The organism is Cohnella sp. GCM10020058 (genome assembly GCF_042683485.1).
GTDB lineage: Bacteria > Bacillota > Bacilli > Paenibacillales > Paenibacillaceae > Cohnella.
On sequence record NZ_JBHUJV010000013.1, the window covers coordinates 113,581 to 171,251 of the forward strand.

The window sequence follows — 57,671 nt, forward strand, 5'->3', positions numbered from 1 at the left end:
CATTGACCGGATTCGCTTATCCGCTGCAGGATGCCACGCTGCGCCAGGGCATGTCGCTTGGCGTCAGCAACTTGCTGTCGGCTGACGAAGGCTTCATCTCGCTCCGAAGCGGCTCCCTGCTCGTCATCCGCAGCAGAGACTAGCCATGCTGCCCACCGGTTGCGATGCGCGCTCGCGATGGCGGCGGACAGGATCGGCTCGACTATGAGTCGATCCGCATCAGCATCTCTTCGAGCAGCCGCACGCGGGCCAGCGATGCCCTCAGAAGTCCAAGCCCGATGTCGGGATACAAACGGATGAGTCGGGTAAGCGCCTCACGCTGCAACCCGAGCGCCCGCACTTCGCCGAGCAGCGCATGTGCCGAAACGGTCGAAGCCGATTCGTCAAGCGCAGACGTGGCTCCGCACACCTCGCCTGCTCCGAGCACGCCGAGCGTCGCTTCGAGCCCTGCGGCCGTAACGCTCGTCAGCTCCACGTTGCCGTCCACAATGACATAGAGCGCATCGCTGGCAGCGCCCCGAAGCAGCAGGGCTTCGCCGTCCTCGAACACACGCTCCGTAGCGATGCCGGCGATTAATCCAAGCTCCTCCAGCGTCAGGTCCGCGAAGAACGGTACATTTTTTAAATAGATGACTTTACCGAGCCTGCCCAGCGCCACCTGCGTTTCCACTTGACCGCCACGCTCCCTTCCCGCTTCCGCCGCCATTTCCGGCCACCAATCGTCTTCCGAACGCGACGCGTGATCGAGCGCAAGCCGTGCCGCCTCCATCGTCACCGTCAGTTGTGCCAGGCTAGCATAGTCCGTCTGCAATACGACTGCGAGCCGCTGCGCCAGCCTGCGGTCGCCCGCACCTTCGGCGAGCACTTCCAGTCCGCTGCTCCTTGTCTCATCGTCGGGATCGTCCAGCGCCCGCCGGATCGAAGCGACGACCTGCTCGTCGGTCAGCCGTACGAGCAAAGACCAGACGCCTTCGAGTACCCGCTGGCGTTGTCCGTCGAAGCGCAGCGCCGCCAGCTCGGCGAGTTCCTCTCTCCCTACCGCGCGAAACGCCGACGCATACCCCGCCACCTTGTCCAGCTCGCCCATCCGCCGAAGCGCCTGGTCCGTCAACCTCCCTCGGATGTCATCCTCGGGCAGCAACGCGGCAAGCGCTCCGATCGCAACACGCCACGCCTGCGCATGCACGCCGGACAATGCCGCAAGCAGCGGCTGAATCGAACGATCGCCCATGTCGATCAGCGCTTGCTCGGTTACGAGAAGCAGCTCCTGATCTCCTGCAGGCAAACGCTCCAGCAGCTGCGGAACGACATGTGCCGCACCTAGCTTCCCAAGGCAAGCCGTTGCCGCAAGCCGAACCGCCGGATGCGTGTCCTGCAGCAGCCGCTCGACCGATTCCCCGAATCGCGCAAGCTTAAGCTCTGCCACGACGCCGCACACATGGGCAGCGGGTTCGCCGCCTTGGCCGAGCTGCCGCTCGATCGCCTCGAAGCATGCTTCATAACTCGACTCGCTCTCCAGCGCATACATCGCCTTGACCGCCTCGGCGACGACCGCCGGATGCGGATCGAGCAGCTTGACCCGTAGAAAGAAAAACGCCTGCGAAGACAAATGCTTCATCTGCGCCATCTGCCGGACGCCCTCCGCCCGAACGGCCGGCTCCTCGTCCTCCAGCACCGCGCCGATCCGCACGAGCGCCTGCAGATCGGCGGCGTTCAGTTTCATCGCCCGCAGCGCGGCCGTGCGCACGCCAGGACTGGCATCGGCGAGAAGCGCGAGAAGCTCGGGCAAATAACGTTCATCCTGCGTACGGCCGACGATATCCGCTGCGATCTGCCGCACACCCTCTTGCTCGTCCCGAAGGAGCGTCAGCACGGCGCCCATCGCCTTTGAATTGCTGAAAAATTCGCGGTACGATTCCATCAGCTCCCGATCGTCCAGTCCGATCGTCTGAACGCCTTGGACCAGCTCCCGCATATATAGACGCCGCACCGTCCAGGCGAGTGCCGTCAGCAGCAGCGCGGCGCCCGCCCCGACCGCCGCCAGCACCGGAAAACCGAGTCCGGCCGCTTTGTGCAGCGACTGAAGCCCCGCGCCGAGCAGGATGCCAAAAAAGGAAGCGAGCCCCTGTGCCGCATACCGGTAGCCGTCCCGATGCTGCATCGGCAGCGTCTTGTAAAACAATTGGTAAGATGGCTCGGCCGAATAGAAAATTAATACGTTCGTGAGCATATAAGCGCCCGCTGCGGCCATGACGGCCGCAGCCGCGCTTCCGAGGAGCACGGACGCAAATCCGAATGCCGCCGCATACGCCGCCGAGATCGCCACGAGCATCCCGCTCGCGCCCAACCAGGCGACGAGCTTGCCGGATACGAGCTGAACGGCGAACGCCAGCAAAAAGAGCAGCGTAGACACGATGCCGAACATGCGCGCGAACTGCTGCTCGTCCGGGTAAGCGGCATGTGCCGTATTTAAAAATAAAAACTCCGCCAAATAATAAAGCGCGGGCATGAGCGTCATGAGTCCCATCACGCTCAGCAAAAAAGGCGAGCGGAATGTGCGCTTCATATAATCGAAGGAAGACACGCTCTCTTCCTCGGTTGTCGCTTGGGCCTTGAGCGCGAGCGGCACTAAGTATTGCACGATCGCTTTGCGGTAGTTGAAGGAAGCCGCGATCAGCAGCAGCGGGCCAAGCCCGTATACCAGTTCCGCGCCAAGCGGACTGAGCGCCTGCGTAAGGAGACCGCCTGCCGCGCCGCCGAGCGTCGCGCCCGAGACAAAGAGCGGCATGAGCCGCTTGGCTTGCTGCGTCGGGCACACGTCGACTGCCAGGCTCCACAGGAGCACCGTCTGCTGTCTTACGACAAAGCTGGAGGTGAGGAACAGGACAGGATAAAACCAGCGGGCGTCCAGATCTGCCAGCTTAAGCGCTGCGAGCACGCCCGTATCCGCGAGCAGGATCGCCGTCATGACGGCATACATCGTTTTCATCAGCGCCGGCTTCGACAGCTTCACGGCCAGCCAGCTCATGAACCACGCCTCAAGCGGCAATATAAAAGCCTCTCCCGTGTATAAGTAAGGCAAATATTCGCTCCCGAACCGCTGGCTGAACAAGGTAATAAAACCGTTGTAGGTTAGCGCTTCGGCGATGCCGCATACGAGAAAAATCGGGGTCATCAGCCGCAGCTTGCGCCTGTCCTCCGCACGAACGCCCAGTCTGCCGAGGGCTTGCGCCATATTCATGCCTGTCACTTCTTTCTATTGTTGCATCTCCGAGAGGCTTGGCTTGCGCAGGTCCAAATAATAGACAAGCCTGTCCTCGCCGTCGAAATAATAGTCCGGCAGCCGGCCGGTCAGCGTAAAGCCCAGCCGGTCGAACAAACGTCTCACGCCCGCGTATACCGGCAAATCGCAAGTATATGTAACCAGATAGCGCGCTCCTTGCTCGCGCAAATATTCAAGCATGGCTCCCGCCAGGCGTAGAGCCGCGCCGCCGCGCCGATAATCTTTGCGAACGACAAGATAGTCCCAGGTATAGCCGCCCGTTCGTTGTTCGTTGGGCGCAACGCCCGTAACGGCGACGATCTCACCCGCTCCGTCCGTCATATACCAGTAGACGGTCTTGCCCTCCAGCGCCAAATAAGGCAGCGTGCGAAAATGCTCCTCTTCGCCTGGCGTCGGCCGCTCGTCGTCGAACGCCTGAGGCGAGACGAGGAAAGCGACGACCGCGTCCGCAGCTTCCCGCGAATCGATACGGCGAACGACCAACTCTACAATAGCCAATTCTGAACCCTCCGCTTCTAGGCTCCGTTCGTGCTTTGGGCGGCGCCCAGCCGCTTGCCGATCCCGGACGTCGCGTCAGACGGCGAGCGTGCCGTTCCAGCCGGCGCCCGCGCCTTTCTGATAATATTCGTCGCACAAGTAAAAGTAGAGCTTGGCGGCTTTGTCCATCCGGTTTTGCTTGATGACTTCGACAAACGTCTCGCGCGCGTCGTAGAATCGCCCTGCCTGACACAACGCCAGCCCGCGTTCGAACAAAACCTTCGTCCGTTCCTTGGCCGCTCGCTGCTGCTCCGGGTCTCCCTCGAACACGTCGATCAGCTCCATCGCTTCGTCGCTGCTCTCCAGCCTGATTCGGCCGAGCGAGCGATGCATGAACCTCTCGGGCGAGCGCAACTGCTCGTAATAATCTCGCGTCACGACGATGCAGCATCCAACGAGCTCCGAGATCTGCTCAAGCATCGTCGTGCGCTGGACATCGTCGGAAATAACGTTTCCCTCCCAGCGGCGCTCCTCGCCAATGATGCCGAGCATGAGCGGTCCCTTGTGAATCGCGATGCCGATGTCGACCGTCGCGTAGCCGGAGCTGCGCCGATGCTGATTGTAGACGAGCAGCTCGCGGCGGATCGCTACGGCCGCCCGGATCGCCTCCTCCGCATAGCCGGGAAACAGCGCCATAAAGCCTGCGCCCAGATATTTGCTGATAAGACCGTCCTCCTGCCGCACGATCGGCCCGAAGCGCCGGAGAAACGAGTTCATAAAGTCGAAGTTTTCCTTCGGACTGAGCGTCTTGGACAACTGTCTGAACTCGCGCAGGTTGGCGACCATGACCGCCATGTTTTTTTGAATCTGGTCGCCGAGCCGGATGTCGAGGATCCCCTTTTTGCCGAGCGAGTTAAAAAATTGCTGCGGCACGAATCGATAAGACGCCTCGCTGAAGGATGTAATGTCGGCAATATGCTGTCGTATGTAGCGGGCCATCCGGTTGAACTGCACGCCGAGATCGCCGACCTCGTCGCGGTTGCGCAGCTTGACCTCGGTGTCCCAGTCTCCGTTCGCCATCGCCATGACGCTTCTTCTCAGCTTGCGGATCGGCGACAGCAGCACGAACGTCGCGATCACGACGAGCACGACCAATCCGCCCGTAATCATTAAAATATTTTCAATGATGTTGTAATAAATCTTGCGGTTCTCGCGATGAAGCACGCTTAGGTCCCGCCCGGTCTCGTAAACGCCGACGATCTGGCCGGTGCTGTCGTAGACCGGACCGATGGCATACAGCCATTTGCCGTCGGCGTCTTCCCACTGTCCGGTGCGTACGACACCTTGACTTAGCACGTCTGAATTGACCTCGTTCTTTTCGAACGGCTTAAACATATTGACGCCGTCGTCGTCGTCCATGACGATATAAATCTGGTCGCCTTCATATTTGTACAAGGTGCTGTACAAGCCTTGCCGCTGCTCGCTGTCCTCGCCTTCGAACAGGAAATTCATTTTTGCGCGAATGGCCATATAATCCTCGTTGCGATAATCGGCGGGCGAGTGCAGCCTTGCAAGTCGGTCGCCGTCGATCAGATTCTGGCCGTTGCGTGCGAGGAGCGCGAGCTCGCGCTGCATCTGCGTCTCCATCCGCGCGGAGAAGCTGTTGTATATGAAATTCGAGAGAAGGATCATTGCGATCAGGATGGCGGGTACGGTTGCGAGAACCTGCTTCAGAAAGAGGGATGAGCGCCGTTCGAGTACGTGAATATGGAAGAAACGTACGGAAAACATGAGCAGCAGCAAGCCGAGCCAAAAGACGGCCCACAGCAGGCGGCGGTCCCATAGCGTCTTGCTGTCGAAGCTGACCTTGGAGATTTGGCCCGTGGGCGCGAAGTCTGCCGACATCAGCAAGATCCGATCGTTAAGCACAATCGTGAAGCCCGTCGGCGTCTGCTTGATATCCATGATTTCGTAGCTGTCCAGGCCCGGCGCGATGCGCTGCAACGCGGCATCGTCCAGCACCGTCTCGGTTCCGGCAGACGCAAGCGGATCGAACGTCGTCACTGCATTGACGAGCCGGTCGACGAACATGAGCGAGCCGTCCGTACGGAGCATGACCAATTCGGGGAAATTTTTAGCGTCGCTTGCCCTCGTCTTGCTCGGATAGAGCTTGGTGCTGACGCCTTCCGCGGATACCTGGTAGATGCTCCCCCTGCGCGTCGTATAATAGATTTGTCCGGGCGCCGTGCCCGTGATTTCCGACAAATAGCGATCCTTTGGCAGCGTGAACGCAAATACGGTCTCCGGCGCGTTCTCGGGCAAGACGATGCGCTTCAGCTGCAGCTTGTCGGCATCCGCCTCGTAGAAAAACAGCGCGCCGCCCGAAAGTTGCAAGCCTTCAATGTGTCCGATCCGCTTGCTCGTTCCGTCTCCTTTGCGCTCGTAGAGCACCTGGCCGGCCTTCCCGCTACGGTCGTAACGGACGATGCGCTCGCTTTGCACGTATAGACCGTACGAGTCCAGCACCGTCACCAACGCGTAGATTCGGCCGTCCTCGTCTGCTACGGCTTCATTAAAGTCAACGCGCGCACCGCGTTCGGCAGGCGAATATGTCATCTGCCCCAATAGCGTCCCGTCCGCGCCGAGTCGCTTGATCTTTTGCTTGGAATCGCTCACCACCGCAAGCGAGCCGTCTCCGCCGGCGGCCGCCAGCGACAAGTTTTGCAGATTTTCGGACGACTTCCACGGCGCCTCGCTCCGGTCTACGCGCTCCGCAAGCACGAAGCCGGACCAACCGGACATAATAAGTGAAGCCAGCAACAGCAGTACAGCAAGTTTTTTCATCGAAGATCGGCGCCCGCCTTTGTGTGCGACTGTTCTTATTCCATATGAAACTTACGACAATTTCTAACTATTTTCATCGTACTACAAGTTCTTCCTTAATTCACCCCCTTACAACTCAAAATGACAGATTTCGAGAATTGAGTTACTATGAATATAGCGTTGACAGCTTCCACCATTTTCGTAAAGAGAGCGTGAACCGGGCGTGGGACAACTAGTGTGCGGCGGGGCATCGATGCAATGCTCGTTTGGGGCTGCCCCTTCTGTATTAAATGTGCTTCCGGCCAATCGGACGATGACCGCCATGCCGATCGCCAACATTATGGATAACAAACCTTTTGTAAACATCATGCCGTTCGGGATGTGCAATTCAATGGCCAACCCCATCGTCGCTTCTGCGACTGCCGCGGCGCTCGGCGTCCTGACGCCGATGCCCTGCACGCCGATGACGGCCGCGCCTTGGGCGCCGGGCGCGCCGACCGTGATGGTCGGCAACATGCCGGCTTTGAACAACTCCTCCAAGTGCATGTGCAGCTACGGCGGCGTCATCCAGTTAACCTCACCAGGCCAATTTACGATACAGGTGCCCTAACGATGATCGAAACGATTCTTAAGCCGTTTATCAAGCCGATCCAACGCAGAATCCTGAAGCCGATCAAGCAGTCCGCGAAGCTGCCGAAAATGCTGCTCAAATGGCTTATCCGTTGGGCTCGCAGTGTGCTCGGCAGCGGACTGCGGTCGCTGGACAACTATTGGAAGATCGGCAGCTACTATATCGCTAAAAAGCTCGTCGTACTGATCGTACTGATCAGCCTCGCGATCGCCTACTTCGGGTTCATCAATCCGCCTGCGTTCGTCGACCGGTGGTTCTCCCGAACGCCAACAATGGAAGCTTCGGCAGCGCTAGAAAAAGGCTATACCGGCAACGCCAAAATCGTGGACAGCGCCGGAAATCTCGTATATGCCGGCCCTCTCGCCAGCGGCCAATTCAGCGGCGTCGGCAAGCTCTACAGCGACGGCAAGCTCGTCTACTTCGGCGATTTCGACAAAGGCGTACGCGCCGGTTCGGGCGAAGCTTATGCGGCCGACGGCACGCTGCTGTACCGCGGCGGATTCGCTGCCGACGCGTATAATGGCGCGGGCACGCTCTACTCGCCGGACGGCAGCGTACTATACGAAGGCGGCTTTGTCGCCGGCAAATACGAAGGCGACGGCACGCTCTACGCCGCCAAGGACAAGCCGCTTTATACCGGTGCCTTCGTCAAGGGATTGTATGAAGGCGCCGGCAAGCTTTATGGCGACGACGGCAAGCTCGTCTACGAAGGCGCCTTTGCGGGCGGCCTGTACGCAGGCGCAGGCAAACAGTACAAAGGCGGTGCGCTTCTGTACGAAGGCTCGTTCGCAGGCGGGCTGCTGTCCGGCGAAGGGACCGAATACGCGGCTTCCGGCGCGCCGGTGTACAAGGGCGGTTTCGAGCGCGGACGTTACCAGGGCGCCGGCTCTCTGTTCAACGAGCAAGGCGTTGCGTTATATACCGGCACCTTCGTGGCCGGCCAGCGCGACGGCGAAGGCGAAGCGTTTAACGCGGACGGCACGCCGCTTTACAAAGGCACATTCCGGGCCGATCAATATCAGGGCTTCGGCGCGCTGCTCGACTCCAACGGCACCGTCGTCTACAAAGGCTTGTTCAGCGCCGGGCAAGCGGATCCCGCCGGCTTCCTGGAGATGGCTGCGGCGACGCTGCAGGAGAAGCTTGGCGCGCCGGATGCGCCGGCGACGGGCACGGATGCCGGGACGAATGCCGAGACCGACGCCGGGACCGATGACGGGACCGATGAAGGAACCGCAGCGCCGGATGCGACAGGCGGGGCGACGGCCGGTACGGGAACGGGGGGAGAAGCCGCTGCAGGCGCAAACGGCGGCACAGCTGCCGGTGCAGGCGTCGGGAGCGGCGACAGCGGCGCGGCGGCAGGCGCAAACGGCGGTGCAAGCGGCGGCGGGACTTCAGGCACCGGTGCGGGCAGTGGCGGAGCGGCTGCCGGGTCGGAGTCCGGCATTGGCGGGACTGCGTCTGGCTCCGGGTCAGACAGCGGCGCGGCTGCAGGCGCTAGCGGAGGAGCCGCTTCCGGCGCAGGCGTTGGCAACGGCGAAGGCGGGGCGGCCGCCGGCGCGAGCGCTGGTACGGGAACCGGCTCGGACTCCGGGACCGGCAAAGATAGCGGGTCGGCTGCAGGCGCAAGCTCCGGCACGGGCGCCGGCTCCGGAACAGATACAGGCAGCGGGACGGGCGCCGGTTCGAACGGCGGCACTGGAACCGACGCAGGCAGCGGGCAGCAGAGTGCTGCTATGAACACGGGAGCAAGTGCCGGAACGAGCGGAGTTGCCGTCGCCAAGACTAATAAAGTCGTCGCACTGTCCAAATCCGTCTCGGGAACTGCCGCTCACAGTCCAACCGCAAGCAGCGGCACCGCCGCGAGCGTAAGTTCGAGCAATTCCGCGGGCGCCGCAAATGCAGCTCTGCCTTCGACAGACGGCTTGAGCGAAGAGCCGGGAACCGATCCCTCGCTCGCAGCGCCTATCGAGCTCGTTTATAGCGGCGTCCAATTCAGCTTTAAGCTGGAGTCCGATCCCGACAATCCGGAGGCGTATGCCGTCACGCTCGTCCGTACCTGGAACAAATACGTCATGACGACGCTTCTCGACCGTCTGCAAAAAGCGGCAATCAAAGGCGTTAAAACCGAAAGCAACGGAAAGCTCTACACGATGTCCTACGAATGGAACGGTTATCTGTATAACTTCAATTACAACAACGACAAACCCGTTCGTTTGACCATTAGTCCTTTCCAGGTTTAAGCGCACATTATCGTTTTACCGATATCCCCTTGCCTCAGGATCGATCGCGGCTCCTGAGGCAAGGGGATATTTTTGTCATCGATGATTCCATATACCACCTCTCTCCGGCGGTTACGGTCATCGGCACTTGCTTGGGTGCCTCGGTCCAGTCTCGGACACAGATGCCGCTAAATCCACTATTCCATCGAGTTTCTCCTCCATCCCAAAACAAGCTAACAAAACAGAGGCTGTCTCTCGGGGACCTTTGCCCCTTAAGACAGCCTCGCCATTGCGAAACCGTAAACGTTATTATTCCTTGCCGGGCGCCGCCTCTCGATAAAGCGCCCGCTCGGCAGAAGTCTCGCCCGCTCCGTTCCCCTCCGCGCCTTCCTGCAGCTTCTTGAACGCCCACCAGCGAATGTTCAGCTTGTCCGCCTCGGCCGAGCCGTTGAGGCGCATGCCGATGCGGAAGCTGCCGTGCTCGGGATACACGATCGTACCAAAGTCGACGTTCGGCACGTCCGATTCGTATTCAGTCCCCTTGAACACGTCCTGAACGCCGTAATAGATGGAAGCCTTTAACGTTTCCTGCGGCGTCAGACCTACGAGAATCGTTACTTGCCCGGTGCCGAGTCCATGCTTGATCTCATCCGTCACGTAATTGCGCCGGCCGCGCGAGAAAAACTTAAGTCCCGTCTTGGCATTAAGCTCGAGCGGAACCTCGATCGTTCCCGTCGCGATCTCGTCCTGAATCGCCTGCGGACGCGGTATGCCGAGTTTGAAGTCGAACGTGTTCCGCTCCGGATGATAGTGGACGTCGAGCTTCGGCTTCGCGTCGTACGCGAGATCGTAAGCCTCCGACTCGGCAAAGAAACGGTGAAGCGAACCCGCGCGGTCCGTATGCGACAGGCGCTGCAGCAGCGAGGCGTTCGGGACGTACTCTCCGAACGGAACGCGTTCCACCTGCTCGATCATATAGGTCGATCCGAGCTGAAGCAATCCGATTTTTGCAAGACACAGGTCTTGATCTGCCGCGCCTTCGGCCGCCTGATCAAGCGATCGTTCATACCAGGTTTTTAAAATTCGTTCCATGACCGGCTGAGAAATAATGTCTACGTTATGCACGGCGGCATGGTCGATCGGCACGCGCTGATCGCCAATCGTCAGCGTCACGGACTGCGGCGGCAAAGCCAGTTTGGCGACCGTGTCAGGCCGGTCCTTTACCTTGACGCTGTAGGTCAGCCGATACTCGGTATCCTGTCCGTCGCCCGGCTCGATGAATTCGACATGCGCGCCATCTCCGCCGACCGGATCAAGGCCGTCGGCTTCATAATCGAAGCTGACCGCCACTCTGGCCGTCTGCAGCGTTTTCTCAATGACCAGCGTCACGTCGACGACGTCGCCGGGATTGACGTACTTGGGCATGCGCTGGGAAATGCGGACATGCGCGTCCTGATAGAGCACGGCGACATCCTCCAGTAAGCGTACTTGCTCAAAGCTGGTCGGCGCCGGCGCTTCTTCTTTGACGAAAAGCCGATAAGACTCCAGTACGCGATTGTACTCGCTGACCTCCTCGCCCCGGATCGACGAGTTGCCGACGGAATGAACGGGCTCGCGGCCTTTTTCGTCATAGGCGACGTACAAATAAACGTTCTTTTTGTACTCGTTGTTCGTGAAGCCTTCGATCATGGACAGCTTAAGCGTGACCGGCGAAGGAATGACGACTTCGCGACCCGAATAGTCGATGGCCAGTCCCATCTCCACAGTTACCGTCTTGTCGTCGACGGCGACGACCTGCATGCCTGCGACGACGCCGCTTCCGAACAGCAGCCGGTTGAGCAGCCTGCGCTTGTCGTTCAAATATTTTTGCTCCGACTCGAAGTCCCGCACCGTCAACAGCTTGCCGTAAAAATACCGATTGCGCTCGAACGGGTACATCCTCGCTTTTCTCATCCTTCAAGTCCCTCCTCATCATCGGACCCGCGAGGCGGCTCCGCTGTCGTCATTCCATCTCCGAATCCAATCCGAGACGCATATGCGCATCAAGCCGGCGATTCATGTTCGCATCCACGATCAACGTATCGTTAGGCATCGAGCGATCGTCGCCCAGCGTAAAGATCGAAGGCTCGGCCAGCACCGTATTGACGCCCAGATACGTATGCAGATCCAGATACATCCACGGCTGCAGCCACTCGAGCTTCGCTTCCGTATGCGCAGGCTTGATGTCGTCCACCAGCTGTCTGAGCAGCACCTTCTCCATGTCGCTGCGCGCCTGGTCCGGATGCAGCAGCACAGAGAAGGTGAATGGATCGTTGCCGTACAGCCGATCGACGACCGCCCGCCAATCTCCGCGTTCGCGCAGCGCCTTGTATTGCGCCGGCTCGACGATGATCGGCTTCATGCCCGTCAGCGTCTCAATCGCCTGTTCGATACCGCGGCGCGTACCGCGATATCTGTACATATCGGGCGCGGCGCGAATGAGCCGCCGGATCGCGTCGTCGCTCCAGTACTCGTTGGTATCGAGCCCGAGCCACGAAGCCAGCCATCGCAGCTGCCCGCCACCGACCGTTTCCCGGTCGAACTGCCTGGCCATGCCGTCGATGCGTTCCTCCATTTCGTCGAACAGCGTGCCGAACAACGCCAGATAACGCTCCAGAAATCCGCGCCCGCCAGTCTCTTGCTGATAGACCGCAGGCAAGTAAGAGAGAAGCGTCTGTCTCGGGAAATAGACGCGCAACCGGCTTAGTGCAGGAGTACTGCGTTCGCTGCCGATCCATTCGACCAGCATCCACAAGTACCTTCCCTTCGCCCCGAAAAACAAAGCGTCTCCCGGATTGACGACCGCCTCCGACCAAAATTCGCGCAAGCCCCGAAGCTTGTCCAAGGGGCTAAGATCGTTTCGCGCGATCCAATCGTCGATCCGCCAGATGTTGCCGCCGATCGTCCTGACGCCCGTGTCGTCCGCGAAATAACGCACGCGAAGCTGCGTCCCGTCCGGAATGTCGGCTGCAAGCGTAAACTTGTGCCACACCGTCTCCCGGTCCGCGCTGTCGAACGCCGAAGAGAGCCAAAAGCCTTCGAGCGCACCTCCGCCCGGCATCGCGAGCGTCTGTGGCTGCAGATCGAGCACAGCCAGCGTCTGCTGCTCGCCGTTCAAAATGTACATCCGGTCCCTGCCGTCGATCAATATCGCGTCCGCTTTGCCGCGAAACCCGCCGACCTTGCCGATTAGCTCGCCCGACTCCTCGAACTGCAAAATAAATCGGTCGTCTTCGCCCTCGGAGTCCATGCTGCGCGAATCGCCCACGTAAATTTGCCGGCTGGAGTCGACGGCCAGCCCCGCGAACGACAGGGGCGGAAGCATCATGCGCGTCAGCAGCTCGCCTGCGGCCGAAAAAGCGAACAGCGTACGGCCGAGGCTGTCGTAAACATACATATCGCCTAAGGGCGATACGGTCAAAAAGGGTTGACCGTGCTTGCCGCCGTCCGGGGGCAGCTTCAGGGCAAATCGCTCGTCCTCGATGGCGGCGATCAATCCGCCGGACAGGCTCAGCCTCAAAATACGTAGCGGCGCCTTGCCTGATAGCGCCACCGATGCCGCCTCGGCCTCCGACGGCTCCTCCGCGAGCGTCAACACATAGATGCCTCGGCTGTCGGCATAAAGGGCGAGCGGCCGGCAATAGACGCCGTCTATCCATTCCCCCGTGCGGCTCCATCGCGTCTGCCCGCTGTTCACGTCGTACGCAGCCAGCATCCGCTCGCCGTCCGGATCGGCGACAAGCAGGGTGTCGCCGGTCGACGCCAGCATGGCCGCGGCGGAGAACAAACCGTGCCTTGCTACGAACAGCCGCTCATGATGCCGGCTGTGCCGGTCGTAGGTCCACAGATCGCCGGCGTCGTCGAGCAGAATCAGACGCCCGAACAAGCCGACGGCAAACGCGCTTACCGTGCCTACGCCCTCGAGCTCGCCGAATGAGGCCGTATCCAGCACGCCGTATCTCGCGTCGCTGCGCAACCGCACCGTGTCGCCGATGTCCAGATTTTCCGTCACGCCGCGGCGGCTCCAGTGCTCGGGACTATTCACTGAAAAATATAACGCTTCGTCCTCCATCCGCTCGCCTCCTTTCCGGTTTCTGCCGACCTTTTACAGCTGGGTGCGGCTTAGCAGCTCAATCCGATGCTCGCCGGAAAAGACGAGTCCGTTGGGCGGCAGCAGCACGTCGCCGCCCTGGCTTTTGGCGGCATACCGGCCTTCGCCGTCCAGCCATAATTCCTGCACGTACGCCACGCCGCCGATCCGGCTAAGCGCCGCGAACACGTCGCCGCGATAAACCGGCCTTCCGAAAGGCCAGCCCGCCGCGGACTTGAGGCTTCCCGAGGGACTGAGCAGCTCATTTAAAACGGCGGCGATACGCTTCGTTTCGTGCGCGAATTGGGGTTCGACGACGATGACGGCATGGACGGTCACTTTGACGTATTCGGGGGCGATCACATGAACCTCCGTCCCGATGAGCCGGCGTTCGTCGAGATGACGGGCGACCGTCTGCAAAAATCCCCGGCTCGGCTTTGGCGTCGTCTGACGGCTGAACGGCATCGCCACGACCGTCACCGCATGAGGCACGGGGTCGGAACGACCCGGCGCATAACCGGCGATCACATGCACTCTGGCGACGCTGAGTCCTGGCGTCGACTTCGCGAGCGCAGCGTAATCCTCGTCCGTGACGGCGCGGTACGGCTCATGCCACCGCTGCTGCAGACGAGCGATACAGTCGCTCACGCTCTCGCTCTCGGTGCCGCCATAACCATAGCCGGCATTCGTCACGGTCACGCCGTACGCCCGCTGTTCTTCCGACACCCATCCGTTGAGCAGGCTTGGCTTGATATTGCCGCGTTCGCCGCCGCCGAGCACGCAGACGACCAAGCACAGATTGGGCTCGTCGCAGGCCGGCGGGATTGCGCCGCGTTCGTCGTTGCCGAAGCGGATCTCGCAGGTGTCGGGATCGAACGTGTAGTGGCGGTCGAGCGGACCCGAGCGGTCGAAGTTCTCGACCGGGTACCAGTCCTCCCATAGCCACTCGCCCGCCGGCGCGCCCGGCAAGCCGACCTGCAGCAGGAAGCGCTCCCGGCGGCGGCAAGCCAGATCGTAGACGGTAAATCGCTGCATCGGCAAGCCGTTGCTCCGTCCGATGAAGCGTTTGTCCGCAAACGTCTTGTCCGCATGAATGCGGCGAACGGATCTTGGCCCGCCCGGCGGCCGCATCCCATGTTCACCGTCGCCGAAAACGATTTGCGCTCCGCCTTCTTGCGGCAGATGCACCGCATAAACGCAGTCGTCGGGCCCCGCTTCTCCGGCGTCCGGTACCTCCCGCCACTCCCGCCATCTGCCGTCCGGCTCGCGCACCTGTACGCGCAGCAGGCCGTACCGCGACAAATAAGTAGCTGCGGGAAGCTCGACCGCGCCTTCTTCGGGCACGTCATAATCGATGGTCTCGCTCAAGGTATCCCGCTGAGCGACGAGCGCCGTATGGAGCAGGATCCGGTCGATGCGGGGCGGCTCCTCGTAGCCTTCTTCCTCGAGCACGCAGCAGATCCACCAGCGCGGACGGTCGTTCGCAGGATGCACAAGAACCGGGCGCAGCGGCGCAGTCAGCCTGACCGTCACCCGGCCGCTGAAGCTTAAATGCAGCGTCTCGTCGTTGTCCGTCTCAAGCGGCAGCCACCCGGAGGCGCCGGTCTGCTCGTCGTATGCATAGCCCTTCCAGGCGACGCGCGCGGAAGGCACGATGACGGGAGGCGCATAGGCTTCCGCCGCATCCGTTGGCAGTGCAGCCAGGGGAGCGGCCAATGGCATCGCATGCCGAGCATCCGGACTGCCGTGGTTGCCTTCCTCCGCAAGCAAAATCGTCAGCTCGATCGGCTCGCCGACAGGGGGCTCCCGTTCGAACGACACATACAGTCTGCTGCCCGCACGCGCATCTGAGCCGAACGCATAAAAAGCGACATCTCCTTGCGTATTGGAAGCCGTACGGTCGCTGGCTTCGCGTTCGGTGCGCGTGACGATGCGATCGACGGCAAGCGGTCTGAGCGTGGTAGACGACACTGTCTCGAAAGTCTGGTCTTCGGCAAGCAGCTTGGTCCCTTGCGGAAGCACCACCGTCTCGCGGATGTCGTCGAACGAAGCGAGCGCCGCTGCCGAAGTCGCCTGACGCGGCGATTCGCCGAGCAGCTCGAGAAATTTGCGGCGGTTGCGATCGGGTACCCGGCTCAAATAAAACTGCTGCATCTCGCTGATCCAGGCAAATAGCTCCAGCATTGTCATGCCGGGATCGTGCGCGTTTTCGTCGGTCCACTCCGGCAGGCGCCGCTGAATGCCTTGGCGTGCTTCCAGCAGAATGCTCTCGTAAGTGCGATCGTCAAGCGGCAGCTTGGGCAGCATTGGCGCCTTGCCTCCTTTTAAACGAATTTGTCATGCTCTCTAGCGTGGGTCTCGCCTTAAGCGCTCCCTAAAGCTCATCCTAGCCGAGACGCGCAGTCACCTGATGGCTGCCGGATACGACGATGCCGTGCGGGATGTCGCGGAGCGCGGCTTCCGGCACCTCTCGCGCCTGGCCGTGCTCGATGACGACGACGCTCATATGGAGCAGCTCGACCTCGAGCACCGTACGTACCGATTGGAGCAGGCCATACAGCGCGGAGGAATGCACCGTTTCCCCGATCTGCCAGCCGCGACCGTCAAGCTGTCCGCCGCGCGTATCGAGGTACCGGTCAAGCGTCCTGAGACAGGCGGCTTCGGTCGGCACGATATCGTCCGCAGCCCCGGTCCGCACGACGGCTTTGACCGATATCTCAAGCAGCGCCGGCGGCATGATCGCGAGCCGGCCGCCTTGCAGCAGCAGGTTGGAGGCTTTTTCCCGCAGCGCGGCCTCGATTTTCTTTTTGACCTCCGGGAAAAAAGCGACGCCTTCGCGGCCGCCGAGCGGCAGCGCCACGACGACGACTTTGCCGGGCGTGCGCTGCAGGCGGGCATCTCTCCCCGGCAGGCAGCGCACTTGCGCGATCGACGGATCCGCTTCCCGCACGATCCACTCCATGTCGGAGGCGGATACCGCACGTCCGCGGTGACGTGCATGCTGCGGCCCCCGCTCCATCGCACGAGCGAGCGACTCCGCATCGCCGCCGCCGACGGCCGCCGACGGATTGCCGACGCTGTCGACGAAGGCGAGCGGCTGCAGCAGCCCCCGGATCGCGCGCGCCGGCACGTTGCCTCGCGCTCCCTCGGTAACCTGATAGGTCACGCGAACTTTGTCCGTGCCAGCGAGCGGAAGCCCCATGCCGGCTTTGCCGTCTCCAAAACGCAGTCGACCGGAAGCTTCGTCAATCGTGTAATGACGATCGTGAGGCAGCGAGCCTGCAAGCGTCTCTACCGCTTGCCAGCGTATCCATAAGCGCGTCTGGCGTCCTTCGCTGTCTCGATGCGCCTCGTAGCGGTCCTCATCCATTTCGGCCAGCGTCTGTTCGTTGACGAATCCCGTCTCCTCGACCCACACCTCTTGCGCGACGACCGGCGCGGCTGATAGCTGCCAGCCGTCGCTCGTTTGCTCGGGATATTCGTCGCGCAGCGTCCGGCGCTGCACGACGGAGACCGCATTGCGGTCGACGCGAGACAGCGTCGGGACCGGCGCGCCCTTGGCTCCGAACCTCCCGTCCCGGTTCAGCGCGCGAAGCCATACACGCTCGACGCCGAACAGGCGTACCGGCTCCAGTCCCGGAGGTCCCGCAAACTGAAAGGCGCCCGACTCGGTGAAGCCATTGGTCGTATCCATCCCTTTGAGCGCTATCCAGGTTAAGCGCAGACCGTCGCGGACGAGCGCTTCCCATTCGATCCATGGCGCGCCTTCGTCCGCCGGCACCTGCTTGCCGAGCTGAAACGACAGCCGGATCGGTCCTTTGAGCGGCGCCTGATCGAAGCCCAAATAAACGGCCGGCGCGGGACAGTCGATGGGCACGAACGGCCTGAACGGCTCTCCGCCTTGGCGCAGCCATGCGGTCTTGTCCGTCCATTCCGCATTGTTGAGCGTCAAAGCGCTGTCAGGCGCGAGCTTGACGTCGGAAGCGTACGCATACGTCAGCGACATCCGCGACAGATGCGGCGTCATGTACTCGACGACCGGCTGGTTGACCGTGTCCATCGAAGCGACGCGCACCCGAAGCCACCAGTCCCAGGTGCCGTTGACGAACGTCCGCTCCCAGTCGACCGGGCAGTCCAGCTCTAAAGCGAAGCTGCCGGTATGCGTTTCGGGCAAATTGGCGAACAGCTCCTCGTAGCGTCCGCTTCCCGGCAGACGCATCCAGCTCTCTCCGTTCCAATACTCCCAAAGCACGCGGCGAACATAGAGCCGCTGAGGCGGCTTGCGCGCGAAGTCGGCCGAGCGCATGACCATGCGCCAGCGAACCTCCGGATCGGGCGCCATGCGCAGCTCCCATGGGTCCCAGCGCGCGTCGAACCGCAGCGTCAGACGACTGCCGTGCTTGCTGAACGCTTCGGGACAAGCCATATGAAACAATGAATACTGGAAAAACTGCTGTCCGAACGGGAAAAAGCCCGCACCGTCCAGCTCCAGATCGCCCGAGTACAGCAGCGCCGGCGATATGCCGCCCGGATCCGCCGCCAAGTCGTGTTCGCCGCGGAGCGACAGCTGTTCGACCTCGGGCAGTCCGGCAAGCGCGGGGGACACGGCGCTTCCGCTCGGATCAGGCTTGATCCGCGCACGTATCCAGCGACCTTCAGCATCTCCGACAGTCGTGTTGCCGAAGCGCCCCGGGGACGTCTTCCACAAAGTCACCTCGTTGCGCACGCTCGTCACCCGGTCGAACAGCCGCCACTCGCGCGCAGCCTCGTCGTACCAGGACCACTCGAGCCAATCCGTGTCCGCCATGCCGCGCGCCAGCTCGGGCTCGGCGTATCGCTTGGCGGAATTGAACCAGGAAAGTGTCAGCCGCGCCGGATGGTTCAGTTCGAATAACCCTTCGTGCCTGATATAGAGCTCGTGACGCTGAAGATCTTCCCCCTCCGCGCCGAACACCGCGATCTCAGGCGCGGCGCCGGACGCGGCCTCCTCCTCGTAAGCGCCGGAAGCGCGCACGATGATATCTCGCTGCGGATGGACGTTAATCCATTCGACGAGTCCGGCGGGCGTCACGAGCAGCGCGTGCTCCGTTTCGAAAGAGATGTCTTCGCCGCCGTCCGGCGCCTCGGCCGTAAGCTGCGTTCCTTGCGGGACGTAGACAGGTTCGTAGGCGCCTTCCGCCAGACGGAAAACGGCCGTCGCGCGCGCTGCGCGGGCGGGCTGAAGCTTGACGCCCATCAGCTCGAGGAAGGATATGAAGTTGTTCAGCGGCGCGCGGTTCAAGCGTTTGACGTTTTCCTCGAGCATCTCGGCCGCCAGGAAAAACAAAGCGGTGCCTGCGTCGGGATCCTCCGGCGAGAACCGCCATTCCGGCGTATAGTGAGGCGCCATCGTCCTGAAACGCTCTTCGAACGCCGCGACGTCGCTGCCGTCGATCGGGGGAGGCAGGCGCATGCCCGTCCTCTCCGTTGCATCTGGCTTCATGCCCTTAAGTCCTCCCGCTGCGCTCGCACGTTATTTGGTGCCTTCGTCCAGATAGAAAGGGTACACCTGGTTAAAAAGGTTGTTGGTCGATCGGACGACATAATCCACGGACAGCCGGATGCGGCCGGGCTGAGACGGATCCGTCTCGGCCCGTACCTCCACATCCTTAACGCGAGGCTCCCAGACGACGATCGCCTCCCGCGCATCGCTCTCGAGCAGCCGCAGCGTCGTCTCGTCAAGTCCGGAGAATGCGTAGCCGGACAATCCGCTGCCGAAGTCGGGACGCATGACGCGCTCCCCGCGCGAAGTCATGAGCACGATGCGAATCGCCTCCGCGATATCGTCCTCGCCCTCCGACATCAGCATGCGGCCGGTCGTCGCGTCGACTCCGACGGGAAATCGCCAGCCTTTGCCTAGAAACGAAGCGGACATGTCCATCCCTCCTTGCCGCAGACCGCCGGCAGGCACCGGACGGCCGCGCTAGTTGATCTTGACCAGCGAGCCTTTAATATTGATGATGCCGTCGCTCTTCATGTCGATGCTGGCAGACGCCTTCAGAGTGAGCTGGGCGGACGCCTCGATCTTCAGCTGCGTGCCTTTGATCTCGACGGCGTTCGGCGCTTCGATCGTAATCTTGCCGCTCTTGTCGAGCGTGATCTTGGCCCCCGCCGATTTGACGACGACCGTGCCCGTCCCGCCTCCGGTCAGCACGACCGACTGATTGCCGTCGCTTGTCGCCACCTCGACTTTGCTTTCCTTTTCGGAAATGTCGACTTTAAAGCCTTTGGCCGTCTTGAGCGTGATCTTGCCGTCGCCGTCGGTATCCTGAAAAGACATTTCGTGGCCGCCGCGCGAGCGGATTTTGCGGATGTCGTTTTTGTCGTGCTTGGCCGGCGGCAGGTTGTTTTTGGTCCACAGGCTGCCGATGACGTAAGGGAGCTTGAGACTTCCCATCTCAAAAGCGACCAGCACTTCGTCCCCGACCTCCGGCACGAACATCGTCCCCCTGTCGGCGCCGCCCATAAGCGAGGCGATCGGCACCCAATCGGTTTCGTTGTCGTTTTCCCGCACCGCGAACTTGAGCTTGACGCGATTGCGCTTCTCCGGATCGCTGTTGTTCGTTACGGTAGCGACCATGACGCCGTTCACGCTGCCCGCGTTGGGCCGCGAGCCCGAGTAGTCTTGCCCCATCATATGGCGTTCCCCTCCACGTTGAAGCTGGTGATGAATCCGCTCGTATCGATGGCATGCACCACGTTGTTCAGCAGCATCGGCTGGTTGAACTGGCGGCCGACGTTTTGCAGCTTGATGAACCGGCCCGCGCGAATCTCGGGGAGTCCGATGCACGTGCCCGAGCCGGTGACCAGCTCCATCGCCTTGTCGTTCATGATCGAGTCCGCCAGCTTCTGCGCGGCCGCGACCGTCGTATATTCCATAAATTCTGTTTCTATTAAGTAGGACGAGAGCGCGCCCATAATATTCGGGCCTGAACGACCGTTCGATCCGATGATGTCGACCGCCTTGGACTTGGCTTCGATCGGTTCATGCGTGTCGGGATCGATGCCTCTCACGACAACCTGCGTCACCTGATTCGAGATGTCCACCTCAGCCGAGTAGCTGAGCAAGCTCTTGCCGTACGTGAGCGTGAGCACTTCGGCGGCTGACGAATTGCGCTTTTTGAAATAAAGCTTCGAGCCGACGACCATGAAGTCCCGTTCGTTGTCGAACGCAAGTGCGTGCAAAAAATGAAAATCGCTCACCCGGTGCTGCTCGATGCGCGGGATCGGCGTCATCGTATCATCGACGTCGGGCGTCAGCCCGTATTTTGAAGCGATCTGCCGGGCAACGTCGCTCGCCTTCTTGTCCTTCCATTGACTCGACTGCTTGCTGCGCATCATGAGCATCGACTTGTCCATGCCCTTGACGCTGACGACCGGCAGTCCGCCTGTCGGATAGTCGACGCCTACGCCCGTCACAAGTCCTTCGAATACCGTCTCGAACCGATCGGTATACCCCATCTTGATCGTAATCGACTTGCCCACGTCGACAAGGGAGCCAAGCCAGTTAAGCGAACGGGCGACCGGATCGAAGGCGTTGACGATGCGAAAGCTGAAGTGGTCCGAAAACATGCCCGTACGGGAAGTCACGCGCAGCCCTTGAACGGCGGCGCCGATCCGCACGAGATTTTGGCCGTCGATGAGAATCTCGAATGCCGGCGCGAAAAAAGAACGATACTTGGTCTCAAGCTGCGTCAGATCGTAGGTTGTCGTATCGAACTTGACCGTCACCCGTCCTCACTCCAATCTCGGGATAATCAGCTTGCGCCCTGCCGGCAGCCGCCTCGGATTGTCTATGCCGTTGGCCTCGGCGATCGCCCGCCACTGGGACGGATCCTCGTACTCTTCGGCGGCAAGCATCCACAGCTGTTCGTCTTGCTTCAGCGTCTTTTGCTTGGTACGGTCGGCCGATTGTCGCGGCACCTGCTGGTACTGCTCCGTCATGCCGAGCACCGCGCGCAGCGTTACGTTAAGGGTCGCCCGCACCGGAATGCCGGAGTCGAGAAACATCGTAAACCGCTGCGACACCTTCTCCGCGACGCCTTTGAAGTTAAGCGAGCCCCACACGAACCTGCACAAAGGCGGCGCGTGCAAATCGCTGTCGACCTGCAGCAGCCCGCTGATTTTCGCCGTGTGCGCGCGGACATCGGTTCCTTTTTCGTAGGTGTCGAAAAACAGATCCATCGTCAGCGTCGTCGCTTCGCCGCTCACGAATTGGGCGATCGGCGATTGCAAACCGGGCACCGCATGCCACGAATAGCTGTTGCCTGCCTGCAGCAAGTATTCGCCCGGATTGAACAGTACGTCGACCGTCTCCTGCGAATTGCTCTTGATGATGACGATTTTGGCTTTGGATAAGGCCATCGTGAATTCCTCCGTCAATATCCGCTAAGACGCTGCTCGAACTTCATGCGGCGCATGAGCGCCGTGTATACGGTGTCGGCCAACCGCTCGGGATCGAGCTCCGGCATCTCGCGCACCGCCTGCTGGAGCTGCTCCGTGCTAAGCCGCGGCGGCTCCTGCGCGATAGGCTGCATCGGCTGCGGCTGCGCAGGCGCGGCCGCCTTGGGTGTCCGGCGCAGCTCCAGCTCGGCGCTCGGCGCGGCTAGGGGCGGCGCCGCCGGGGAGCCGGCTTGCTGCGACCGGCGAAGTCGCAGTTCGGCCGCCGGCGCCGGCCGAGGCTGCGCGCTTGGCGCACTGGCCTGCCGTGCGCTGCGCTGCAGGGTTGCGGCGGCGGGCGCCAACGCAGTCTCGGTCGCCGCCGCGGCCGTCCGTGACGCTGCGCGGTGCTGCTGAGCGGCGTCTGGGTTGGCCGAGGCTGCGGATGCTGCCGCAATCGGCGAATGCGCTCGCGCCGCCGATTGCGCGGCGGCCGGAAACGCCGCAAGATCGGGCGGCGGAGCTGCGCGCGGCGCGGCACGGCGCAACTGGACGGCCGTGACGCCAGCCGGGGCGATGCGTGCGGGCAAGCCCGCGGAACGGACGCTTGCAGGCATTCGCGCCGCCGATGGCTGACGCGCATTGATCAGCTGGCGTCCAGCGGCTCTCTGCCCATCGCTTGGCGAAATGGCCTTAACCGCCGGCGTGCTCGCACCGCTCAAGACAGCTGCACGACGAGTCGTGCGTGCGGTCAGCGCTACCGGGTTAACGGGGCGCAAACGCTCCGCAGCATGAGCATCCTGCTGGACTGCTTGGCTTTGCGTCGTCCAGCCGGCATTTTTCGGTTCCGCAATCGAGGATTCCGTCTCGTACGGCAGCCTGGCGCTAGAGGCGCTTGGCGTCGACCTGTTTTGTGCGAGCCGCTGCGAGGCTGACGCGTTGGACGCGATACGGGCATTATTCGTTCGGTATGTGATCGCGCCGTCCCGCCCCGCGCTAAAAACCTTCGCCTCCCGGCTTAACTTTAAGCGCTGGAAAGGACGTGTTTTCGTCCCGCCGAACACGATTTTCGGTCTCGCCGTTCCTTGAGATGGCATCGCATCCGTCGCCGGTCCCGCTGCCGGATGGCGTTCATTGCCCCGTGCAAATTGATCAAGCTGGCTATTCGTCACAACGTTAATCGGCGCGTTCGCGAGTCCGGCAAGATCTTCGCCGATTGTTCGCGTTTTCGGATGCACGACGCTGGATACTTCAGTCGAAGCGTTCGCGGCACCACTCGGTGAAGTCGGCGACGGAGTCCGCATGCCTAACGAAACTACTTCTACGCGTAATGGTTCTGCAATCTGACTCAATGGATCCCGCAACGTTAGCCGCGCCATCGGCGCAGAAGCCGCTGATTCTTCACGCCCGCTGCGACTCGGATCCGAGGAACGCGTGCCGACTCCGCTCGTAGCAGGACCATCGGGCTTTTGGGGTCGATGAATCGAGATCATCGTCCGACCTGCCGCATCTTGATATGCGTAGGACTTCCTCGGCGTTAAGGCGCTCGATATCAAAAGCGCATCTCTCAATCCAACGGTGAAGTTTCCCGCATTCGTCATGCGCTTCCGATTTTCGATGACCCTATTAATGAGACGGTTGACTGGCTCCGGTTGGCCGCCCCGATAGTTGGACCATTGTGTCACAATCCGCATCGGGGACAACCTTGCTGCACCATCGCGTTTTCTTGATTTTCCTGCAGCAGCATTTAAGAAATCGGCCGGACCGCTCGGCGTAACGCCTGCGGCGAATCGTCCAGCGGCCGCCTTCGTTTCGCCCGTACCGCCGGACGATAAGCTGCGGACAGCGCCGAGCTTAACAACAAGCCGCGGTGCATCTGCAGTTATACCTCCGCCGACTCGTACATGCGTCGAACGGCTCAATGAGCCTTGATCCTCGGATTGACGAGTTCCTCCGCCTCCCGAATCCCGAACGGCTGCGGTTCGGCCGTTAATTGTCCCTCGACCGTTAGACGCGTTTATTCGATCCTGCCTGCCGACGCGTTTGATTTCCGAAGTTCGTCCTTCGCTTGGAAGGCCAAGCCTGTCGTTGCGTTTTAGGATCAGCTTCGGTGCCGATTCCAAACGTACGCCTTCATCTGAACGATTCGTCTTTAAGCCTCGGAGACGAGCCGATTGCAACCGCGGTTGGCCATTGCTCTGCTGCACCGCGACCCCATTCTCTTCCAATGGAAATGACGCACCGGCCGTTACTTGCGGTAAAACCAGCGGCGACAGCGCCGAGCTGCGAAGAGCTGCCGCCTCCGGCTGACGCTCCTCATTTACGCCTCGCCCCTGATGCCGGCGCGCACGGATGCTGCCTCCTAGTCGATTGCTTGACGTCCTGCCTTCGGCATTCTCGTAAACGATAGGCGACGCAGAATCTGCGGCATTCGTCAAGTTAGTGGCTCTGCTCGTCGACTGTCCGTTTGTGATATCGGACTTCGCCGACTCTGCGGCCACTTCTCCAATTTGTATTGTGGGCGCAGCCTCCCAGGCAGATTGCCAGCGGGAGCCATAGGTTCGATTCAGAGCAGTCGATGGCGCTCCCGACACGAATGCGCGGCGAGCGACGTTATGCACCAATACCTCGCGTCCGGTTGCCGCTTCTCTCTTGACTGCTTCTCTCTCAACCGCTCTCGCGGACAGCGATAATCGAAACGGCCAGAAGAACGATTGCTCCGCATCCGATAACCCGTTTGGGCCGGCATGATCGGAAGCAAGACCCGTAACAAGACCCATCCTCGAGATCGAGCCGTCGTTGACTTGCGTATGCGCCCCATCAATCGAGAGCTGATCGCCTAACGGCGCCGGCTTGGACGAAGAAGACTCAAGATGCTCGTCCCCACCGAACGCCGTATTCCCCGTTTCGCTAAGGCTGCGATTAAGATCGTTTGACGATTCGTTTCCGCGTTTCACCGATGCTGCGCTATCAGCCGGATCTCTGTCGCCAAACTCACGATCTTCATGAGCCAGCCCGATATGCCGCGCTTGTCCGTCCTCGCCGCTGCCGTCGAGTCCTCGTTCGTCAAGACGCTTACGATCCGTCGTCCCCGGCGAACCGCGTTCTCGCCCGGCAGCCGACATACGTTGCGAATTCGGCAGCTTCTGTTCGGCATTCTCGTTCGGTTTGAACAAGCCGGAAGAGCCAAGCCGCTCTTGCGCTCGTTTCCCGCTATCCGCATCTCCGAACGCCTGTCCCGAATCATGGCCAGCTGAGGTACGGCTCTTAAAATCGTTTGCGTTATCAACCGGGCTAGCGTCCGCTTCATTAGGCCCGCTAGTCTTTGACTCTGAATTCGGAAAATGGATTCGACTGCCGCTCTCCTGCGGTGCCGATTGCTGTCGCAATGGTTCTTTCGGTAGATCGACCGCCGAATCATGCCTTCGTTCCAAACTGTTCGCAGAACCGAAACCGGGCGGATGAAGAACCTCCGCTTGCTGCCGCCGCACTTCCCCTGAATGTTTTGGTTCGTTTGAAGCCGGCTTTCCTGAATGAATCGCGCGCTCGGCTTGAGGTAACGCAGCCGCTCTTTCATTAGAAGCGATAGCTCCGCGCCGCCGTCGGCGGACGTACGCATGAACGAATCCGGGTGAAGACAATGTCAGTTGTCGGATCGCAGAAAAAGAGGTTCCCGCCGGACCGGCAGACAGACGGGCCAGCAGCTGGCGAACGGCCGGCGCGGACATTGCGATGCCTCTCTTAAGGGAGACCGGCGTTCGACCGCCGATGCCAGACAAGCCTTTATTGACCCGCGAAGGCCGCTGCAAAAATATCGCGTGCACTCGATCTGCATTGGACACAGATCGGGTCCCACCGACTCTTTCCAGTTGCCGCGCGTTCGAATTTGCCGATGCATTTTCAGAGACTGTTGAATTCGGATTGTTTTCCCGACTGCCAAGGTGCGACGGCTTGTCCTCTGACTGCTTCGCGTTCGAATGGCGCACGTCCTTGCGAAGGTCATCGTCTGCTTTAGCATTCAATTCTTCGGCTTCATCGATCGCTAGCTGAGGTTGCGCGCGCTCCTTGAACTCCGCTTCAGTCCGCAAATCATTACCGGCCATTTGTTCCGAATGCGGAAGCGGCAGCTCTTCCAGCTCGGATTTGTGCGCTAATCCCGCAGCGCCCTCCGATAGCTCCTGCCCCACCACAACATTTTTTCCGTCTCGCCGTTCTGCCAGCTCCGGATCGCGGCTATTCGAGGCTTCTTGACGAGTATTATGCTGCTGTCCTTGGCTGCCGGTATCGGATCGTCGTCCTTGCGGTCCCCGCTCCTGTCGATCCCGATCCGGCCAACTCACCTGTCGGCCACGCTCCGCTCCGACACTCCCTTGCGGTCGTTGAAGCGCACGTTGCCCGCGAGTCTGCGACTTCGGGAGCGGCGCCTGCTCTCTATGTACAGGATCGCCCGCTTCCGGGCGAAGCTCTTGTTGACGATATTCGCGTACTCCCGCTTCGGCCTGCCTAAGTTCCTTCTCATTGCGTTCTTGCTCTGCACGGCGCTGCAGATCGTTGCGTAACTGCTCCTTGCGCTGCCGATCGTTGCGTTCCTTCTGTTTAAGTTCCTGATCTTTACGTTCAGGTTCTTTACGCTCCGGTTCTTTGCGTAGCTGCTCCTTGAACCCGCCCGTCTGCGTCTGCCGCTGTAACAGCTCGCGCCCGCCGCTTTCCGGTTGCCGCGAACCCGTTTGTTCACCGACAAGCGAGCCGCCTGTATTCTTTCGCCCGCTTGCACGCCTTCCGGCATCCGATGGCGGCTGTTGCACAGCCGTATACGGCTGTGCAACAGCTTGCTCCCGTACGACGCGCTGCTCTCTCACAATACGCTCGACCTCGCGAACGACGACCGTATGCCGCTCGACCACGCGCTCCTTGACGATCGTACGGACCTCGCTGCGCATCGGAATCCCGACCGGCTGCAACGAGGACGGAGCGGGAAAATTTCGCTTATATTCTACCGGCGCTTGAGTCGGCCGCTTGCCTTTGCCCGAAGTCGGAACCGCGCGGAATACAAGAGCGGGTCGGGACGATTGCGCCTGACCGCGAAGCGAAACGTATTTGCGCTTGATCGCGTCGGCAAAAGCCCCGTTCTCCGGCTTGGCGCCGGCCGCCGAAATGCGACGAAGCCCCCCTTTGAATCGCTTCATGCTCCTCCCCCTTCCGCTCGGAACGCCTGCAAGCAGCATGGCCGTAAAACAAGAACGCTCGGTCTACTTTTTGGAAAAAATCGCCTTAATGCCGTTGTGCACCAGCTCGACCGACTCAATGGCAACGTCGCTCGAACGCGCATCGAGAGAAGGACCGGTCCACTTGACGGGATAAGCCTCAAAAAAATTCCAACGGCACAATTCTTCTCCATCCTGGCGGTACAAAATGATCGAGCCGCTCTTGCGCGTCACCGAGCCGCGCGAGGTCTGATCGTACCAGTCCCACAGCGCGGACGACGAGGAAAAGCCGCGACGCAGTACGATTTGAGCGTAACGCGTCCCTTTGGGGAAACGATGCGTATAACCGTTCACCCCGCCCTCACGGTATTCCTCGTATTCCGTCTGCGATTCGAGGCCCTGCACGTCGGAGAAGCCGGCCACCAGCATCCCGTCCAGCTCGACGTCGAAACGGAAGCTGCCGAGCACGTCGCGGGTATTGCCGTTTGCCCCCATAGAGCCGGTCACCTCCTGTTGAATACGTCGAACGGGTTGTTTTTATCGGGCTCGTCGTTCAACTTCTTATTAATCTTCGAAATCTCGTCGCACCATCGTCTTCGTTCTTGATGCTCCATATTCATAATGTCGTCGTGCGGCCAATGAAAGTAATAAGCGATAAAGCCGACCTCCTCGTACAACCGGTCTGCGGCGTACGTTACGAGAGGCCCTCCGCTACGGACAAAAAATCGACTTCCACCTCAAACTCGTGATCGCATTTCGGACATGCCGTTTGCAATTTCGGTGTTTCAAGATCGTTAATCTGGCGGTATATATTTTGAAGATAGGACAAGTCTGCCGTAAAAAGCTTCTCAATTACCTTGGTGTCGATGTGCTTGAGCTCGCCAAGTCGCGTCACGACACGTGCGAGCAGGATGACGGTCAAATAGCTGGCATTTTGCTGGACGCGAGGATCTCTCATGGGCAAGATCTCATCGGCGGCCGTCGCCAGCCGCATAACGCCGCGTTTGTGTAAATTGCCGGCATCGTCGACATAACCACGGGGAAGCTCGAACTCGTATTCGGTTTGAAAGGCCATGATGCTCCTCCAGTCTTAAAATCAAAATCGACATCAGCCGTGCGGACAGCTTGGTCCGCTGATGCATCGTTGCATCCGGCGGTAACGGCGGACTGCAAGAAAAGCGGGTCCCGACAATCGCGACCTGCGCTTCTGGCAGCCGGCTACATATGCAATGCACCGCAACGAATCTGCAAGAATTCGCTAGACTTAGACGATGCAAGCATAAATCGCTCGGCTTAAATGCGGGAAAGCTGCCGACAGTCGTACAACGCAGCTGCCGGTCAGCTCTCCAACCGCCCCGAGGGGCATAGGATATTATTATTGTGTGCGCGTCATGCCTTCGTGCGCCAGCTCAAGCAGCTCGATCGCAGCTTCGGAGCCTTGGCCGTTGAAGTTCGGCGCCGTATAGCGAACCGGCCAGGCTTCGATAACCTGCCAGGTCGCCACGTCCGAGCCTTCCTCGTCGATGGCGATGATCGTGACCGTCTTGCGCTCGACCGTGCCGTTGACGCAGTCCTGGATCCATTCCCACAGCTCCAGAGAGTCGGTCGCGCCCCATTTGAGGCTGATGTTGCCATAACGCGCGAGCCCGGGGAGCTTGCGCGGCGTAATGACTTCGTTGCCTTCGCGGTATTGGATGACGTCGAACGAAGCGTCGAAGCCCGACACTTCGCTGAAGCCGGCTTGCTGCAAGCCTTCTAGCTCAACGCGGAATCTAAAATTGCGGTACGGATCTGTACGTTCTCCTGTCATGGGTATCCCCTTCCGTGAATATCATGCGCGCCTCCGGGCGGCGGACGGCGCTATGCTGCGTAGCCGTCCTTTATTCGGAGCCCGTCTTCTGCGTGATGCGGAAGATGACGAACTCGGCCGGCTTAACCGGCGCGACACCGATGACACAGATGAGGCGGCCGTTGTCGATGTCGTCCTGGGTCATCGTGGAGCGTCCGATATCGATGAAAAACGCCTCGGACGGACTGGACCCGACGAGCGCCCCGTCGCGCCACACGCGTGTCATGAACGCGTCGATCGTCCGCTGAACGCGAGCCCACAGCTGATCGTTGTTCGGTTCAAAGACGACCCAGTTCGTGCCGGCCTTGATGGAACCCTCCAGGAAAATGAACAGACGGCGCACGTTGATATACTTCCAGAGCGAGTTGGAAGACGCGGTGCGAGCGCCCCATACGCGGATGCCCTGGCCGGTGAACGAGCGGATCAGGTTGACGCCGGCCGGATTCAGGATGTCCTGTTCGCCCGTATTGTACTGGACGTCAAGACCTACGACGCCGCGCAGAACTTCGTTCGCCGGCGCCTTTTGAACGCCGCGCGTCGTGTCGGAGCGCGAGTAAATGCCTGCCATCGTGCCCGACGGAGGCACGAAAATGTTGCGCTTGTCGAGCGGATCGAACACCGACAGCCAAGGATTGTAAAGCGCGGCATAGCTGGAGTCGAACAGGTCGCGGTGCGTAAGCACGTCGGCTACCTTCGTCTTTTCGCGCGGGATATCGAGAATCGCGAAGCGGCTGCCAAGGTTCTCGCAGTGCGCGACAAGCGACAACTGGACGTTCGGATCGGTCACGCCGGGAATGGCCATGATGCTGACCACGTCGTTGTCGATGAACGACTGGATGCCCGTGCGTCGGCCCGGACCGCGGTCTTCGCCGATAAAATCGGCGGCGGACAGGTTGCCCACGGTGCCGTCGCTGCCGCCCGTCAGGACGAACTCGACCACGCCTTCGGCGTCGCCGGTCAGCTGTTCGAACGGAGCCGTCGCGGACGTCGAAGTGACGAGCGCGGACACGTGGACCAGGTTGGAGCGGCTCGCTACCTTGTCCACGTAAGAAGGCGCTTCGGGATTGAGCGACACCTTTTCGAAAATCTCGATTTCGTCTCCGAATACGACGTTCAGCGTAAACTCGCTCGTCGACAATACCTTGGTCGGCAGCAGCGCCGTATCGACGACATCGCCGTCAAGCGGCTCTGCCAGCTCGATGATATTGTCCTGGACGCTGACGATGCGGGCCAGCTGGACTTCGCCGCCGGCTGCGAAGGAGACGACGTCGCCCGCGTAAAAACCGTTTGCGTTTTTAACGCGGTAGCGCTTGTCGTTCACTTCGTAAATTTGCGTCTTGGCCTTGCTGGCAGGCGCCAGCGATACGCTGATGAGATTGCCCCAAGCGCCCGGATTCTTGGCGGAGATGGAGATAACGTCCGCCAGTTGATCGCCGTTGGAAGCAGGCTTAGCGTCCGAAGGCGCTACCCGCATAACATAGCAGCGCGAGCCGCCGTTCATGAAAAACTGTTCGACCGCATAAGCCAAATAACGATAGCTGCCGAAGGCGCTCTCGGACAAGTACGAACCGAACGCGCGCTGAAAATCGGCAGGACCGGTCACAAGCAAAGGCAGCCCCTCTACCGCGCCGCGCTGGGCAAGACCGATAAAACCGGCCGTGCTGGTGCTGACGCCCTCAAGCGGTCTGGACCCGCTCTCGAATTCCTCTACATATACCCCAGGCGACAAATAATCTGCCATACTCCCCGGCTCCCTCACGGATGCATCCTGATGTCGTTCTCGATGCGGCATCCGTCAGCGGCCAGTTCCTCCTCTCTGCTGGTGGGTTAAGCGCTGCGGACAAGAAGGCGGCTTGTCATCCGTCCGAGTCCTCGACGCTCGACTCGAGACCGGCGCTCCAAGCATGCCTGCCCGACTGCAGCCTTTCGAAAATCTATAACAATCGCCGCCGCGCATGCGGCCGTAGCCGCGTGCGCGACATCGTCATGCCCGTTGACTGCGCGGCCGCCGCCTCTCGCAGGCGGCGGCCGCTATGGCACCGCCTTCATCCGGCGGGCCATGCGATGCTGTCCTGCCGGATCACCGTTCCGCCCGTCGCGGTCCACTCGGCGCGCATGCGCTTCTTCCCGAGCGCGAGCTCCGCGTGAATGCGGAATCGCGGCGGGTAAGCGCCGCGCAGCGCGAGCGTCGCGGCGCCGTCGGCGCCGGTGAGCGCCACGGCTGCAGGCAGCAGCAGCGCGCCGCGCCGCCAGTCGCACGTTACCGGCGCTTCGAGCGACAGCACTCCAGGCTGTCCCGTGTCCGGACCTACGCCGCACCGCTCCGTCGCCTTCCCGCCGCGCTCCGACAGGATAAAGTGATCGCCCGGCAGCAGCCGGCCGCCCTCCGCCGCGCAGCGCAGCCTGTCCGAACCGGCCGGCAGATCGTCGGCCAGCCGGCCTCTGCTGCAGCTGTCCTCTTCGGTCCAAGCGTAAATCCGGACGCCCGGAAGGGGCTTGCCGTCCGCGCCGATCACTTGCAGGCCGAGCCCGGTCGCTCCCGGCGGAGCCGGAAGTCTGGGCCCCGGCAGCACCGGCGCGACGACAACCGGGGAATGCCTCGGGAGCGCTGTCAGATCGACGTTCCTGCGCAACATCAGCCGCAGCGGCGCGGATACCGTCAAGCTGCATTCGGACGCTTGCACGTCCATAAATGCATATCCGCCGTCCGGCGTGCGCAGCGGCTTGTAAGGAAGCCCCTCGAGCCGCACCGTCACGTCGGGTCCGGCAAGCGGCCGTCCCGTCCAGGCGTCGATCGGATACACGACCAGCGAGCAGCGCGAGACGAAGGTCGATTCGGCCCTCATCGCGGCTCTCCTCCGCCCATGTCGTGCAGTGTAATACGCCGCTCGACGACGCGCGGTCCCGGCTTCACGCGGGTCGACTCCAGCAGAATAGGTCCGACCCGGTACACGAGCGACAGCTTGTAGGGCAGATCGCCGAACTGCCAGAGCCGCACCAGTTGATCCGTGTCCATGTTCTCTGCCGTAATGCGCAGCTCCTCGCCGGACATCGCGAGCGAACCTTCGAGATAAGGCGCCCGCAGCACGGCGTTATCGTACAGCGTCTGCATCACCTTGCCCAGCATGAGATGCTCGTCCAACGTTCGGGCGAGCGGCTCCGCAGCCGAATGCGCGGTGACCAGATATGTAAGATCCAGTGCCAACGGAGGAAAGCGGAGCTGGCCGCCCTGCGCCTGCATCGCATTTCTCCGGGCTTCCCCGCTCTCGCGTACGCCGACGAGATATAGAGACAAGCTAAGGTCTCCTTTGTCCGCCGGCGAAGCCAGGCCGATCAAATCCGGACGGGCGATCGGATCGGGCGACAGCTGCTCGCGGAGCAGCTTCAAGAGACTTGCGCCGACCTCCGCGATCGCGGTATAGGAGCCGATGGATGACACCCCTCTCGAAGGCGAAATAATGATAAGCTTGGCCGAATAGCAGATTGCTACAATTTTCGCCAATAAATTCATTATATCGGCAAATTCTCAAAGTGGCTATCCAAAACTTGCATCGGAATCGCCTTCATAGGGAGCAAAGTTGTCTTTGACCCAAATCTTCCCCATTTTACGAAGCTCTTGCGCCGACGCGCGTACCAGATGCGGCATTCCAATCGGCTGATCTTCGCCTGCCGCCAAAAAGGCGGCGGTCAGCACGATATTTTTGATATGACCGCCCGCCACGTCCAGCCTTGCAGCCAAAAAGGCCAGGTCCAGATCGTCGGCCGTCGGCACGGACGGCGGCAGATGCGTCCTGAAAATGTGCTCGCGATCCCCGGCGTCGGGCGCGGGAAACTTGATGACCGCGCTCATCCGGCGGAGCAGCGCCTCGTCCATGTTCTGCAGCAGGTTCGTCGCCAAAATCGTCACGCCGTCGTACGCCTCGATCCGCTGCAGCAAATAGGCGGCCTCCATGTTGGCATACTTGTCGTGAGCGTCCTTCACCTCGGTCCGCTTGCCGAACAACGCGTCGCCTTCGTCGAAAAACAAGATGGCCCCGCTCTGCTCGGCTTCGGCGAACAATTCTCTTAATCGCTGCTCCGTCTCGCCGATATATTTGCTCACGATGCGAGACAGATCGATCCGGTACATCTCTAGCCCCAGCTCGCCCGCGACGATCTCCGCAGACATCGTCTTGCCGGTTCCCGGAGGTCCGGCGAGCAACAGGTGGAGTCCGGTCCCGTAAGGCAGCTTGTCGCGAAATCCCCACTCCTCGAGTACGCGTCCGCGATGCGCGAACCGGCCGCACGCTTCCCTAAGCAGCGCGAGCGGCTCGGGCGGCAGTACCAGATCGTCCCAGCTTCGCTTGGGTACGATTCGCTCCGCCATCTCCGACAACCTGTGGCGGAACTGGCCGCGCGCGGCTTCCTCCAGATCGGCCGCTGTCGGCCATGCGCGACCGGCACCCGCGGCAAGCGTCCGCGCCTGGCGCCATGCCTGCTCCGTCTGGCCCGGGGACAGCCGGTATTTGTCGGCGAGCGCCCGGAACTCGCCGTCCTCGTACCGGTGCGGCATCGGCCCCGAAATGCCCTCGCGTCCGCCCGTCGCCGACGCCATCCACAGTGTCTCGCGCCTGGCTGCATCCGGCAGGCCGACCTCGGCCTGCCAGAACATCCGCCTTTCGGCGGCGGGCAGGCTATGCGGCGTACGCCGTTCGCGGCTGCACCAGGCGACAAGCGGCTGCCCGGCGTAGGACGCATAGCTCGCGAGCGCATCGCCATAAATGCCCAGCAGCGCCGGATCGGGCGCCTTCGCGCCTTCGCCTTCGGCGAAGCAAAGCGCCGCGCCGGTAAGCAGCGCCTCCCGGACGAGCCGGGCGAGCGCTGCGGCGAGCTTGGCCGGCTCCGCCGGCAGCCGCTCGACCTGCGCACAGAGCAGCGACTGCCCCCTTGACGCCGCCAATCGCCTTACTCGCAGCTGCTTGCCGGCGCCAGCCGGCCCCCAGAGCTGCACCATCGGCCAGTGGGTGAGCGTCCGCGCCTCCCCCGCATCTATCAGCGGTGCAAGGATGCGCCACGCCTCGTCGCCCTCCGGCAGCTCGGGCAAGTCTTCTTCGCTCGGTCCAAAGCCGCGGGCGATACCGTCAAGACGCGCGTCGAGCGGTTCCGCCTCCAGCACGAAGCTGACGATGCGCGGATCGAGCCGCAGAGGTTCGCGGAAGGCGGGCGTCCGCGCATACGGTTCCTCGCCGGCATCCAGCAGCAGGCGCCGCAGCAGCGGACTCGCGAGGGAGCGGCGCGCCTCGGCGCGCTCGCCCGCGTCGTCGCACAGCAGCCGCAGCGCCAAATCGGGCGTTGCCGCCTTCAGCGTCACGTCGTCGTTCAGGTATCCGAACCACTTTTCATAGCGCCGGCTGCATTCGCCCGCAATCGCGAGCACGACGAGCCGCCGCTCCCAGCGCGACAGCCCGAGCCGCGCTTGCAGCGCGGCCAGCGGCAGCGCGATCCCTGCCTCTGCGCCCTGCCGTTCGCGATCCGCCATTCGGGCCTCCGCGTCGCGCCGCCGGGCGGCATAAGCGCGCCACTCCGCCGAAGCCGGCTCATCCTCCGCAATCGTGCGCAGCAGCTCTTCCGGCGTAACGACAAGCCCCCGCAGCGCAGCCAACGGATCTGCGAACGGATCCTCTCCCGAAGGACCGAGAAGCGTCCGCATGCCATCTTCCAGCAGCAGCAGCTCGTCCGCAAGCAACAGCGCGCCGTCCCGATATGTTCCGTTGCCGCTCAAGACCGTCCCTCCTTCTTTATCGCCGCATCAGGCTCAGCACCGCGATATCGTCCGATTGCGGCGCGCCGTCGGCGAACATGAACACGTCCATTAACAGCGCGTCGATCACTTCGGCGCTCGACATGCCTGGCGTCATTTGCAAAAAACGCTGGAGCCGTCCGCCCCCGTACTGCTCCTGCGTACCGTTTTCCGCTTCGGTTATACCGTCCGTATACAGCACGAGCCGGTCGCCTTCGGCCAGCGTCACGACCGTGTCGTAGTAGCTGGACTCGGGCATCGCCGCAAGCGGCAAGCTTTTTCTGAGCTTGAGCGGCTGCACCTCGCCCGTCGCGCGCACGAGATACGGCGTGCAATGTCCGCCTTCGCTGAGCGTCATCTCGCCGGTACCGGCGTCGAATACGCCGCATACGATCGTCGCGAACAGCATCGGGTCGTCCGCCGCCAGCTCGTCGTTGACCATGCGCAGCAGTTCGCCGGGAGACAGATCCGGCTTCATCTTGCCTTTGAGCAACGTCAGCGCGACGGCCATAAACAAAGCCGCGGGAATGCCTTTGTCCGACACGTCGCCCAGCGTAAAGAACAAACGGCTCTGATCGATTTTATAGAAGTTGTAAAAATCGCCGCCGACCTCTTTGGCAGACTTGAGCAGCGCGCACACGTCGTACGGCTCTTGGGCCGAGGGCATCGTGCGCGGCAAAAAGCTCATCTGGATGCCGCCGGCGATCTGCAGCTCGCTCTCGAGCCGGTCCTTGATTTTGGTCGTCGCGGCCAGCGCGTGCATCGAGTTCTCCAACTGCTCGTAAAGCCTTGCATTCTCGAGCGCCACCGCCATCGGCTGCGCGACCGCTTCGAGCAGCACCCGGTCGCGCTCGGTGAACGGCCGGCGGCCGCGTTTGTTGACGACCTGCAGCACGCCTTCCACCAAGCCGCCTTTAACGATCGGCACGGTCAGCAGATTGCGGGTCTCAAAGCCGGTCGTGTCGGCCACCCTGCTGGACCAGCGCGGATCCGCCACCGGATCGTTGACGACGATGCTGTCGCCCGATTGCGCCACGAGTCCCGCAATGCCCTCGCCGACCGGCAGGCGGATGCGCTTGACTTCATCCCCCTTGCCGCCTGTAGCGACCTCGAAAAACAGCTCTTGTCTCTCCCGGTCCAGCAGCAGCACGGAAGCCGCCTCTACCGGCAGAATCGTCTTGGCCCGCTCGACGATCAGCTCGATCTGCTCGCTGCGCCGGAGCGTCGAGTTCAGCTGCAAGCTGATATCGAGAAGTGTGCGAGCCTGCCGCACGCGGGAGCGGCAGACCGCATATACGGCCGCGCCGCCGGCAAGACCTCCCGCCACAAACGCCGGAACGATCGCCGCCCACAGCATGTCCATCGTATTCATCCCCTTCCGCGCACGCGGCCCGAGCCGACGTAAGCCGTCTGCGGCGCCGTCCCGTTATCTGGCCGCAAGCACAGCCGTCGCCTGATCCGCCGTCTCCGCCGTCTCCAGAATGCCCAGCAGTCCCGACATCTCGAACACTTCGCGCACCGCTTCGCTCATGCCTGCGCAGATCAGACTTCCTTTAAGCGCCTTCGTTTTTTTGGCGGCCACGAGTACGACCCGAAGCCCGGCGCTGCTTATATATTGGAGCGAGGTAAAATCGAGCACGAACCGGCTATGCCCTTCGCCGGCCAAGCGAACGAACGCCGCTTCCGCTTCCGATGCGTTCTGCCCATCGAGTCGTCCTTCTATAGAAAGAACGGCGACGCCGTCCTTCACAGCTGCTTTTAAATCCATTTGCCGCACCTCGCCTATTCGTATTTGATCATCGTCAGCCTATTGCCCGAAGGGAGCCGTTCGTAACGCAGCTCGTTCATCAGCCTTTTGACGAAATAAACGCCCAGACCGCCGATCTGACGGCTGTCCAGATCCTGCGTCAGGTCGGGGTCGGCTTTCGCCAGCGGATCGAATGAGGCAGCGTTGTCCTCCAGCACGAGCCTGACGCCCCCGGCCACCTTCGCGATCGTCAGTCGAATCCGCGGATCGCCTCCGTCCGGATAGCCGTAGGACACAATATTCGTCAGCAATTCCTCGCACGCCAGCGTCAACTGGAGCTTCATGCGATCTGGCCATCCCAGGCGCCCGCCCGTCGCGTCCATGAAACGATGAAGCGAATCAATCGCGGATAAGCCTTCGTCCAGCGCAATCGCGCAGCTCCCGTCCGCTTCGGGTTCCTTGCGAACATTGTCGTTCCAAGCGGTCAATGGCTTCCCTCCGTCCGCCGTCAGGCGATGACAAGACGTTATTATTCACGCGTATCATACCATAATCCGACAAAAAAATAGCCGTTTACGGCAAACGAATCGTATTTACGCGGGAAAATATAAGCTATAATAGAAAACAAATCTAAGAACGGAAAAGAGGTCGCGACCTTGAGCCGCCTTTACGCCCATAACCGCCAGCAATCCGCTTCCCGAACCGGCCCTTCCGAGAAGCCGCAGCGGGGCAAGCCCGTCCAGATGCTCGCGATGCAGCGTGCCGTCGGCAATCGGGCCGTCCTGCAAATGATGCGGGCAGGCGAGCTGTCGCCCGAAGAATCCGCCGCTCCTGCCCAGGGCAAGCAGGAGCGGCCCGGCGCGCTGCCGCTCGACGTGCAGGCCAAGATGGAGAAAGTGATGGGCGCCGATTTTTCCAATGTCAACGTCCATGCCAACTCCTCGCAGGCTTCGAGCGTAGGCGCGCTCGCCTATGCGCAGGGCAACGACATCCATTTTGCGCCCGGGCAATACAATCCCGACTCGCAGAGCGGCCAAAAGATCATCGGACACGAGCTGGCGCACGTCGTTCAGCAGCGCCAGGGACGCGTGCTGCCGACCGCCCAGCTCAAGAGCGGCATGCGCCTGAACGACGATCCGGCGCTCGAGAAGGAAGCGGACGTGCTCGGCGAGAAGGCGGCGGCGACACCGGACCAGGCCGAGCCGACCATCCAGCGGATGGCCGATCGTCCGACGCCCGGCCTGCCCGAGCATGTCGCTCCCTTTAGGCCGATACAGCACTCTTGACCGGCCGACGTTCATATTCCGGAACCTCTTCGGTCCGTCCTTCCTAATCATTCATTGCCACTCGCCTATCGCTAAGGAGTCGTGCATTTATGAGTTCATTTCAAGCCAAATCCCGCTCTTCGGGAGCCGCCGCACAGACCGCGCAGGCCAAGGCAGCCTCATCGCGGGCATCCGCCGCTCCGACGGCAGCGACGCTGCAGCGCATGCAGTCGCCCGCCGGCATTTTGCAGCTTCAGCGCGCCCTCGGCAACGCGGCCCTGATCCAGATGCTGACCGACCCGGCCAAGCTTCCTGCTTCGATGCCTTCTCCGAACGCTTCGAAGCAGACATCGCTGGCCGGCGCTCACTTGCGCAGCTTCAAAAAGGAGCTTGACGCCGGCGGCACCGAGTCGTTCGAAGTCGACGAAAGCACGATGGTCGGCGGCAAGATCAAGTATCGCGGAGAGCTGGACGTCTTTGAGGTGTACGACAAGACTGGCGGCTGGAAGCTCGCGAAGTTCGGCGCCGATTACGGTTTTATCCGCAAGGACAAAGTGAAGGCGCTCGGCGGCATCGCCGGCGCGCGGGACAAGCTGGCCGAGATCAAGCAGCAGCAGTCAGGCGCCGCACTCTCTACCGTCGGCACCAACCCCGAGGCGGAAGAAGGAACGGAAGAAAACGTCGAGACCGCGGATAACCTCAAGGAGCTCGGCACGCTCGTGCCAGGCACCAAGTCCGAACAGCTCGAGGATGCGATCGACAACCTGAAGGGCGTTGAGGGCGCCGAGGACCAGAAGGAAGCGCTCGAAAACCAAAAGAGCCACCTCGACGTCGGCACCAATCCGCTCGAATTCGTTATGTCCGGCGTAGGCGGCCTCATCGCCATGAAAAAAACGATCGGCGCGGTCAAAGACCCCGAGAAGTCCAAGATGGACGTCGCCGAAGGCGTCATCGACACCGCCGATGCCGGTACGAAAATGGTGGAAAGCAGCTCGGGCCTCATTAATGACGCGGGTGTCGTCCATGGGACGGGAGAAGTCGGCGATGCGGGCGCGGTCAGCGACTGGGCCGGCTCGGTCGGCGAAGCGATCGCCGCGATCAAGAGCGCGTTCAGCGTCGTCAAGGGCATTTACGACATGTTCAAAAAAGGCATGAGCGACGAAGGCCTGAGCAAGGACGAAGCGGTGACAGGGACGCTGGACGCGTTGGAAAACAGCCTTCAAGCCGCCCAGGGCGTCCTGAAGACCGTAAAGGCGATCAAGGACATACTGGATATGGGTACCGCAGGCCTCGCCGCTGCCATTCCGGGCGTGGGCATCGCCATCAGCGGCATATCCATCACGATCAAGACGTACAACGCGGTCAAGGCGACGGTATCCGCCATGAAGATGACGACGGCCAAGCGGGATTTCAAATCCGCTTACGGCGCCGGCGGCAAAAACAAGGATTATGTCACGGCGGGGAAAAAACGCACGCTCGGCGGCGTCCATCTGTGGACGACGAACGCGGGCACCGATCCGGCCAAGCTCAAGCAGCGCAAGGACGAGCTGACGGCGCTCGGCACGACGGCTTCGCCGGAGGAAGTGCAGGAGCTCAAGGATATCACGGATTACGAGCTTGCCAAGGAAATGAAGTACATCAACCGCAAACGGCAGGTTCGCGGGACGATCGAGATCGGCCTGGAAATGACCAACATCGCCGGCGATATCGCGACGCTCACCGGCGTCGGCGCGCAGGTCGGCATTCCGCTGAAGGCGGCTGCGGGCGGCGCCGGCGCGGCGATGAAGGTGGCGCGAACGGTTAAGCAAGCCGGACGGGACCGTGCCTCCAAGGCGGGCGCATGGGGCATCACGAAGGCCGTCTTCAACGCGGACAAGTCTTCCTCCGCCAAGCTGGCCAAGCGCATCCAGCACAGCAATCTGATCTTGGAGATGGTCGCTGCGCTGCCTGAATACCGCCCCGGCGACGAGAGCATCCTCAAGCAATACAAGCGCGTCGAAAACTTCATCTCGGCCAGCGGTGTCTCCACTGCCGAGCTGTACCGCCTGAACGGCAATGTCGAAAAGCAGCGCGAGCTGCTCGTCAACGGCATGAAGCAGCGCTGATCGGCCGCGTAGCCGGTCAGCGCCGGTCTAGCAAGCATGTATTCCGATTGAAAGGGTGAGCTTATGGACAACTATACGAATGCGCGGGACTTGGCTGAGCTCGGCTTTTTGCAGCAAGCATTGGAGGAAGCGGGCCTGCCCTCCCGCCTGATTGAACCGAATGCGGAGGTACCGATTCCCGCCCTGCTCGCCACACCGGACACCGACGACGATAGTGAAGAACGGTATTTGACTTTTACTTTCGTGCCGCTGGATGACGAGGATATCGGAGATCTGCGTCTGCTGCAGATTTACACCGTCGTCGCCCCTTCTGTCGCATCCGAGGCCCGCGCCGGAGCGGCCGAGCTGCTCATGGCAGTCAACAGCCGTCTCCCGCTCGGGCATTTCAGCCTGAACGACGCCGGAGAGCTGTATTATCGCTATGTCTGGGCAGTCGCCAGCGCGCACAAACTGCCGCAGCCCGAGGCGCTGCATGTCATCGATCTGTTCCTTATGACGCTCGGCATGTTCGCAAGCACGATCGGCGAAGTCGCGTCGGGCAGCCGTCCCGCGGCCGAGGCGATCGCGGGCTTGACCTCTTAACAAGGCAACGCCAGTTGCCGCTGTCTCGAAATATCTTATAGCTGGCGGGGCTATCCCAAAAGGGTCATGAAAATGACCTGAGAGATAGCCCTTTGCATTGTCTTCCGGCTACCATATGGGTAAAAATGCAAATCTGCAGGCTTTTGTAACGGCAAGCGCCCCCGATGCGCAGTTCGAACAGAAAAAAATGCACGTAAGCGGGCATTTGCTACAAAAACCGTTCCAATCGTGAAACTGGATGTATATTTGCAGGCTTCCGATGCTAAGGAACCTGATGAGCAACCGGCAGAGCAACCCGCTCTGCCACAAACCAGCCGCCTCTTTCCCCGAACAAGTAGACACGGAGATTAAATCCGATCAGGACTAGGAAAAGGCCGAGAGGCAAATGCCTGCAAATCTGCAGGCTTTGCTTGGTGTCTTGATTACCTTATAGGAAAAGATGCAAATATGCAGGCTTTTGTAATGACAAGCGCCCCCGATGCGCGGTTCGAGCAGCAAAAGATGCATGTACGCAGGCATTTGCTCCATAAACCGATTAAAGTGTGGAAAAGGATGTATATTTGCAGGCTTTCGAGGCTGAGCGAGCGGCAGAGCAACCGACTTAGCAAACTGCCCGGCTACCCGCAGATTAACCCGATTGGCAGCCCGCAGAGCAAACTCCCTGGCCACCTGCAGATCAACATGCTTGGCAATAGCTTGCTACCTGCTGCTGAGGTTGACAGTCGACCTGCGCTGCCGCGCCTTGCGCGGACGTCTTCCGAGCAGGGCCGCTCAAGCCCCGCGGGCGAGCAAAAGAAAAGAGACTGTCCCAATGACTTGTGGGACAGCCTCTTTGTGGATTGTTGGAGCGGTTCGCAGAGAACTGCGCCTATTTTTTTGCCGCGGACACCCGCAGCTCCATGCCTTCTGCGGCAAAACGCGCCCATGCGGGCAAGCCGTAATCCCGTCTAACGTCGATATCGTGGGACATATGGGTGAATACGACCGAAGGCGCGCCGACCTCCTCGGTCAATTGCAGGCCTTCCTTGACGTCGTACAAGGACCGCGTCTCCATCGGGTACGGCTCCTCGTAAAAGCTCGTGCCGAGAATCAGCAGCGACAGCCCGCGCAGCGGCTCCTTCTGCTCGTCCGACAAATCGATCGAATCGGGACAATACGCGAACGATCCGCCTTTCGGATGATCGAACCGATAAGCGTACGAATAGCCGTTTTTGCCATGGTTCACCTTCCAAGCCCGAATCGACCAGCCGCCGTATGCAAGCTCGCCGGCCTGCTCGAGCGGTCGATGGTGAAGCCTGCCGCCGATCCACGGGTAGCGCGTGGCGACGTCCTGCAGCACCTCGGAAGGTCCGTACAGCTCGGCCGTCATTTCCAGCCAGCGGCAGGCGTCCGCCCATTCGGCCAATCCGCCGATATGATCGACATGCGCGTGCGTCAGCAGCGCCCGCTCCACCCGCCTGGCGCCGAGCCGCTCCATCTGATGGCGCCAGTCCGGCCCGCAATCGACGAGCAGCGGGGCCTCATCTCCCGTATTCAGCCAGATGGACGAGCGCCGCCTGACATTAAGACCGCCGCTGCGCGCCTCCTCGCAGACCGCGCACTCGCAGTATACGCGAGGCGTGCCCAGGGAATCCCCGTTCCCCAGCACTTTGATGATCAAATCCTGATGTTGCGTTGCAGACAACTTGCTTACCTTCCTTCTGTAAGTCGGAGTCTATTGTTAACCTTCGCAGCCCTGCGGCCACGCTTAGATCGGCAACAGCTCGACGTTATCCAGCGTCTCCAGACGCGAGACCATCGTCTCCCATGCTTCCGGCTTGTGAGGGAGCGCGGCGTAATACCAGCGAAGAAAACCCGCGGCAAGCGATGCGGACAGCGTATTCAGCGCATCGTCCACAGGCCTGAAGCAGAAATCGAGGCCTTCCACAGCCTTGCCCTCATGATCCCAAGACGGATGCACGTACTCGATATTTAGACGCTTGAAACCAAGATGCGACAGCACCTCGCGCCTGACGGCGGGATGCATCGGGCCGACGGGACCGGCGACTTCCCCCTCGCCCAGCTGCGCCGGATCGTAAATCTCCGCGAACATGCCGAGCATCGGCACGCCGCTCTCCGTTTCCAGCCGCTTCAAGTGCGCCTCGCGCTGCACGAGCAAAAATCGTCCGATACCAAGTCCTAGGCGTCCGACGATCGTAAAGTCGGTCATCGCCACGGCGAATTCCGGCCGGTAGCGGTATTCGGTAGCGCCGACCACCTCCCCGTCCAGCACGGCGACAAAAACCTGAATCGTCGGATCCAGCAGCGGCTCCCGCCACAGCTCGAATGCCAGAACCTCCTCCGGCGGGAATACGCGCCCCATCAATTCATGCATTTTCAAAAAATACGGATCCTCGATCGATTCGATCTTGCGGTATTCCAATGCCATGTCGATCCCTCCTTATCCGGCCATAAAAAGAGGAAGACGGGCTGCATGCATCCCCGTCTTCCCCTGCGATCGCCAGCTCATGAAAACAAGCGTAATGGAATCGAATCGTCTTGTAAAGTTTAATCTGCCGCCGCGGCGGTAAACGAGACGACAAAAGCGTGACGTCCCGGACCGACGCTGCGCTCATCGGCGACCGCGGCCGCGCCGCCCGTCATAGACGGCATTACGACCACAGCCGTCGCGCCTTCCGGAATTTCGACTTCAAGCCTGAGCGCGTCCCCTTCTTTTGCCCAATTGGAGACGATCTCGCCCTTTACCGTCTTCAGCCGCGTTCGAACCCAATGCAGGCGCGAAGGCACGCTCGGGCGGATCCGAATCGATTCGTAACCGGGCGAGAGCGGTTCGATGCCGCCAAGACGCGTGTAAAAGGAGGCGCCGATGCCGCCGAACATCGCATGATCGTGCGAGTGCATGCCGCCCTTTTCGCTCCACTGCTCCCACAGCGTCGTCGCGCCCTGCGCGATTTGATAGCCGAAGCCGGGGTATTCGGGTTGCGTCACAAGCGTGAGCGCCAGATCGATATGACCGTGGTCGGCAAGGACGTCCATCAAATAACGCGTGCCATAGATGCCCGTGTCCAAACGCCGGCCCTTCGCCTCGATCGCGGCGAGCAGCCCCTGAACCGCCTTCCCGACGCAGGATGCGGGCACCAAGCCGAAGGCGAGCGGCATAAGTTGCGCGGTCTGAGAGCCGCTGCCGTAGATGCCGCTGCCGTCGTGGAAGCGGGATTGAAAAGCCTCGCCAATCCGGTCCGCGAGCGCCGCGAAGCGCAAAGCCTCTTCCGCGCGTCCGCAAACTGCCGCGGCTTGAGACACGATGCGCGCGAACCGCCAGTACAAAGCCGAATTCACGATCCCGACTTCGTTGAAGTAATTTTCCCAGCCGTCGACGTTCGGTACGCACCAGTCGCCAAAGCCTTCTTCGACGATACCGGCCGGCCACTTCGCGTCCAGCGCATCGACGTATGCTGACATGCTCGGATAGAAAGCTCCAAGCGTCTCGCGATCGCCGTAATACTGGAACAAATACCACGGCAGCGTCACCTTGTCCCCGCTCCAGTCGGGATTGCCGGCGTCGTAGCTAATATCGCCGAGCCATTTGCGGTAATACGCCTGCATGCCGAAGTTGTGGATCGCGGCTTCCTCGACGACCGCCGAGTCCATGAGGCAAGGCGTGCGCTCGTCCCGCTGGCAGCAGTCGGTCGGAATGCTGTAAATATTGTTCAGGATCGACCAGCGGAGGTTGCCCTGAATGCGGGCAAGCGTCTCGTCCGAACTGTTGAATTCACCGGCTTCCTCGACATCTGCATGCACAGGCACCGCGAGCAGCTCCAGCAGTTCGGCGTCGCCGGTCGCTTCCACGTAGCGGAAGCCGTGATAAGTGAACCTGGGCTCGTATATCTCTCGTTCGGCGCCGCCGCCGAGGATGTAAACGTCGGTTGCCTTCGCGTTACGGTTCGTCCACGGATCAATCGCGCCGTCCCCGTCGATGAGCTCGCTGTAGCGAAGCACGATCTGCGCTCCCGCAGGTCCCCTGACTGCCGCTCTCGCCCAGCCGGCGATATTTTGCCCGAAATCGTATACAGTTGTACTCTCCCGCGGCTGCAGCACGCGAATCGGCTGCAGCGGCGTGTGCGCACAGACCGGCGGTTGTTCGCTCAGCGCAAGCTCGCCTTCGGGCGGCTCGGCGCGCACCGCATGCCCCCATCCTTCGGCCGGGAACCCCGGCAAGTCCCATCCCGGCTGCGCGAGCCGGGCATCGAACGTCTCGCCGTCGTAGATGTCATTGGCGAGCAGCGGGCTAGGCTTCGTCAGCCAGCTCTCGTCAGTCGCTACGGTTATCGTCGTCGAACCGTCTGCGAGCGTAGCCTTCAGCTCCAAAGCGACCGCTTTGCCGCATTTCCACTTCCAGCCCCATCGCGAATAGTTCATATTGTAGCCGTTGCCAAGCCAGAGGCCGATTGCGTTCGTGCCGGCAGTCAACAAGTCTGTCACATCGTAAACGTCGTACAGCAGCCTGCGATCGTAAGGTGAATTCGCGGGCGTCAGCACGCGGGTATCGGGCTTCGTGCCGTTGATGCTCAGTTCGTACCAGCCGAGGGCGAAAACGCGGAGCTCCGCCCGCTCGACTGCAGTAGACAGCTCAAAGTCCTTGCGCAGCAGCGGGCTGTCGGGTGCGACCGGCGACTCGCAAATGGCCAGGACGTTCTTGTCCAGGCGCAGGCCGCTCCCCGAGCCGTCGATGCGACCGCCGCCGAATTGAATCGCGGCGGGATCGTAAAACCGGTTGACGTACAGGATGCGTCCATCCGGCGCAATAACGCGCAGATCCCGGCAAACCGCGGAGCCGCCCGGCCCTGTTTTAAAGCCGATCGTGCCCGGTTCTCTCCCGGGGTCGCTGGCGCGCAGTACGGTACGTCCGCCGATGACAACGGCGACGTCCTCGGCATTCCGCTCGAGCCTGATTTGAACGACGCTCGGCAGGTGGGCAAGCTCGGGCGCTTCCGCCGCCGCTAACACTTGGCGAGTGCCGTCCGCAAAGGCGAATAGCGTTACGCTGCAGGATGCAGCGTCCAGCGTGCAGCCGCTGTAACGCAATTCCGACCGAACGCCGAACAGTATGTCCAACGTGCCAGCCTCTAAACTGGCGTTTAGCTCGATGACATATTCGTCCCAATCCCGATGGTCGGCGACAGGAGCGGCGATCCAGGCCGCTTTTTTGAATACTTCATGGTGTACGACTTGGCTAGCTTGTTCAAGCATGGCTGTGTCCTCCTTGGTTGCGGTCTTTCGGCTCTTCGAGTGCCTGCACGTTCGGCGCGAATTCGGCAGGGATTGTCGGCGCATTCCAAGCGCTGGCCGTCAACTCGTCAAGCGTTGTTCCGTTCGGCGCTTCGTAGGCAATCGCCCGCTCCTCGCCGGGCCGCAGCCCGAACGCGTTGTCCGAAAGATAACAGTCCCAGTCGACCGGGAATCCGGCGAGCGTCACGCGAATCGCGGGCAAGACGCCCGTGTTGCGGATCCGGATAAGCCCGCCGCCGGCGGAAGGCTCGACCGACAATGCCAGGGAAGTCCGGGGCAGACTGCTCATCGGCGCATCCGGCAATCCGGCGTACAGCGCGAACGCCTCCTCGGCGACCGCGCCCGGATATTCGTTGCCGTCGTGCAGATGCGCTTGCTCGAACGCGATCAGATCCTCCGTTTTCGGCTGCGCGTTAAATTCATACCATTGATCGGTAATCATATGGTCGAAAGTCGCCTGATCGGATAAAGCTTGGCTGGAAATCGCCGCTCCCGCTTTGTGCTGCAGTCTCACCGCCAGCAAAAACGGCGTCAGCCGTTCGGCCTCATCGGGCAGCGCCACCGAGATTCGGCCCAGTTTAATCCGGCCATTCGCCCCTAGTTCTACCTCGTAGCGACCGGTCCAAAGCTCGTTTAACCCGCTATCGTATACGATCGCAACCGCTTCTGCGTCGCGCAGCGCGCGGCTCGTATCGTTGGCGGCATGCAGCACCGCCTCGAACGTCTCGCCCGCCTGCCAGCCGTCGATCCGGTCATAAGTCGCGAACGCGGACTGCGGACTGCAAGCCCGTTTCGCCTGATAATAGGACAACTTCGGGGTGCCGTAAAAGTCGACGATGCCCCAGGAATGTCCGGGGAACAAATCCGTGAATTTGTAATACCAAAAGCCGGTCTTCCCGTCCGCCGCGCCGGCCCGCTGAATCTCCGCGGCGAAGCGGATCGACTCGCCCTGCGCCGCCTGGGAATAGGCGATATACGTGTCCCAATCCCGAATCGGGCCATAAGCGCCGTAACGCATGACCTTGATGATGTCCTTCAGCGAGAACTGGTGGGCGTGCGCCAGCCAGCCTCGGCTCTCCTCATTTGGCGGCCAGGCGGTCAAAGCCTCCTCGGGTACGTACCGGACGCAGCTCGAACGCGCGGGCATGCTCGGCACCCCGTATTCCCCGTAAAATACCGACGGCATCGCAAGCGTCGCCGCATCGAGCGGCTCTCCGCCGTGATACACGTTCCAATTGTGCGCGCTGCCGCCCCACGGATCGGTCCGGTGGAACGGCCGGGACGGATCGATTCCGCGACAGCGGCGGCCGACCAGGTGCAGCCCCTCGTCCGCGCCGCCGTGCTCGCCGTTTTCGTTGCCGCCGCCCCACATGACGAGCGACGGGTGGTTGCGCAGCCGCTTCACCGATCTCGTCACCTGCCGGTCGAGGACGCCGAGATCGGTATGCGGCGCATCCATCGGTCCCCAGCATAGCGGGAACTCCTGGTACACCAGGATGCCCGCCTCGTCGCACAGCCGGTAGAATACGTCTTCCTCGACGATGCCGCCGCCCCAGGCGCGCAGCATCTGCACATGCCCGCGCCGCGCCAAGCCGATCAGCCGCGCGTACAGATCCTCGCGCTGTTCGAGCATCGGATCCGGCCAGCACCAGTTCGCGCCTTTGATGAACATCGGCACGCCGTTGACGACAAACTGCCAGCGGTAATCGGCTTCCGGACGGGCGCCAGGCGCTGCAGCCATCTCGATCGTGCGCACGCCGAATGTCGTCTCCGCACCGGCGACCGTGACTACGGAGACTTGCCGTTTGCTGGCGGGCGCCCCATTGCCCGCTCCGCTGACGCGTCCGTCCGCCCCATCCTCATCGACCAGCGTGGCGTCAAGCTTTAACCGATATAGCGCCTGCCCGCCATATCCCGCCGGCCACCATAGCGAAGGATTGCGCAGCGTCACCTCGGCTACATAACGACTGCATCCGTTTGGCGCTTCCAGCTTGCAAAGGAATCTGACGGGATGGCTCTCGGCTGCGTCAATCCTATCGGCACGACTCCGATCGCCATCTTCCCCCTGCCGCCGAATCTCTCCCTCAACCGTCAACGCGACAGGCTCCGCCAGCGCGTTGTCCACGTTGAACGATAGTTCCAGCAACGCGCCTTCCGGACCGATCGACCGGGTGACCACAAACGGCTCGGAGACGCCGACGTCGGTCTCGGCCGCGAGCCAGACGTCCTTCCAGATGCCGAGCGAGATCAGATGTCCGTAATGCCAGCCGAAGCCGGGACTGCCTTTCATCATGCCGTTCCAGGACCGGGGCGATTGATCGATGCGTACGACCAGCTCATTGGGGCGATCGAAGTCGACGAGTCGCGTGACGTCGAGATCGGGACCGCCGAACATGCCCGCGTGATGGCCGAGCGACATGCCGTTTAAAAACACCGTGCCCGAATAGTCGATGCCGTCGAACCGCAGCGAGAGTCGCCGCCCCCGCCATTCGGCCGGCGCCTCAAAGCTGCGCGCGAACCACCAGTCGCTGCGCTCCGCGCGCGTGCGGCGAAACCAAACCGGCGTCTCCTTCGGTTCCCCATACGTCTCCAGCTCGTCGATCGTATTCGTATCCCAGTACGGATCCGCGAGCTCGCCCAGCCTGACGAGCGCGCGCTGCACCGTCGTCGGCACCGTCACCTTGCGCCAGCCGCTTCGATCGAACCCTCGCGCGTACCACTTCTCAGCCATTCCCCGGCTTGCCTTCGCCTTTCTTCCGAACCAGCCCGTATTCGGCGCCGGATCGCCGGGGTCGGCCGGATCGCTGTCCTGCATCCGCCAGTTGCCCGACAGAGACATTCGCTCCGGCCCATGACCGCCAATCTCGCGCTCTTCGTCTCCATCGCCCTCGGCAAGCGTCGCAGCCACCGATCGCACAAGCCGGGATGCTTCCGCCTCGCAGGACGCGTCTCCATATAGCGAGGATCTGCGGTACGCTTCGTCCTGCAAGTCATCCAAATATCGTTCCGTCATGCTGCCGCACTTCCTGTCTGTATAGTTTCATTGAACGAACAAGGAGCCGAAGCCTCCTCGGCTCCGGCTCCCTGTCAAGGCGGCTATGCCGCGCGCGGCAGCCCTTATTGCAGGCCGTGCTCCGCTCTCAGTCTTTGCACTTCATCGTTGTAGAACTTCGTGAAGTCGTCCGCGCCCGCTTTTTTGAAGGCGTCAAGCGCTTCGGCTTTCGCTTTGTTGTAAGCCGCTTCGTCCTTCGCCAGAATGATCTTGGCCGCCTGACGCGTGGCGAGCTCCTTGAGCGAAGCCTCTTTCTTTTTCCAGTCGTCGGTCAGCGTGACGCCCGGGACCGTATTTTCCTTGAGCACTTGATCCTCGCTCATATTGTCCATCCAGGTCGTGGCGGACACGAGCTTGCCTTCCTTGATGAGCTTGCCGAATACTTCGCCGGAATACGATGCGCCATAGTGCTGCGCAAAGTCTTTTTCAAGCGGCGTCGCAGCCTTGACGAGCGCTTCCTCGGTGTTGAACAGGTTGAGCGGCTGGCCGTCCTGCGGATTGGCGACGTCGCCGCCGAGACCGATGATATTCAGGTCGAGCGACATGCCGGACGATTCGAGCGGAATGCCGCCGGTCGCCTTGAGCGCCAGCGAGTCTTCGGTGAGCGTCGGCTTGCCGTCCGTCAGGTTCCAGTTCTGGCCTTCCACGCCGCTGTACATCGTTCTTGCGCCTTCGTAGGAATAAATATAATTCAGGAACTCCATCGCCTTCTGCGGATTTTTGGAGCTCTTAGAGATGCTGTACGATTTGTCCTGCCAGCCGAGCGGGCGAATCTCGCCCGTCCAAGCGTACTTGCCCGCCGGGATGACGATGAAGCCTTTGCCGTCGTTCGTATGCTGCGCGTTGAAGTCGCCCATCGCCCAGGTTGCCGGTCCGACGGCGATTTGGCCGGAGGTCGCCTTGGCCATGTAATCGTTGTTTTTCATCGTCAGGCTGTCCGGGTCGAGCAGGCCGCGCTGGTTGGCGTCGAAGTAGAACTTCATCGCCGTCCAGAAGTTGGACGTCTCGTCGGTCAGCGTGCTGATGAACTTGGTGCTGCCGGTCTCGTGCATCGTCAGGTCGCTCGTCACGCCGGCCATGTTGTTGAAAATGATCGGCGGGATCGTGTACGGCCACAAGCCCCAATCCTGCCACATCGAGACGCCGTACACCTTCTTGCCGTCGTCGGTCTTCGGATGCTTCTGCACGATTTGGTCGACGACGTTCAGCAGGTCGTCCATCGTCTTGACCTCGGGGGCGCCGACTTCCTTGTACCAATCCCAACGGATCGTCGGGCCGATCGTGATCGGACGGACGAACTTACCGGACTTCGCCTGAACCTGCGGCGGCAGGAAGTAGAGCTTGCCTGTGCCGTTGCTCCAGTTTTTCTTGCTGAAGTCGACGACGGTCGGAATATTTGCGGTAATGTCTTTGCCGTGCTCGGCAAGGAGATCGTCCATCGGGACGACGAGATTGCCTTCGATCAGCTGCTTTTGATATTTGTTGACGTCCGAGCGGACGATATCGGGCAGGTCGCCGCTGGCCAGCATGACGTTAAATTTATTTTCGTCGGCTTCGACGTATTCGATCTTGACCCCGACTTTTTCGGCGATCGCTTTGGCTACCGGGCTTTCGTTATACTTGTTCCACTTGGTGCCCGGCTCCATGACCAGCACGCGGAGCGTGACCAGGTCCTTGGCGGCTTCGGCGGAAGCGCTGGGGCTTGCGGCTGACGAGCTTGCGCCGGCGCTTGCCGATGCTGTCGCGGACGGCGAAGCGTTGTTCCCATTGTTGCCGTTGTTGCCGCCGGAACAGGCGGACAGGAGCAGCGAAGTCGTTGCCAGCATCATGGCCCCCAGCTTAAGGGTAGCTTTCTTTCTCATTGTAACCCTCCTATAAATAGTCGAGATTTATAATTATCGGCGATAACGCCGGATAATCCAAGCTTGCCGGCAGAAAAGCCGCTGCATGCGCCAGGACGTCAACCTTTGACCGCGCCCATCATGATGCCTTTGACAAAGTAGCGCTGCAGCATCGGGTAGACGAGCACGATCGGCAGCGTCACGAGCATCGTGATCGCCATCCGGATCGACTGCGGCGTCAGCGTACGGACCAGGTCGCCGCGGTTGAGCTGCTCCGTCGTCGCGTTGGACAGGTTGCTCGATTGGTTCAGGAAGTTGTAGAGCACGAGCTGAAGCGTTTGCAATTTCGGATTTTCGACGAGAAAGTAGTTATCGAACCACGTATTCCACTGCCCGACCGCGGCGAACACGGCGATCGTCGCGATGATCGGCATCGACAGCGGGAAAATGATGCTCGTGTAAATCTTGAAGTAGCCCGCGCCGTCGATCTTGGCGGATTCCTCGAGCGAAGCCGGCAGCTGCTCGATAAACGTCTTGATCAGAATGACGTTGAAGCCCGCAAGCGCCGTCGGCAGCACGTACAGCAGGAAGCTGTTTTGCAGTCCGTACGTTTTCATCGTCAGGTACCAGGGGATGAAGCCGGCGTTGAAGTACATCGTGACGAGAACGAACCGGTAGATCGTTTTACGAAACGGAAGCTCTTCCTTCGTGATCAGATAAGCGAAGAACGAGCAGCAGAAAACGGTAATGAGCGTGCCGACGACGGTCCGCGACAGCGATACGAAGGCGGCATCCATGATGCCCGGCAATTGCACCGTGGTCTCGTAAGCCTTGAGCGAGAGGCCCGCCGGCCAGAAGGTGACGCCCTTCTGCGCCTCGATCGAGTCGCTGATCGAATAAATGAAGATATAGTAAAAGGGATAGATGGTCGCAAGCACGAGCACCGTCAAAATCAGGTAATTGAAGAAATTGAACGTCAGGTCCTTGTAGTCGACCGACCGCTTTCGCCGCTCCGGCTTCGAAGCGACGGCCGCCGGCTTGGATGCGGTATGCGTGTTCATGTGGAAGCCCCTTTCCGATCAGACGGTCAAACGATGCCTTGGCCGCGGAATTTTTTGGATAACAGGTTGACGGTGAACAGCAGCACGATGCTGATGATCGACTTGAACATCCCTACGGCTGTCGAGTACGAGTAGTCGCCCGTGACCAGCCCGAGCCGGTAAACGTATAGATCGAGCACCTCGATGCGGTCCGCGACCATCACGTTGCTGAATACGAGGTATTGCTCGAATCCCGCTGACAGCAAATTGCTGATGGATAGCAGCAGCAGCACGATAAACGTCGGCATGATGCTCGGCAGCGTAATGTGCCAGATCGTACGCCGTCTGCCCGCGCCGTCGACCTTGGCGGCGTCGTACTGCTCGCTGTCGATGCTAACGATGGCGGCCAGGTATATAATTGCGCTCCAGCCGACGGATTTCCACAGCAGCAGCAGCGTCTGCACGGTCCATACGCGCTCATAGTTGCCGAGCACGTCGACGGGCGCGCCGCCGAGTCCCAGTTTCATCAGGAACGTGTTGACTGCCCCTTCCGTGCTGAACATGCTGAAAGCCAGCGCATACACGATAATCCAGCTGATATAATGCGGCAGCGTGGAGACGGTCTGGACGAGGCGCTTGAACCAGCCGCTGCGCACTTCGGATACCATGATGGCGAACAGCATCGGAATCGGCGCGGTCAGAATCGACAGAAAGCTAAGCGCCAGCGTATTCAGCAGCACGGGCCCCATCCGGGGATCGCTGAACATGTCCCTGAACCGGTCGAGGCCGGAAAATGGCGTCTTGGACAACGGGATGCCGGGGTGATAGTCGAAAAAGGCGTAAATCCAGCCGAACAGCGGCACGTAGCTAAAGGCGAAGGCGATCAGGACGAACGGCAGCGCCGCAAGCAGCAGCTTGTACCCGTCCTTTCGCCGGTGACTCGATTTGAAGCGCCGCTTTTTGCCGGCCTGGCTTGCAGTCGTGATTTCCATAGCGGTTCTCCTTTGCTCCTATAGTCTCTCTCTTGATGTCCTCATTATAGGAGGCCGCGGGATCGTGTCGAATGAAGAATCTCTCGATCTCGTTGAAATATATTAGAGGCGCGCATGCGGCGGATTGAACGATTTTGCGGCGGGTTGAACAAAACCGCGGGGACTGCTACAGAGGATCGTGCGGTCGGAGCGTCCAAGGCTTGACTCTGAATGTACAAAGTACAAAGCCGCCTTGGCCCCCGGCTTCGCCGGCGCGCCAAAGCGGCTCGCTTTAATGACCTGATCTATGATTGGCTTTCGATGATCTACTTCGTCACTTGCACGATCAGCGTCTCGCTTGTCGTCGCGCCAGCCGAGTTGGACAGCTCGGCGCGGTAAGCATAGCTGCCTGGCGTCCTTGCTGATATTGCCGTCGTCGCAGCCTGGGCGGACGGCGTACCCGGGGTTAACGGCTTCATATCGATCAGCACGCCGTTTTCGTACAAACGATACGTGCTTCCGTTCGTTCCCCACCACATGTTCATCGCCAAGTCATAGCTGCCGTCGCCGTCCCAATTGTTTGCGGACAACACCGGCTTGCCCGGCTTCGCGTCCTTGACGACGACGGTCAGGACTTCGCTCGACGTCGCCCCTTTCGCATTGATCAGCTCGCCCCGGTAACGATAGGTGCCGTCGGCTCGCCCCAAGATTGGCGTAAATGTGGTTTGCGCGGCCGGAGAAGCGCTTGCGAGCCGCTGCGTATCGATCAGAATGTCGTTCTCGTACAGCTTATAAATAGTTGCGTTTTCGCCATGCCAGAGGTTCATCGATATTTTATAATCGCCGTCGAGCAGTCCGGTGTCGTAGCCGTTGTCGCTCGACAATGCCGACACGCCCGGCTTCGCGGCCGCCTGCGGCTCGGCGGCGAGACCCGCGCGCGCCGCGGCAAGCGCGGACAGCGCGGCATCGATCTGCTTCTGCGTAGAAGCTTCAGCGACGAGCGTCGCGCTAGCTGCAGTCAGCGCCGTCTGAAGCGCGGACCAACTGCCCGCCGTATAAGCGGCTTCGTTCAAGCTTTCAGCCGTAATCGCCTCATGCTTGGCCTGGAGCTGCGTCCGGTCCGCGGGCGGCGCGACCTGCTGCACGGCGATCGCGTCCAGAAATGCCGTATTGTCGCCGGAGGCGTTGGTCGTCACGAAGCGAATCGCATGATTGCCTGCCGTCGCCGTAAAGATCGGCGTCTCGAATGCCGCAAAACCCGTTTTGTTCGACGGCGAGAAAGAGGCCAGCAGCATCGTATCGTAATAAACGTCGAAGGCGACCTGACCGCCGAAATCCCGGCGCGCAGCCTGGAAAGCGATCTTATAGGTGTTGGCCGTAAATCGGATCGTCTGCGACAGCTCGCCTTGCGAGCCGTTTTTGGAAGTGATCAACGCGGTTTGCGTCCCGTCCGGCGCTGTCGGCGCGCCGAACACGGAGCCGTTTTTCTGCACGCCGGAGAGGCCGTTGAACGTCCAGTCGTACGTCATCGGTCCGACCCGGTAGCTCGTGACGGCAGGCGACTCGAAGCCGCCGTTCGAGAGCGCCGGCACGAACGCCGCGAGTCCCGCGCGCGCCGCTGTTAACCCCGCCAAAGCCGCATCCGTCTCGGCTTGCGTCGCATACGCGTCGGCCAGCACGGCGTCCGCCGCCGTCAGCGCGCTTTGCAGCGCCGCCCAGCTAGCGTCCGTGAAGTCGGCCGCCTGCAAATTTTCCGCGACGATCTCGCCCTTCTTGCTTGCGAGCGCGGCCTGGTTCGCGACCTCCTCGATCAGGATCACCTTGACGTCGTCGATAAACGCCGTGTTGTCGCCGATCGTCGTCGTCGCCGCGAACTTGATCGTATGGCTGCCGGTCGTCGCGACCTCGAAGCCGCCGGTTTTGAACGCTTTGAAATCTTGCGACGACGGCGAGTAAGTACCGATTACCGCGTTGTCAAAATAAACGTCAAAGCTCTGCTGGCCGCCATAGCCGCGCCGCGCTGCCTGAAAGGCTAGCTTATAACGACCTGCAGGGAAGCCGAGCGTCTGCTTGATCTCGCCCGCAAGTCCGCCGTTCGTCTGGATCAATGCGGTCTGAATGCCTTCCGGCGCGTCCTTCGCCCCGAACGCCGAGCCGTTTTTCTGGATGCCGGCCCGGTTGTTGAACGACCAGCCGTCCGCAAAGGCGCCCGCCTTCACGCCGCTCGATGCCGTTACCGCCGGCGACTCGAAGCCCGCGTTGAGCAGCGTCGCCGGCTCCGGCGGCTTGGGCAAGCCGATCTCGACCGCGTCGATAAAAGCGGTGTTTTCGCCCGTATGCGAGGTGGCCTGGAACTTGATCGTATGCTTGCCGCCTGCCGTCTCGAAGCTGTCGGTGCGGAACGTCGTGAAAGAGCCCGAAGGCGCGAAGCTGCCGATCAAGGCGTTGTCGAAATAAACGTCGAACGTCTGCTGCCCGCCGAAGCTCGTGCGGTTGGCCGCTTTAAAAGTAACCTGGTATTCGCCGGGCTTGAAGTTGATCTCCTGATAGAAGCTGCCGTCGATGCCGCCGTCCGTTTTCAGGTACATGCTCTGCACCCCTTGCGGCGCGGGCGGCGGCGCGAACGCGCTCGTATTGCTGTGCACGCCCGTATGGTCGCTGAACACCCAGCCGTTCGTAAACGGCCCGTTCCGGTAGCTTGCCACCGCCGGCTTTTCAAAGCCCGCATTGTAAAACGTGACGAGCGGCAGCTCTTCCGGTACGTCCTCGCTGTAGTAGCAGCGCTTGGCCGCGCCCGGATTCGGGTCGCCGAATACCGCGGCCGTGCAGTCCGTGCCGTCCGGCGCGATCTTGTAGTTGAAAAGGCCGTCGGCGCCGTAGGCGACGATGCCTTCGCCTTCGTAATAGCACTCGCCGCCGTCGTAGGCGCACAACTGATAGCCGTCCGGCGCGACGCTGACGTCCAAAACGCGGTAGAACGCGGACGTCGTACCCGACGGATCAAGCCCGGCCTTGAAGGCTCTGGCCTTGAACAGCTGCGTCGTGGACGTCTTCAATATGACCGGCCGCTCGTAAAGCGGCGAAGCCGCCGTCGGCGTGCTGCCGTCGAGCGTGTACCGGATCTCGGCGCCAGGCGTCCCCGTCGTGACCGTGACGGCCTCGGACGAATCGTAAACGCCGTACGGCAGGCTCAGCACAGGCGCGTCGACGCGCGTCGGCACGGATCGCGGCGTCACCGTGACGCTGGCGATATTGTAGCCGTCCGGATCCGACTGGCTCACCGCCTTGATCGCCACCTGCCGCTCCGTGTCTACGTCGGGCGCCGTATACAGACCGTTCGCGTCGATCGTACCGTTGCCGGTCCCGACGACGCTCCAGCTCACACCGGCCAAATTGTCGATGACGTCCGCCGTCAACTGAAGCGTCTCGCCGCCCGTCACCTTGGCTTCGACAGGCGTCAATTTGACCTGCGTCTGCGACGCTTCGGTCGTATAGATCGCGAAGTTGTAGTCGGCGCCGACGTTCTCGTCGCGGAACGCGTCCGTCGCGGCGAAGCTGCCGGAAGCGGGCGGAAGCAGCGCGTTGCCGTCTCTTGCGACCGCATCGCTGTACGCATGCTTCACGAAGGTCTTGCCAATCGACGTACCGCCGAAGTCGAACGTAATGTCCTTCGGCGCGCCCGCCTTGCTCTCGACGAGAATCGCATAATCACCGCCGGCCGTCTTGAAGGCGGCGGCGCGAACGTCCGGCGAGCTCGATTGCGCTTCGACGACGTCGCTGTGCGCGGGCACGTACCGATTGAGCAGGCCCGCGGAATAGAACGCCCGCTTGGCCGTCAAGCCCTGCACGACCGAATCCCACATCGTGTAGTTGCCGTTGACGTCGCCGAGCGGGTCGGTGCTCCAGACGCCGTTCAGCTGCCAGACGAGCGCCGATTGAAGGCCCTCGTTCGCGCCTCTGATGACATAGTTGGCGAAGCCGGAATTCCAGCCGCTGGCATCGTCCGCCGACCAGCCGAACTCCGTCATCTGCACCTTCTTCGGCGAGACGGCCGCCTTGCGGGCCGCGATCTCGTTGCCGAGGCTCTCGTACGACGCGCCGTACATGTGGAAGCTGTAGCCGTCGATATGCGCGTCCGCGAGCGTATGCAGCGCGGTCGTCCAGTCCGTCGCGCTCGTCTCTTCGGGCGCCCAGATGCCGATTCGATCCCGCAATCCGTCCGTTGCGAGCCGCTGACTGACCTTCGTGACGATATTGGCGTAGTACTGCTGCTGGTTCGCCTTGTCGCCGCCCGTCTCGAAGTCCCAGCTGCCGTTCGGTTCGTTGTAGAACGTCAAATACTTGATATTGTCGTAGCCGCGTTCGTCGATGAGTTCCTGAAGCGTATTCGATGCCGATTCGGCGAAATCGTCGACGTCGGCCGGCGCGCTCGTCCACGGATCGACGCCCGGCAAGCCGAACCAGTCGTGAATTTCCTCGCCGTTTTTCCAGCCGAAGTTGAGCTCGATCTCGGTACCTGCCGCTTTTAGCGCATCCAGATACGGATAGACGGCCTCCATTTCCTCGCTGTCGAAGTCATAGACGCCCTTCTCTTTTTCCACCCAATCGACCTGGAACCAGAGCCGCGCGACCTTGGGCTTGATCGTGCCGATCCGCTTCTTGTCGATCTCCCATTCGGGGCCGCCGTACCCGTAGCTTGCCGACTTCGGCATGAGCGCGAGCGGCATGACGTTCACACCGACGCCGAGAAAATGATCGTTTATGACGTTGCCCGTATCGATGCTGACCGTGACGCTCTCCGTAGCCGCCGTCGCCTCCGCAACCGCGCTACCCGTCCCCACGCCGGCCGGCAGCAGGGCGGACAGCAACAGCGTCGCGGCGCCAAGCGCGCCAAACCTGGATTTCCTGATCATCATCCTCACAATCGCTCCTTTTAAAGGGTGTGTAAAAAAACGGTAACCGCTTAC

The 57,671-nt window shown here is 61.3% G+C and carries 38 protein-coding genes and 1 pseudogene (1 of these 39 running past the window's edge); 7 read left to right on the plus strand and 32 right to left on the minus strand.

Annotated features, from left to right (window positions below; all coding sequences use genetic code 11):
* Nucleotides 1–143, plus strand: partial view of a thiamine diphosphokinase gene (locus tag ACFSR7_RS22030; protein ID WP_378165288.1) — the 3' end only. It extends 514 nt beyond the left edge of the window; the window shows 143 of its 657 coding nt (coding positions 515–657); its start codon lies off the left edge, out of view; the stop codon is at nt 141–143.
* Between the two features lie 59 nt (nt 144–202).
* On the opposite strand, the gene ACFSR7_RS22035 is transcribed toward ACFSR7_RS22030, so the two are convergent.
* From ACFSR7_RS22035 to ACFSR7_RS22045, 3 genes are all read right to left on the minus strand, one after another.
* Nucleotides 203–3,241 carry a HEAT repeat domain-containing protein gene (locus ACFSR7_RS22035; protein WP_378165290.1) on the minus strand — a complete coding sequence of 1,013 codons (3,039 nt, stop codon included), beginning with the start codon at nt 3,239–3,241 and terminating at the stop codon, nt 203–205.
* A gap of 15 nt (nt 3,242–3,256) precedes the next feature.
* Nucleotides 3,257–3,781: a GNAT family N-acetyltransferase gene (locus tag ACFSR7_RS22040; RefSeq protein ID WP_378165292.1), complete on the minus strand. Its 525-nt coding sequence runs from the start codon at nt 3,779–3,781 to the stop codon at nt 3,257–3,259.
* Between the two features lie 75 nt (nt 3,782–3,856).
* A complete protein-coding gene (locus tag ACFSR7_RS22045) occupies nt 3,857–6,604 on the minus strand; it encodes a HAMP domain-containing protein (protein ID WP_378165294.1) in 2,748 nt (915 codons plus the stop codon).
* 214 nt (nt 6,605–6,818) lie between these two features.
* On the opposite strand from ACFSR7_RS22045, the gene ACFSR7_RS22050 reads away from it, so the two are divergent.
* Both ACFSR7_RS22050 and ACFSR7_RS22055 read left to right on the plus strand, forming a co-directional pair.
* The gene (locus tag ACFSR7_RS22050) at nt 6,819–7,193 is read left to right on the plus strand and encodes a DUF4280 domain-containing protein (protein WP_378166080.1); all 375 of its coding nucleotides are present in this window, start codon (nt 6,819–6,821) and stop codon (nt 7,191–7,193) included.
* A 2-nt stretch (nt 7,194–7,195) separates the two neighbouring features.
* Nucleotides 7,196–9,454 carry an MORN repeat-containing protein gene (locus tag ACFSR7_RS22055; RefSeq protein WP_378165296.1) on the plus strand — a complete coding sequence of 753 codons (2,259 nt, stop codon included), beginning with the start codon at nt 7,196–7,198 and terminating at the stop codon, nt 9,452–9,454.
* A gap of 288 nt (nt 9,455–9,742) precedes the next feature.
* Here the strand turns inward: ACFSR7_RS22055 and ACFSR7_RS22060 are convergent, their stop codons facing one another.
* From ACFSR7_RS22060 to ACFSR7_RS22100, 9 genes are all read right to left on the minus strand, one after another.
* Nucleotides 9,743–11,386, minus strand: a complete 1,644-nt coding sequence (locus ACFSR7_RS22060; protein WP_378165298.1) for a hypothetical protein — start codon at nt 11,384–11,386, stop codon at nt 9,743–9,745.
* Nucleotides 11,387–11,435: 49 nt separating this feature from the next.
* Nucleotides 11,436–13,544 carry a phage tail protein gene (locus ACFSR7_RS22065; RefSeq protein WP_378165300.1) on the minus strand — a complete coding sequence of 703 codons (2,109 nt, stop codon included), beginning with the start codon at nt 13,542–13,544 and terminating at the stop codon, nt 11,436–11,438.
* 33 nt (nt 13,545–13,577) lie between these two features.
* The gene (locus ACFSR7_RS22070; RefSeq protein WP_378165301.1) at nt 13,578–15,869 is read right to left on the minus strand and encodes a putative baseplate assembly protein; all 2,292 of its coding nucleotides are present in this window, start codon (nt 15,867–15,869) and stop codon (nt 13,578–13,580) included.
* Between the two features lie 79 nt (nt 15,870–15,948).
* On the minus strand, nt 15,949–19,044 hold the full coding sequence (locus tag ACFSR7_RS22075) for a baseplate J/gp47 family protein (RefSeq protein WP_378165302.1): 3,096 nt from the start codon (nt 19,042–19,044) through the stop codon (nt 15,949–15,951).
* A 30-nt stretch (nt 19,045–19,074) separates the two neighbouring features.
* Nucleotides 19,075–19,476: a GPW/gp25 family protein gene (locus ACFSR7_RS22080; RefSeq protein WP_378165303.1), complete on the minus strand. Its 402-nt coding sequence runs from the start codon at nt 19,474–19,476 to the stop codon at nt 19,075–19,077.
* 48 nt (nt 19,477–19,524) lie between these two features.
* A complete protein-coding gene (locus ACFSR7_RS22085) occupies nt 19,525–20,238 on the minus strand; it encodes a phage baseplate assembly protein V (RefSeq protein ID WP_378165305.1) in 714 nt (237 codons plus the stop codon).
* Nucleotides 20,235–21,332, minus strand: coding sequence for a phage late control D family protein (locus ACFSR7_RS22090; RefSeq protein ID WP_378165307.1), 1,098 nt, complete (start codon nt 21,330–21,332; stop codon nt 20,235–20,237). Before ACFSR7_RS22090 ends, ACFSR7_RS22085 begins: the two co-directional genes overlap by 4 nt.
* A gap of 6 nt (nt 21,333–21,338) precedes the next feature.
* Nucleotides 21,339–21,965 carry a CIS tube protein gene (locus tag ACFSR7_RS22095; RefSeq protein WP_378165308.1) on the minus strand — a complete coding sequence of 209 codons (627 nt, stop codon included), beginning with the start codon at nt 21,963–21,965 and terminating at the stop codon, nt 21,339–21,341.
* Between the two features lie 14 nt (nt 21,966–21,979).
* Complete coding sequence (locus ACFSR7_RS22100) at nt 21,980–23,218, minus strand: hypothetical protein (protein WP_378165310.1); 1,239 nt, start codon at nt 23,216–23,218, stop codon at nt 21,980–21,982.
* A gap of 1,782 nt (nt 23,219–25,000) precedes the next feature.
* On the opposite strand from ACFSR7_RS22100, the gene ACFSR7_RS22105 reads away from it, so the two are divergent.
* Nucleotides 25,001–25,237: a hypothetical protein gene (locus ACFSR7_RS22105; protein ID WP_378165312.1), complete on the plus strand. Its 237-nt coding sequence runs from the start codon at nt 25,001–25,003 to the stop codon at nt 25,235–25,237.
* Nucleotides 25,238–26,316: 1,079 nt separating this feature from the next.
* On the opposite strand, the gene ACFSR7_RS22110 is transcribed toward ACFSR7_RS22105, so the two are convergent.
* The 12 genes and pseudogenes from ACFSR7_RS22110 to ACFSR7_RS22165 all read right to left on the minus strand — a co-directional run bounded on the left by ACFSR7_RS22110 (nt 26,317) and on the right by ACFSR7_RS22165 (nt 37,047).
* On the minus strand, nt 26,317–26,499 hold the full coding sequence (locus ACFSR7_RS22110) for a hypothetical protein (RefSeq protein ID WP_378165314.1): 183 nt from the start codon (nt 26,497–26,499) through the stop codon (nt 26,317–26,319).
* A 730-nt stretch (nt 26,500–27,229) separates the two neighbouring features.
* Nucleotides 27,230–27,679 (minus strand): phage tail protein, encoded by a 450-nt coding sequence (locus ACFSR7_RS22115; protein ID WP_378165316.1) that lies wholly within the window; start codon nt 27,677–27,679, stop codon nt 27,230–27,232.
* A gap of 8 nt (nt 27,680–27,687) precedes the next feature.
* Nucleotides 27,688–27,864 (minus strand): annotated as a pseudogene (locus tag ACFSR7_RS22120) (DUF6760 family protein); the annotation flags it as partial.
* 14 nt (nt 27,865–27,878) lie between these two features.
* Entirely contained in the window at nt 27,879–28,259 is a 381-nt protein-coding gene (locus tag ACFSR7_RS22125; protein ID WP_378165317.1) for a phage tail assembly protein, read from the minus strand.
* 300 nt (nt 28,260–28,559) lie between these two features.
* Nucleotides 28,560–28,994 carry a phage tail protein gene (locus tag ACFSR7_RS22130; RefSeq protein ID WP_378165319.1) on the minus strand — a complete coding sequence of 145 codons (435 nt, stop codon included), beginning with the start codon at nt 28,992–28,994 and terminating at the stop codon, nt 28,560–28,562.
* Between the two features lie 70 nt (nt 28,995–29,064).
* A complete protein-coding gene (locus ACFSR7_RS22135; protein ID WP_378165321.1) occupies nt 29,065–30,774 on the minus strand; it encodes a phage tail sheath family protein in 1,710 nt (569 codons plus the stop codon).
* 304 nt (nt 30,775–31,078) lie between these two features.
* Nucleotides 31,079–31,879, minus strand: coding sequence for a hypothetical protein (locus tag ACFSR7_RS22140; RefSeq protein ID WP_378165323.1), 801 nt, complete (start codon nt 31,877–31,879; stop codon nt 31,079–31,081).
* Nucleotides 31,876–32,472, minus strand: coding sequence for a Pvc16 family protein (locus tag ACFSR7_RS22145; protein ID WP_378165325.1), 597 nt, complete (start codon nt 32,470–32,472; stop codon nt 31,876–31,878). The genes ACFSR7_RS22140 and ACFSR7_RS22145 overlap by 4 nt, the downstream gene beginning before the upstream one ends.
* Nucleotides 32,473–32,568: 96 nt before the next feature.
* Nucleotides 32,569–34,794, minus strand: coding sequence for an AAA family ATPase (locus ACFSR7_RS22150; protein WP_378165327.1), 2,226 nt, complete (start codon nt 34,792–34,794; stop codon nt 32,569–32,571).
* A 16-nt stretch (nt 34,795–34,810) separates the two neighbouring features.
* The gene (locus ACFSR7_RS22155; protein ID WP_378165329.1) at nt 34,811–36,175 is read right to left on the minus strand and encodes a PP2C family protein-serine/threonine phosphatase; all 1,365 of its coding nucleotides are present in this window, start codon (nt 36,173–36,175) and stop codon (nt 34,811–34,813) included.
* 63 nt (nt 36,176–36,238) lie between these two features.
* A complete protein-coding gene (locus ACFSR7_RS22160; RefSeq protein WP_378165331.1) occupies nt 36,239–36,580 on the minus strand; it encodes an STAS domain-containing protein in 342 nt (113 codons plus the stop codon).
* Nucleotides 36,581–36,594: 14 nt separating this feature from the next.
* The gene (locus tag ACFSR7_RS22165; RefSeq protein WP_378165333.1) at nt 36,595–37,047 is read right to left on the minus strand and encodes an ATP-binding protein; all 453 of its coding nucleotides are present in this window, start codon (nt 37,045–37,047) and stop codon (nt 36,595–36,597) included.
* Nucleotides 37,048–37,215: 168 nt separating this feature from the next.
* Between ACFSR7_RS22165 and ACFSR7_RS22170 the strand changes: the two genes are divergently transcribed.
* From ACFSR7_RS22170 to ACFSR7_RS22180, 3 genes are all read left to right on the plus strand, one after another.
* A complete protein-coding gene (locus tag ACFSR7_RS22170; protein ID WP_378165335.1) occupies nt 37,216–37,845 on the plus strand; it encodes an eCIS core domain-containing protein in 630 nt (209 codons plus the stop codon).
* Nucleotides 37,846–37,934: 89 nt separating this feature from the next.
* On the plus strand, nt 37,935–39,929 hold the full coding sequence (locus ACFSR7_RS22175) for a hypothetical protein (protein WP_378165336.1): 1,995 nt from the start codon (nt 37,935–37,937) through the stop codon (nt 39,927–39,929).
* Between the two features lie 63 nt (nt 39,930–39,992).
* Nucleotides 39,993–40,511 carry a YbjN domain-containing protein gene (locus tag ACFSR7_RS22180; protein WP_378165338.1) on the plus strand — a complete coding sequence of 173 codons (519 nt, stop codon included), beginning with the start codon at nt 39,993–39,995 and terminating at the stop codon, nt 40,509–40,511.
* An 868-nt stretch (nt 40,512–41,379) separates the two neighbouring features.
* Here the strand turns inward: ACFSR7_RS22180 and ACFSR7_RS22185 are convergent.
* The 8 genes from ACFSR7_RS22185 to ACFSR7_RS22220 form a co-directional block, all read right to left on the minus strand.
* Nucleotides 41,380–42,195, minus strand: coding sequence for an MBL fold metallo-hydrolase (locus tag ACFSR7_RS22185; protein WP_378165340.1), 816 nt, complete (start codon nt 42,193–42,195; stop codon nt 41,380–41,382).
* Nucleotides 42,196–42,258: 63 nt separating this feature from the next.
* The gene (locus tag ACFSR7_RS22190; RefSeq protein ID WP_378166082.1) at nt 42,259–42,933 is read right to left on the minus strand and encodes a GNAT family N-acetyltransferase; all 675 of its coding nucleotides are present in this window, start codon (nt 42,931–42,933) and stop codon (nt 42,259–42,261) included.
* 125 nt (nt 42,934–43,058) lie between these two features.
* Complete coding sequence (locus ACFSR7_RS22195; protein WP_378165342.1) at nt 43,059–45,761, minus strand: family 78 glycoside hydrolase catalytic domain; 2,703 nt, start codon at nt 45,759–45,761, stop codon at nt 43,059–43,061.
* Entirely contained in the window at nt 45,754–48,813 is a 3,060-nt protein-coding gene (locus ACFSR7_RS22200) for a glycoside hydrolase family 2 protein (protein WP_378165344.1), read from the minus strand. The genes ACFSR7_RS22195 and ACFSR7_RS22200 overlap by 8 nt, the downstream gene beginning before the upstream one ends.
* 104 nt (nt 48,814–48,917) lie before the next feature.
* Nucleotides 48,918–50,714, minus strand: a complete 1,797-nt coding sequence (locus ACFSR7_RS22205) for a type 2 periplasmic-binding domain-containing protein (RefSeq protein ID WP_378165346.1) — start codon at nt 50,712–50,714, stop codon at nt 48,918–48,920.
* Nucleotides 50,715–50,812: 98 nt separating this feature from the next.
* Nucleotides 50,813–51,754, minus strand: coding sequence for a carbohydrate ABC transporter permease (locus ACFSR7_RS22210; RefSeq protein ID WP_378165347.1), 942 nt, complete (start codon nt 51,752–51,754; stop codon nt 50,813–50,815).
* A 26-nt stretch (nt 51,755–51,780) separates the two neighbouring features.
* Nucleotides 51,781–52,725 carry an ABC transporter permease gene (locus ACFSR7_RS22215; RefSeq protein ID WP_378165349.1) on the minus strand — a complete coding sequence of 315 codons (945 nt, stop codon included), beginning with the start codon at nt 52,723–52,725 and terminating at the stop codon, nt 51,781–51,783.
* A gap of 305 nt (nt 52,726–53,030) precedes the next feature.
* On the minus strand, nt 53,031–57,620 hold the full coding sequence (locus tag ACFSR7_RS22220) for a chitobiase/beta-hexosaminidase C-terminal domain-containing protein (RefSeq protein ID WP_378165351.1): 4,590 nt from the start codon (nt 57,618–57,620) through the stop codon (nt 53,031–53,033).
* Nucleotides 57,621–57,671 lie beyond the last annotated feature (51 nt).

Coding starts and splice junctions, on each gene's coding strand:
- ACFSR7_RS22035 (WP_378165290.1), bottom strand. CDS start 3,241: ATGAATATGGCGCAAGCCCTCGGCAGACTGGGCGTTCGTGCGGAGGAC.
- ACFSR7_RS22045 (WP_378165294.1), bottom strand. CDS start 6,604: ATGAAAAAACTTGCTGTACTGCTGTTGCTGGCTTCACTTATTATGTCC.
- ACFSR7_RS22055 (WP_378165296.1), top strand. CDS start 7,196: ATGATCGAAACGATTCTTAAGCCGTTTATCAAGCCGATCCAACGCAGA.
- ACFSR7_RS22060 (WP_378165298.1), bottom strand. CDS start 11,386: ATGAGAAAAGCGAGGATGTACCCGTTCGAGCGCAATCGGTATTTTTAC.
- ACFSR7_RS22065 (WP_378165300.1), bottom strand. CDS start 13,544: ATGGAGGACGAAGCGTTATATTTTTCAGTGAATAGTCCCGAGCACTGG.
- ACFSR7_RS22070 (WP_378165301.1), bottom strand. CDS start 15,869: ATGCTGCCCAAGCTGCCGCTTGACGATCGCACTTACGAGAGCATTCTG.
- ACFSR7_RS22075 (WP_378165302.1), bottom strand. CDS start 19,044: ATGAAGCCAGATGCAACGGAGAGGACGGGCATGCGCCTGCCTCCCCCG.
- ACFSR7_RS22080 (WP_378165303.1), bottom strand. CDS start 19,476: ATGTCCGCTTCGTTTCTAGGCAAAGGCTGGCGATTTCCCGTCGGAGTC.
- ACFSR7_RS22085 (WP_378165305.1), bottom strand. CDS start 20,238: ATGATGGGGCAAGACTACTCGGGCTCGCGGCCCAACGCGGGCAGCGTG.
- ACFSR7_RS22095 (WP_378165308.1), bottom strand. CDS start 21,965: ATGGCCTTATCCAAAGCCAAAATCGTCATCATCAAGAGCAATTCGCAG.
- ACFSR7_RS22105 (WP_378165312.1), top strand. CDS start 25,001: ATGCCGCGCTTGTCCGTCCTCGCCGCTGCCGTCGAGTCCTCGTTCGTC.
- ACFSR7_RS22110 (WP_378165314.1), bottom strand. CDS start 26,499: ATGAGAAGGAACTTAGGCAGGCCGAAGCGGGAGTACGCGAATATCGTC.
- ACFSR7_RS22115 (WP_378165316.1), bottom strand. CDS start 27,679: ATGGGGGCAAACGGCAATACCCGCGACGTGCTCGGCAGCTTCCGTTTC.
- ACFSR7_RS22125 (WP_378165317.1), bottom strand. CDS start 28,259: ATGGCCTTTCAAACCGAATACGAGTTCGAGCTTCCCCGTGGTTATGTC.
- ACFSR7_RS22130 (WP_378165319.1), bottom strand. CDS start 28,994: ATGACAGGAGAACGTACAGATCCGTACCGCAATTTTAGATTCCGCGTT.
- ACFSR7_RS22135 (WP_378165321.1), bottom strand. CDS start 30,774: ATGGCAGATTATTTGTCGCCTGGGGTATATGTAGAGGAATTCGAGAGC.
- ACFSR7_RS22140 (WP_378165323.1), bottom strand. CDS start 31,879: ATGAGGGCCGAATCGACCTTCGTCTCGCGCTGCTCGCTGGTCGTGTAT.
- ACFSR7_RS22155 (WP_378165329.1), bottom strand. CDS start 36,175: ATGGACATGCTGTGGGCGGCGATCGTTCCGGCGTTTGTGGCGGGAGGT.
- ACFSR7_RS22160 (WP_378165331.1), bottom strand. CDS start 36,580: ATGGATTTAAAAGCAGCTGTGAAGGACGGCGTCGCCGTTCTTTCTATA.
- ACFSR7_RS22175 (WP_378165336.1), top strand. CDS start 37,935: ATGAGTTCATTTCAAGCCAAATCCCGCTCTTCGGGAGCCGCCGCACAG.
- ACFSR7_RS22180 (WP_378165338.1), top strand. CDS start 39,993: ATGGACAACTATACGAATGCGCGGGACTTGGCTGAGCTCGGCTTTTTG.
- ACFSR7_RS22195 (WP_378165342.1), bottom strand. CDS start 45,761: ATGCTTGAACAAGCTAGCCAAGTCGTACACCATGAAGTATTCAAAAAA.
- ACFSR7_RS22200 (WP_378165344.1), bottom strand. CDS start 48,813: ATGACGGAACGATATTTGGATGACTTGCAGGACGAAGCGTACCGCAGA.
- ACFSR7_RS22205 (WP_378165346.1), bottom strand. CDS start 50,714: ATGAGAAAGAAAGCTACCCTTAAGCTGGGGGCCATGATGCTGGCAACG.
- ACFSR7_RS22210 (WP_378165347.1), bottom strand. CDS start 51,754: ATGAACACGCATACCGCATCCAAGCCGGCGGCCGTCGCTTCGAAGCCG.
- ACFSR7_RS22215 (WP_378165349.1), bottom strand. CDS start 52,725: ATGGAAATCACGACTGCAAGCCAGGCCGGCAAAAAGCGGCGCTTCAAA.
- ACFSR7_RS22220 (WP_378165351.1), bottom strand. CDS start 57,620: ATGATGATCAGGAAATCCAGGTTTGGCGCGCTTGGCGCCGCGACGCTG.